The organism is Mesorhizobium escarrei (assembly GCF_935825525.1).
GTDB lineage: Bacteria > Pseudomonadota > Alphaproteobacteria > Rhizobiales > Rhizobiaceae > Mesorhizobium > Mesorhizobium escarrei.
The window spans coordinates 113802-169711 of record NZ_CAKXZT010000001.1; the positions used below are offsets into that span (position 1 = coordinate 113802).

A 55910-nucleotide genomic window follows, 5' to 3' on the forward strand; every position below is an offset into this window, starting at 1 on the left:
CTGGGCACCGGCGGCGTGCTGGTCGAGCTGTTGCGCGACAGCGTCACGCTGATGCTGCCGGCGACACGCGACGACATCGAGGCGGCATTGCGCGGGCTCAAATTGTTCCCGCTGCTCGAAGGCTATCGCGGCCGGCCCAAGGCCGATGTCGCGGCGGCCATCGAGGCGATATCAGGGATTGCCGCCTTCGTGCAGCAAAATGCCGGCGAGATCGAGGAGCTAGACATCAACCCGCTGATCGTCTGCGCGCAGGGCAAAGGCGCCTGGATCGCCGACGCGCTGCTGGTGCTTGGAGAAAACAGGAATGTCTGACGTCATCACCACCCGCCGCGAGGGCACGATCCTCGAAGTCACGCTCGATCGGCCCAAGGCCAACGCCATCGACCTCAACACCTCGCGGCTGATGGGCGAGACGTTCAAGGCGTTCCGCGACGATGCGGATCTGCGGGTCGCCATCGTCAAGACTGCCGGCGACAGGTTCTTCTGCGCCGGCTGGGACCTGAAAGCCGCGGCCGGCGGCGATGCTGTCGACGGCGACTATGGCGTCGGCGGGTTCGGCGGACTGCAGGAACTGCGCGATCTCAACAAGCCGGTCATCGCCTGCGTCAACGGCATGGCGGTCGGCGGCGGCTTCGAGCTGGCGCTGTCCTGCGACCTCATCTACGCGTCGGATCACTCCTCCTTTGCGCTGCCGGAAATTCGCGCCGGCACGCTGGCCGATGCAGCGACGATCAAGCTGCCGAAGCGCATTCCCTATCATGTCGCCATGGACCTTTTGCTCACCGGCCGCTGGATGGATGTCGCCGAGGCGCATCGCTGGGGCCTGGTCAACGAGGTGCTGCCCAAGGAGAAGATCGAGGATCGCGTCTGGGAGATCGCCCGGCTGCTGGCCGGCGGTCCGCCGCTGGTCTTTGCCGCGATCAAGGAGACGGCGCGGGTCGCCGAGTCGCTCACCTTCCAGGACGCGATGAACCGGGTGACGCGCCGCCAATTGCCGACGGTTGACGCACTGTACGGCTCGGAGGACAATCTCGAGGGCTTTCGCGCCTTTGCCGAAAAGCGCGATCCGGTGTGGAAGGGGAAGTGAGGGTATTGTTGGAATGACGGCGCCCACCCCCCTCTGGCCTTCCGGCCATCTCCCCCTCAAGGGGGGAGATCGGATGTCGCTTCGGTTTTCGCCAATCTCCAACGTTGCAAGATGGGCTGCAAGGCCGAAGCTGCCAATCTCCCCCCTTGAGGGGGAGATGCCAAGTTTTGGCAAAGAGGCCAGGCCAGAGAGGGGTGCTCAGGCGCTGTCGTCAGAACACTTTCAGCGCTCATGACCGACTACAAAAAACTCATCGACGCCGAGACCTGGGCCTTCATCGAGCGGACCAATTCCTATTATCCGCCTGATGCGATCGACTACACGATCGATCGGCAGCGCGACATCTACGACCGCATGTGCCGTGAGTTCTCTGCCGGCCACCCAGACAATGTTACGGCGGAAACCACCGCCATTGCCACGCCCTCGCATCCCATCCCGATCCGCATCTACCGCACACCCGCGCCGGAAGCGGCGGCGATGGTGCTTTATTTCCATGGCGGCGGTTTTATCCTAGGCGGGCTCGACAGCCATGACGACCTCTGCGCCGAGCTTTGCAGCCGCACCGGCTATGAGCTGGTTTCGGTCGACTACCGGCTGGCGCCGGAACATCTGCATCCGGCCGGCTTCGACGATGCCATCAGCGCCTTCGAATGGGCGGCGACAACCTACAAGCGCCCGATCCTGCTTTGCGGCGACAGCGCCGGCGGCAACCTTGCCGCCGCGGTCAGCCATGCGACGCGCGGCCATGCACGAAGACCGATCGGCCAGGTGCTGATCTATCCCAGCCTTGGCGGCGACCGATCGCAGGGTTCTTACGTGACCCATGCCGAAGCGCCGATGCTGACGGTGCGCGATCTCGATTTCTACACGAATATCAGGACCGGCGAGGACCGCACCGGCGACCTCACGCTGTCGCCGCTGGCCGACGCCGATTTTGCCAATCTGCCGCCGACCGTGCTGATCACCGCCCAATGCGACCCGCTGTCGTCAGACGGCGAGGCCTATCGCGACCGCGTCGTCGCGGCAGACGGCCACGCCTTCTGGTTGGAAGAGCCAGGGCTGGTGCATAGTTATCTCAGAGCCCGGCACACGGTCGGTCGAGCGCGCTCGAGCTTTACCCGGATCGTCGACGCGGTGTCGGCTCTGGGACGGGGCGAATGGATCTGGTGAGGGTCCTACCCCACTGCCCGCGCGGCCGGCGCTGCGGCCTGAAAAAATGCAGCCGCCAAGAAACGTCCCTTCCAGCGCCGCATAGCCATGCATGCCGCCGCCGCCGAAACCGGCGGCTTCGCCGACCGCGTACAATCCCTCGACCGGCTGGCCATCGACACCCAGGACACGGCTGTCGAGATCGGTCTGCAAGCCGCCCAGCGTCTTGCGGGTCAGTATGTTGAGCCTGACCGCGATCAGCGGCCCATTGGCAGGATCGAGCATCTTGTGCGGCTTAGCCGAGCGGATTAGCCGGTCGCCGAGATAGGCGCGGGCGCCGCGCAAGGCGGTGATCTGCATGTCCTTGCAGAACGGATTGTCGAGCTGCCGGTCACGAGCGTGGATTTCGCGCTCGACCTGCGCCAGCTCAAGCAGCGGCTCGCCGCCGACAAGCGCGTTCATGCGGGCGACCAGCGCCGGCAAATCAGGATGAAATCCTCGCCCTTGTCCATGAACGCTTTCACCGGACCGGGGACGCCTGATGTGGCGCGGCCGAGCACCTGGCGCCAGCTTTTTCCGGTGAGGTCGGGGTTCTGCTCGGAGCCCGACAACGCGAACTCCTTCCGGATGATTTTTTTGGTCAGGATGAACCAGGAATAGTCGAAGCCGGTTTTCATGATGTGGCTGAGCGTGGCCAGCGTGTCGAAGCCGGGATAGAGCGGCACCGGCAGGCGCTTGCCGCGGGCGTCGAGCCACAGCGACGACGGGCCGGGCAGGATGCGGATTGCATGGTCGCTCCAGAGCGGCGCCCAGTTCCTGATGCCTTCGACATAGTGCCACATGCGGTCGCGGTTGATGGTGCTGCCGCCGGCCTGTTCGGTGATCGCCAGCATGCGGCCGTCGACATGATCGGGAACGCCGGTGATCATGCGCCTGGGCGGCATGCCGAGCCGCTGCGGCCAGTTCTTGCGGACAAGCTCGGCATTGCCGCCGATGCCGCCGGAAGCGACGATGACCGCTTGCGCCTTGAACTCGAAATCGCCGGCAACGTCGCGCGAACTCTTGCGGCCGCGCTCGGCATCGCTCGGCGCCAAATGTGTCGCCGCGCACGCCGTCGACGACGCCGTCCGTCCGCGTCAGTTCGTTGACGCGGTGGCGGAATCTGAAGCTGACCAGCCCGCTTTTCTCGGCCTCGCGCACGCGCTGCACGAACGGCTCGAGCACGCCCGGCCCGGTGCCCCAGGTGACGTGGAAGCGCGGCACCGAATTGCCGTGGCCGACGGCGTTGCCGCCGCCGCGCTCGGCCCAGCCGACGATTGGGAAGAACTTCATGCCCCGCTGCATCAGCCAGGAGCGCTTCTCGCCGGCGGCGAAGCCGACATAGGCCTCGGCCCAGCGGCGCGGCCAAAAATCTTCCGCACGGTCGAAGGCGGCGGTGCCAAGCCAGTCCTCGAGCGCCAGATCATGCGAATCGCGGATGCGCATGCGCCGCTGCTCGGGCGAATCGACAAGGAAGATGCCGCCAAGCGACCAGAACGCCTGGCCGCCGAACGACTGTTCAGGCTCCTGGTCGACAACGATGGTCTTCTTGCCGGCCTCGGCCAGTTCGGCCGCGGCGACGAGCCCGGCAAGGCCGGCGCCGACAATGATCACATCCGCATCGTCAGCCATTGTCTCCCCCCGGCTTTCCTCCCCGGCTTTGACGAATTGTCAGACCGTCTCCCAGCCTTCCTTCTCGCCGGCGCGGAATATGGCGTCGATGACCTTCTGGTTGAGCACGGACTCTTCCAGCGTGAAGACGCGGTCGGTGCCGCCCTGTGCCGCCCGCGCGAAGGCCTCGACCTCCAGCCGGTACTGCTGCATGCCGGGGAAGCGGAACACTTGCGCCTCGCTGTGGTTCTGGTTGTGCAGCTCGATGCGATGGTGGTCGTAAATTCCGGCGTTGAACGGCGAAAGCACCTCTATGAAGCCCTTCTCGCCGTGGAACACCATCACCTGCCGCGCCGCCATCTGCGTCGACAGATAGAACGACAATTCGAAGTCGCCGAAATCGGCGCGGATCGAGGAGTAGATGTCGGTGCCGAATGTCTTGTCGCGCTCGATCGTCGCTTGGACGCGCAGCGGCTCCTTGCCCGTCGAAAAGCGCGTCGACACCGTCGGGTAGACGCCGATGTCGGGCAGCGCGCCGCCGCCGAGGTCGAGCTGGTTGCGCATGTTCTTGGGATCGACATTGTAGTAGGAGAACGCGCCCTGGACATGGCGCAGCCGGCCGATGGCGCCGTTGGCGATCAGCTCGCTCACCTTGATCCATTGCGGATGGTAGACGACCATGAAGGCTTCGCAGACCAGCACGTTTTTGGCGTCGCGCAGCTTGATCAGCGGCGGAATGTCCTTGGCATCGAGCGCCAGCGGCTTTTCGACCAGAACATGCTTGCCGGCCTCGATCGCCTTGGCCGTCCATTCGACATGCTGCGCGGTCGGCAGCGGGATGTAGACGCCGTCGACATCCCCAGATGCGAGCAGCTCGTCATAGGAACCGAAGGCATGGGGGGCACCGAAACGGTCGGCCAGGGCGCGGGCTTTCGACGGATCGCGGCTGGCGATCGCCGACAGCACGCCGTTCTCCGCCTCGACCATTGCAGGCAAAAGATGCTCGCGGCCGATCTTGGCCGTCGACAAAACACCCCATCGGAACATCAGGCTTCTCCCTCTCGATTGCAGGAATGGAGGTTTGCCCGAAATCGGCGAAAAAGCCAATTGGAGACTGGTGCTCGATCAGCGCCTTAGTCAATCCTGGGAAGTTATTCCGGCTTGCCGGTCAGCGTAATGTCGAAGTCGCCGCCGCGCGGTGCAAATTGCGAGACGTTGGCCGCCAACGTCTGCGGAGAATACTAGACTCACCATGGCACAACAGTAATCGCCATGTGCCCGCAACCCGTCACGCTCTGAGCACGCCGCCGGTCTGCTTGTGCACATTCTCGACGATGCGCTTTGCCAGCGCCTCGAAGTCCTCGTCGGTCAGCGTCTTTTCGACCGGCTGGATCGACACTTCGATGGCGATCGATTTCTTGGCCACGCCGAGTGACGCCCCTTCGAACACATCGAAGACCGAGACGTTGGTGATCAGTTTCCTGTCGGCGGCAAGTGCTGCGCGGGTCAGCGTGCCGGCTTCGACCGCCTTGTCGACGACGAAGGCGAAATCGCGCTTGACCGCCTGGAAGGCGGATAGCTCCAGTCTCGGTTTTGTCCGCGTCGGCTTGGCCTTCGGCTCGGGCACGGCATCGACGAATACTTCGAAGCCGCAGAGCGGCCCGGAGACGTCCAGTTCCTCCAGCGTCTTCGGGTGGAACTCGCCGAACGTGCCCAAAATGACCTTCGGCCCGAGCTTGATCGTGCCGGAGCGGCCGGGATGATACCAGGCCGGGCCGGCGGCCTCGATCTGCAGCCGCTCGACCGGCGCGCCGCAGGCTTCGAGTGCTGCGATCGCGTCGGCCTTGGCGTCGAACACGCCGACCGGACCGGCATTGCCCGCCCAATGACGACCGGAGCCTTCGAGCCTGGCCGTGCCGCGCCGCACGCCGGCGGCGACGCGCCGCTGCTGGTCGGCCGCATCGCCCTCATAGGTGCCCGACACTTCGAACAGCGCGACATCGCCGATGCCCCTGTCGGCATTGCGCTGGGCGGCGGCGATCAGGCCCGGCAGCAGCGACGGCCGCATGTCGGACATGTCGGCCGCGATCGGATTGGCGAGCTTGAGTGCGGTCTGGCCGCCGCCGAACAGTTCGGCATGTTTTGCCGCAATGAACGACCAGGTGACCGCCTCCATCATGCCGCGCACCGCCAGCGCCCGCTTGGCGGCGCGGGTGCGGACCTGCAGGACAGTCAGGATCTTGGCGTTGACGGCATCATGCGCGCCGAGCGGCTGCGGGGCGATGTTGTCGACGCCATGGATGCGCATGACCTCCTCGACCAGATCGGCCTTGCCGTCGACATCCGGCCGCCAGGACGGCACCGCCACATTGACGACATCGCTCGTGCCTTGCGGCTTGAAACCGAGGCGGACAAGAATGGCGAGACTCTCGTCCCTGGGCACCTCGATGCCGGTCAGCCGCTTCACTTCCGACAGCGGGAAGGAAACGATCTTCGGCGTGTGACCGGCATAGCCGACGACTTCGGTTTCGGTCGGCGTGCCGCCGCAGAAATCCAGCACCAGCTTGGTCGCCAGCTCCACGCCGGGAACCATGAATTCAGGGTCGACGCCGCGCTCGAACCGGTAGCGCGCATCGCTGATGATGCCGAGCATCCTGCCGGTGCGGGCCGTGGTGATCGGATCCCAAAGCGCCGATTCGATCAGCACGTCGGTGGTGTTCTCGTCGCAGCCGGAATGCTCGCCGCCCATGATGCCGGCGATCGACTCGACGCCGTCCTGGTCTGCTATCACGCACATGTCAGGCGTCAGCGTGTACTCACGGCCGTCAAGCGCCTGCACCTTTTCACCGTCACGCGCCCGGCGCACGGTAAGGTTGCCGGCGACCTTGTTAGCGTCGAACACATGCAGCGGCCGGCCGCGGTCGAAAGTGACATAGTTGGTGATATCGACCAGCGCGCTGATCGGCCTCAGCCCAATGGCGATCAGCCGCTGCTGCAGCCATTTCGGCGACGGACCGTTGTTCACGCCTTTCACCAATCTCAGGGCGAAGCCGGGGCAGAGCTCAGGGGCTTCGATCGTCACCTTCACCGGGCACATGCCGCTGCCAGCATGCGGCATGATCGCACCGCCGACGAGGCGGCCGAGCCCGCTCGCCGCAAGATCGCGGGCAATGCCGTAGACGCTGGTCGCATCCGGACGGTTCGGCGTCAAATTGATCTCTATGACCGGATCGTCGAGATGGGCATAGGCGGCGAAGCTGGTGCCGACCGGCGCATCGGCGGGCAGATCGATGATGCCGTCATGCTCTTCCGAAAGCTCGAGCTCGCGCTCGGAGCACATCATGCCATGGCTTTCGACACCCCTGATCTTGCCGACCGTCAGCGTCACGTCGATGCCCGGAATATAGGTACCGGGTGCTGCAAAGGCGCCGATCAGGCCGGCGCGGGCGTTCGGCGCTCCACATACAACCTGCACTGGGGCCTTGCCGTCGCCGGTATCGACGGTCAGCACGCGCAGCCGGTCGGCATCGGGATGCTGCTCCGCCGTCAGCACCCTGGCTATGACGAAGGGCTTCAGGCTCGACCTGTCGTCGACATGCTCGACCTCGAGGCCGATTGAGGTCAGCCGCTCGACGATCTCGTTGAGCGAGGCATCGGTCTCTAGGTGATCCTTGAGCCAGGAGAGGGTGAGTTTCATGACTGTGTTCCGTCTGATGGTCTGGGCACGCTGGTCTTCAAATGGCGTGGCAAGTCGTCCGGCATGTGCAGGAAGGGCAGCTGCTCGCGCACATGCGCGTGGTGCGTCGGCTTGAAATAGGCCGGCATGTCCATGGCGCCGAGCATGAAATAGATGTGGTCGGCCAGCCGCTCGTCGACATAGGCGATCGGCGAGCCGCAGATGCCGCAAAAGGAGCGCGTCACCGGCCCGTTCTCGAACATCTTCAGCGCCCTGCCCGTGAAGGCGACCTGCTCGGTGATGAAGCCGACGAAGGCCGACACCGGGGCGCCGCTGGCCCGCCGGCAATCGCCGCAATGGCAATAGCTGACATGGTGCGGTTCGGCCGAAGCCTCGAACCGCACGGCGCCGCAGCGGCAGCCGCCGGTGTGGGCCGCCGTCATGCGCTCAAGCCTGCGAACAGCGTCGGCATGTCGAGCGGCCGGAAGCCGTAATGCGACAGCCAGCGCACATCGGCGTCGAAGAAGGCGCGCAGGTCCGGCATGCCGTACTTCAGCATGGCGATGCGATCGATACCCATGCCCCAGGCAAAGCCCTGATACTCGTCGGGATCGAGCCCGCCATATCGCAGCACAGTGGGGTGGACCATGCCGCAGCCGAGAATTTCCATCCAGTCGGAGCCTTCGCCGAAGCGCACCTCGCCCGGCCGCGAACGGTCGCACTGGATGTCGACCTCCATGCTGGGTTCGGTAAACGGGAAGAAGCTCGGCCGGAAGCGCATCTTGACTTGGCGGACCTCGAAGAAGGCCTTGCAGAACTCCTCCAGCACCCATTTCATGTTGGCGACGTTGGCTGATCTGTCGATCACCAGCCCTTCGACCTGATGGAACATCGGCGAGTGCGTGGCATCGGAATCCTGGCGGTAGGTTTTTCCGGGAATGACGATGCGGATCGGCGGCTTCTGCACCTCCATGGTGCGGATCTGCACCGGCGAGGTGTGGGTGCGCAAAAGCTTGCGCTCGCCCTTCTCGTCCGGCTGGAAAAAGAAGGTGTCATGCATCTCCCGCGCCGGATGGCCTTCCGGGAAATTCAGCGCGGTGAAATTGTAGTAATCGGTCTCGATATCGGGACCTTCGGCGATGGCAAAGCCGAGGTCGCCGAAGATCGCGGCAATCTCGTCGCTGACCTGGCTGATCGGGTGGATGCGGCCGCGCTCGGCCGGCGATTGCCGCACCGGCAGCGTGACGTCGACCTTTTCCGCCGCGAGACGTGCCGCGATCGCTACGTCCTTCAGCTCGGCGCGGCGCGCGTTAAGCGCCTCGGTGATGCGGTTCTTGAGACCGTTGACCTCGGGGCCAAAAATTTGACGCTGTTCCTGCGATATCCCTCCCAGCGATTTCAACAACTCCGAGACCGAGCCTTTTTTGCCCAGCGCCGAGATGCGAACGGCTTCGATCTCGTGCTCATCCGCCGCACCCGCAATCTCCGCCATCAACGCAGTTTCGAGGGCGTCGATATTCCGGTCGTTTAAAGTGATGTTCATCGCAGCTACCAGTTCAAAGATTAAGTCATCGCTGACCTACATCGCGTCACAAAGAAAAACCCGCGCCAGCCCTGCCAGCGCGGGTTTCCCAAATCAAGTGTCGAAGTGCTTGGGAAGGCGCTGGTTAAGCTACAGCGCTTTCAAAAGCGTTCGGCGTGGTGTTCTTGAGGTACTCGAGCGCGACCTTGGCCTTGGCCACAAGTGCGGCAAATGCCTGCGGCTCGTGGATGGCCATGTCCGACAGGACCTTGCGATCGATCTCGATGCCGGCCTTGTTGAGACCGTCGATGAACCGGCCATAGGTCAGGCCATGCTCGTGGGTCGCGGCATTGATGCGCTGGATCCACAGAGCGCGGAACGAACGCTTGCGGTTCTTGCGGTCGCGGTAGGCATACTGCAGCGACTTTTCCACCGCCTGCTTGGCGATGCGAATGGTGTTCTTGCGGCGGCCGTAGAAACCTTTGGCGGCTTTCAGGACCTTCTTGTGCTTGGCGTGCGAAGTGACGCCTCTTTTTACGCGTGCCATGTCATGATCTCCTTAAAAGCAATTCCAGGAAAAATGCCTAGCGGCTTTCCGTTCGGAATTGCGTAAAACAAATGCGTGTCCAGACCGAATGCCTTAGAGGCCGTTCGGCAGAAAATTCTTGATGACCTTCTTGCCATCCGGTTCAGCCAGAACCATCGTGCCGCGGGCATTTCGAATGAACTTGTTGGAACGCTTGATCATGCCGTGACGCTTGCCGGCCGCGGCCGACAGGACTTTACCCGTACCTGTGATCTTGAACCGCTTCTTGGCGGCTGACTTGGTCTTCATCTTGGGCATTTTGCTACTCCGTTTATGTGCGCATCATCGCGCTTTTTGTTCGCTTCAGGCCGACCAAAGCCCGAAAAGCAAATGAAACCGCCACGGCATGCCCTGCCGGGCGGTTTTTGGGAACGGCGGTGCTATACGTCAAAGCGGGCCGGCGTGCAACACCCGTTCCGACACACCTTGTGCCGACACACCTGGGCCTATGGGAAACGGAACAGCACCGGCAGTATGCCTGATTGCTGGGCGCCGTCGATCGATTCGAAAAACGGAATGGCGACGAGGAACAACAGTCCGTCCAGCAGCGTCGTCCGCAGCAGGCGCGGCTTGAAGCTGCCGGTGTCGCCTTCCTGATACAGCGAAAGCTTCGGGAAAAAGCGCGGCACTCGCGCCATATAGGCCTGGAATGGAGTTCCGAAGGTCTCCTTCAGGAACGTCTCTTCGCGCAGGATGACGACATGAAAGGCGGCGGCGCAAATCACCGCGAGGCCGATCGCCGCAGTGATCGAGCCCATCTGCGCGCCGACGCCGGCGGCAGCTATCGAGGAGAAGACATAGAGCGGATTGCGGGTGATCGAATAGGGTCCGCCGGTAACCACCTCGGAGGATTTGCGTCCGCCGATATAGAGCGTCGACCACAAGCGCCCGGCGATGCCGAGAAAGATCAGCAGGACCCCGACCATTTCGATCGTTTCGTGCGGCACGCTTTCGGGAGGAAAGGCAGACTGGCCAAACAGCAGCGCTGCGAACATGACGACCACGAGGGCGGCAAGCACCATCCTGCGCGCGTGCTGGTACCTGCCCAGCGCACGCCTGGCCTGCGCTTGTTCGGCCCGCGCCGACTTAACTTCATTGAGCATGTCGGGAATCCGATCGTCGAGGAATTTCGCCAGCGATCGCAGCGCGTCTGGCCAAGAAAACGGGCGCCCGCCGGTCGCCGGGACGCCTCTGCAGGATGATTCAGGCGGATTTAATGCATGTCGCCTCTTTTGCCGGCATCCGCAGCTCAATACAGCCAGAAGAGGACGGGAATCACGCCGCTTTCCTGTCCGGACTCGATGAGTTCGAAAAACGGTACGGAAGCCACGAACATCAAGCCGTCGCGCAGCGTGTGATTAAAAATGCGCGGTGTGAAGGTGACCTCGGCCTGATCGCGATAAAGCCGGGGATTGGGAAAAAACCGCGGCACCCGTGCGATGTAGTCCTTGTACGGCGCCCCGAGCACGGTCGTCAAATGCCGTTCCTCGCGCAGCGTGACGACGTAGAACGCGGCCGCGCATAAAACAGCCGACGCCATCGAGACGATCACGCTGCCGGTCTGGGCGCCGATACCGGCGGCCGCTACGGTGGAGAAAAAATACAGCGGGTTGCGCATCACCGAATATGGGCCGGTAGCAACCAGTTCGGCCGATTTGCGGCCGCCGATATAGAGGATCGACCAGAGCCGACCGCCGATCCCGATCAGTATCAGGGCACTGCCGTACTGCCCCTCTATGCGTTCGTGGCCTAATTCATCGTGCGTGGAGCCGCCGAAGATCAGCAAAGCGCAAAAAGCACCGATCAGCAGCGCCAGCAGGACTCGCCGGCGCCGCTGATAGCGGCCCATTTCGTCGAACGATCTTTCAATCGGAGAACGTGCCGCAGCGGCCATGGACAATCCTTTCGCCGCGAGGACCGGCAACCGGACTCCTTGTCGATGCAACTTGCGGAGAAATCATGGCGAAGACAAAAACAAACAAAAGGCCGCCGAAGCGGCCTTTGCTGTGACGGGACCGCTTTAGCGGAATCACTTTAGCGGGGCGCCAGCACCATCATCATCTGGCGGCCTTCGAGCTTCGGTTCGGCTTCGACCTTGGCGATGGGTGCCACTTCCTCGCGAACCTTGTTCAGAAGCTGCATGCCGAGTTCCATATGCGCCATCTCGCGGCCGCGAAAGCGCAATGTCAGCTTGACCTTGTCACCTTCCTCGAAAAACCGCCGGACCGCTTTCATCTTGGTCTCGTAGTCATGGCTGTCGATGTTCGGGCGCATCTTGATCTCTTTGATCTCGATGACCTTCTGGTTCTTGCGCGCCTCGGCCGCCTTCTTCTGGTTGGCGTATTTCAGCTTGCCGAGATCGAGAATTTTTACGACGGGCGGCACTGCGTTGGGCGATATCTCGACCAGATCGAGCCCAGCCTCTTCGGCGAGCAGCAATGCGTCGTTGATGGAGACATCGCCGTGGTTGTGGCCTTCGGCGTCGATAAGCTGCACCCGGGGAACCCGGATGTCACGGTTGGAGCGCGGGCCATCCTTGGTGGGCGCCGTTGCTTTGAAAGGTCTGCGAATGGTCGTGGTCTCCTTGAGCCGTTTCGTTCAGGGTTTTCAATTCAGAATTGCGAACGCGCCAATGTGGTGAGCGCGCGGCCGGAGTCAATAGCACAGCGCTCACAGGAAATCACCTGTTCCCTGACTTCTGCCTGCACCAAACGAAGAAAGTTGCCGAGCACTTTTCGTTGAGCCGTCCGCTGTGTCAAAAGACCTGGGTGAGGAGTGAGCCTTGACCGCACCGGTTTTTCTCGAGGTCGACGGAACCAGCATCGCTGTCAGGCGCGCTGCGGGTGCCGCGCCAGGCATTGTCTGGCTCGGCGGCTACAAGTCGGACATGCTGGGCACCAAAGCCGAGGCGCTGGCGCAATGGGCGAGCGGGCAAGGCCGGGCTTTCCTGCGCCACGACTATTCCGGTCACGGCGAATCGGGCGGCGCCTTTGCCGACGGCACCGTCTCGAACTGGCTTTCGCAAAGCCTCGCCGTCTTCCGCCATTTCACGCAAGGCAGGCAAATCCTGGTCGGCTCCTCGATGGGCGCATGGATCGCGCTGCGCATGGTCCAGGAATTGCGCCAGGAATTGCACCAGCCAGGCGAGAACCGCATCGCCGGCCTGGTGCTTCTGGCGCCGGCACCGGATTTCACCGCCGAGTTGGTCGAGCCGGCGCTGACCAAAGCGCAGAAGCGCGATCTTGCAAAAAAAGGTTTTTTCGAGGAGCCGTCGGATTATTCGACCGAACCTTACATCTACACCCGAGCGCTGATCGAGGACGGCCGCAACAACCGGGTGCTGACCGGGCCGATCGACACCCACTGCCCCGTCCACATATTGCAGGGGCTCGCCGATGCCGACGTGCCGCCGAGCCATGCGCTTAAACTGGTCGGCCTGCTGCCGGCCGACGACGTCACACTGTCGCTGATCCCCGACGGCGACCACCGCCTGTCGCGGCCCCAGGATCTCGACATGCTGGTGCGGGCGGTCGACGCCATGGTGCGGCAGGCAGGCTAGGACATGCGCATTTCCATTCCGGTATCCGCCTTCGTCGCAGCGATCGTCGGCTTCGGCGGCACGTTGGCCATCGTCATCGCCGCTGCCAAGGCGGTCGGCGCGACGCAGGTCGAAACCGCGAGCTGGGTGACGGCGATCTGCCTCGCCATGGCGATCGAGAGCCTGTGGCTGTCGTGGCGCACCAGGATGCCGGTCATCGCCGCATGGTCGACGCCGGGGGTGGCGCTGATCGCGGCATCGAGCGGCTTTTCGATCGGCGAGGCCGTCGGCGCCTTCATCGTCACCGGGATTTTGCTGATTGCCACCGGCCTGTTCAGGCCTTTGACCAAGCTGATCGCCAGGATACCGGCCTCGGTCGCGTCGGGGATGCTCGCCGGCATCGTCGTCACCTTCGCCATCAATGCGGTGAAGGCGATTCCCGTCGACCCGTGGCTGATCCTGCCGCTGATCGCCGCCTTCTTTGTCATCCGCCTGTTCAATCCGGCGCTCTCGGTGCTGGCGGTGCTGATCGGCGGCGGCGCTGCCGCTTTCCTCACCGGCCGGGTCGGTGGTCTGCCGACCCCGGAACTTTCGACTTTGACGCTGATTGCGCCGCAGTTCACCGTCACTGCGATCGTCGGCCTGACGCTGCCGCTTTATCTGGTCACCATGGCCTCGCAGAATCTATCCGGCCTCGCCGTGCTGAGGGCAGCGGGCTATCACCCGGATCCCGGCCCGCTGATCGGCGTCACCGGTCTGCTTTCGCTGCTGTCGGCACCATTCGGGGCCTCGACCACCAACCTGGCGGCGATCTCGGCGGCGATCTGCACCGGCCCTGACGTCCATCCCGATCCGGGCGAGCGCTGGAAGACCGGTCCCTTCTATGCGCTTGCCTATCTCGTCTTCGCCATTTTCGGCGCCTCGCTGGTGGCGATCTTCGCCGTGCTGCCGCAGAGCCTGATCGTGCTGGTTGCAGGACTGGCGCTGATGGCGCCGCTCGCCAACGCGCTGGCGATCGCCTTGACGGAAGACGGCGAGCGCATGGCCGCTACCGTCACCTTTGCCGTCACCGCTTCGGGGCTGACGCTGTTCGGCGTCGGCGCCGCGTTCTGGGGGCTGATTGCGGGCCTGGTCGTTCTTTTCCTTGAAACGCTCAAAAAGCGGTAAGCATTTCAAATGCTTGTCCGGTTTTGGCCGACATTGTCTTGAATCGCCGTTTTTCTCATCCCATTTCGAATCCACGCAGCCGGGATTGGCTGTCTCCAACTGAAGGATTGGGAGAAAATGAACACATCTGCATTGATCCGTCCGGCCTGGACGCCGGCGACCATCGCTCTGATGGTGATCGGCTTCATGGTGTTCTGGCCGCTCGGCCTCGCCATGCTCGCCTACATCATCTGGGGCGACCGGCTTGACGGCTTCAAGCGCGACGTCAACCGCGCGACCGACGGCATCTTCGCCGGCTGCCGCCGCGGTTCCGACAAAGCGGCGCGCTGGGGCCACGGCTCCGCCCGCACCGGCAACGTCGCTTTCGACGACTGGCGCGAAAAAGAACTCGAGCGGCTCAATGAAGAGCGCCGCAAGCTCGACGAGATGCTGAGCGAGTTCGACGAATACGCCAGGGAATTGCGTCGCGCCAAGGACCAGGAAGAGTTCGACCGCTTCATGGCGAACCGCAACAAGTCGACGTCGCCCACAACCGGCGGCCCCACAACCGGAGGTGGCAATTCCACGCCAGGCCTACTTGACGAGTAAGGCACTTGCCCTGACATAAATATCAAAAACGGCGTCGCGTCAGCGGCGCCGTTTCTTTTTTGTTCTATTCGTTTTCCTCGAATCACGTATCGTCCCGGCCATGTCATTCGGCTTCTTCCGCAACCTGACCAAACCCAGGCCCGCCCCCGTCGTGGAGCGAGAGCATTGTGTTGCCGGCCGAACGCTGCCGCTCAAGATCGTCGAGAGCGACCGGGCGCGGCGATTGACGCTGCGCATCGATTCCGGTGGCCGGGGCCTGCGCATCACCGTGCCACCGGGCCTGCGGCGAGGCGAGGTGGAAAAATTCCTCGACCGCCATCAGGACTGGCTGGAGCAGCGGCTGGCCAAGGTGCCCAACCGGCCGCAGGTGCGGCCCGGCATCAAGATACCGGTGCGCGGCGTGCCGCACCGCATCGTTCATGAGCCTTCGAAACGCGGGACGGTCACGCTGTCGCGTGATGAGCGCGGTCCGCTGATGATCGTGCATGGCGACCGCGTGCACCTGCCGCGCCGTATCGCCGATTTCCTCAAGCGCGAAGCCAAGCGCGAGATCGAGGCGCTGGTGGTCAAGCATACCGGGGCGGTCGGCAAGCGCGCCAAGGCAATCCGCTTCAAGGACACGTCGAGCCGCTGGGGGTCATGCACGTCGGACGGCAACCTATCGTTCTCCTGGCGCATCATGATGGCGCCGCGACCGGTCATAAACTACCTCGTCGCGCATGAAGTGGCGCATCTCAAGGAGATGAACCACGGCCCGAAATTTTGGAAACTGTGCGAGCAGCTCTGCCCCGACACCGAGCGCTGCAAGGATTGGCTCAAGCGCAATGGCGGCGCGCTGCAAGCGATCATGTTCGAGTAGGGTGCGGAATAAAACTGTAGCGACGCCGCCCCCTGTGTGAATAGTGAATGGTGAATGGTAGTGAGTAGTGAATGGTAGTGAGTAGTGAGAGCACCCCTCCTTCACTATTCACTATTCACTATTCACTATTCACTATTCACTATTCACTATTCACTATTCACTATTCACTATTCACTATTCACCGGTTCCTGCCGGCATCGCTAGGTTCTGCACTGCCGCTCAATCGTCATTCGCCGCGTTCAACTCCTCCGGCCGCAAGCCTTCGTCGGTTTGGCGCGGCCATGGCAAGAAGTCCTTCTTGAATGCGTCGCTGCTGAAATAGTCGAGCGCGCGGTGTGCCTCGGCGCCGTTGAAGGCGGCCTTGTCCATCAAATGAGCGATGACCTCGCGCGCCTGCGCGACCTTCTGCCTGAGCTCTGTAACCGTCTTGTCCGTCATGGTTTGCTCCCGCCTTCATCCATCCATTGAAACTAGGGCTATTCCCAACGCCGGCAAACAGGATGCTTTTTCTCGACTCTTTTGCCGTTTCGTGCCAATCCCGCGCCATGGCGCTCGACATCAAGATATGCGGATTGAAGACCGACAAGACGTTGGCCGCGGCATTGGCCGGCGGCGCCAGCCATGTCGGCTTTATTTTCTTTGCCAAAAGCCCGCGCTATGTCGAGCCGGCGGAAGCCGGCCGCTTGCGCGAAGCGGCAATCGGCAAGGCCAAGGCGGTTGCCGTGACGGCCGATGCCGGCGACGCGTTCCTGGATGAAATCGTCGAAAAAATGCATCCCGACATGCTGCAGCTGCATGGGTCGGAAACACCCGAGCGGGTGACCGAAATCAAGGCCCGCTATGGCCTGCCGGTGATGAAGGCGCTGCCGGTCAGCGAGGCTGTCGATCTGGAGCGCATAAGACCCTTCGTCGGCATTGCCGACCGTTTCCTGTTCGACGCCAAGCCGCCGAAAGGTTCGGAACTGCCGGGTGGCAACGGCATTGCCTTCGACTGGCGCGTTCTGGCCGGCCTTGACGCAGGCGTCGATTACATGCTTTCCGGTGGGCTCAACGCCGCCAATATCGGCGATGCCCTTCGGCTTGCCGACCCGCCCGGATTAGACATTTCCTCGGGCGTGGAAAGCGCGCCGGGCGTCAAGGATCCGGCGCTGATCGAACAGTTTTTCCGGGCCGTCAGAGCCGCGCGGGATACAAGCGCAGCCTGAAAGATAGAACCCGGAGCATGTCTCGGAAACCAGGAAAACCGGTGTTCCGACAGGACAAGCTCCAACACATGAAGTAGGAGATCGGCGATGAACAAGCCGGCGATACCCAATTCCTTCCGCACTGGACCCGATGAGCAGGGCATGTTCGGTATCTTCGGCGGTCGTTTCGTTGCCGAAACACTGATGCCGCTGATCCTCGACCTCGAGCGGCACTGGAACGAGGTCAAGGACGATCCGGACTTCAAGGCCGAATTGACTGACCTTTCGACCCACTATGCCGGGCGGCCGTCGAAGCTTTATTTCGCCGAAGGCCTGACCAGGCATCTTCGCGAGGTTTCCTCCGCGAAAGGCCTCGGAGGCGGCGCAAAAGTTTATTTCAAGCGGGAGGATCTGAACCACACCGGCTCGCACAAGATCAACAACTGCCTCGGCCAGATCCTGCTGGCCAAGCGCATGGGCAAGAAACGCATCATCGCCGAGACCGGCGCAGGCCAGCACGGCGTGGCGTCGGCCACGGTGGCGGCGCGTTTCGGCTTTCCTTGCGTCGTCTATATGGGCGCCACCGACGTCGCCCGGCAAAGCCCGAACGTCTTCCGCATGAAGCTGCTCGGCGCCGAGGTGCGGCCGGTGAGCGCTGGCCACGGCACGCTCAAGGACGCCATGAACGAAGCTCTCCGGGATTGGGTGACCAATGTCGAGGATACCTACTACCTGATCGGCACCGCCGCCGGCCCGCACCCCTATCCGGAGTTGGTGCGCGACTTCCAGTCGGTAATCGGCATCGAGGCGCGCGCCCAGATCCTCGAGCAGGAAGGCCGGCTGCCGGACACGATCATCGCCGCCGTCGGCGGCGGCTCCAACGCCATCGGCCTTTTTCACCCGTTCCTCGACGACCGCAGCGTAAAGATCATCGGCATCGAGGCCGGCGGCCGCGGCCTCGACGGTATCGAGCATTGCGCCTCGATGAATGCCGGCGCGCCCGGCGTGCTGCACGGCAACCGCACCTATCTGCTGCAGAATGCCGACGGGCAGATCATGGACGGGCATTCGATCTCGGCCGGCCTCGATTATCCGGGCGTCGGGCCGGAGCATTCGTGGCTGCGCGACAGTGGCCGTGTCGACTATGTGCCTATTCTCGACGACGAGGCGCTGGAGGCGTTCCAGCTGACGACGCGCGTCGAAGGCATCATTCCGGCGCTCGAATCCGCACATGCCATCGCGCATGCGGTGAAGATCGTGCCAGCCATGGACAAGGACCAGATCGTCATCGTCAACCTGTCCGGCCGCGGCGACAAGGACGTGCATACGGTGGCCAATATGCTGGGCATGGAGATCTGATCATGACCACCCGCATCGACCGCCGCATGGCCAAGCTGAAGGCCGAAGGCCGCCCGGCGCTTGTCACCTATTTCATGAGCGGCGACCCTGACTACGACACCGCTTTGTCGATCATGAAGGCGCTGCCCAAAGCAGGCGCCGACATCATCGAAATGGGCATGCCGTTTTCCGATCCGATGGCCGACGGCCCGGCGATCCAGGCGGCCGGCCTGCGCGCGCTGAAAGGTGGACAGACGCTGGTCAAGACGCTGAAGATGGCGTCGGAGTTTCGCGCTACCGACAATGAAACCCCGATCGTTTTGATGGGCTACTACAATCCGATCTACATTCACGGCGTCGACCGCTTCCTCAGGGATGCGCTGGCCAGCGGCATAGATGGGCTGATCGTCGTCGACCTGCCGCCTGAAATGGATGAGGAGCTTTGCATTCCGGCACTGAGGGCTGGCATCAATTTCATCCGGCTGGCGACGCCGACCACCGACGACAAGCGCCTTCCCAAGGTGCTGCAGAACACCTCCGGCTTCGTCTATTATGTGTCGATGACCGGCATCACCGGCTCGGCACTTGCCGACACCGGCAAGGTGGCGGCGGCGGTCGGGCGCATCAAGGGCCATACCGACCTGCCGGTCTGCGTCGGCTTCGGCGTCAAGACCGCCGAGCAGGCACGCATCATCGGGGCGTCGGCCGACGGCGTCGTCGTCGGCACCGCGATCGTCAATGCGGTCGCCAATGTTCTGGGGCCGAAGGGCGAAAAGACCGCCGACCCGGCCGAGGCGGTCGCCACGCTGGTCAGCGGGCTTTCGCAAGGCGTGCGTGCGGCCCGCCTTGCTGCCGCCGAATAGTCTTGATCTTCTGGTTGACCATGATCTCCGTCTAAAACCGGTTTCCACTTTTCGGGATCATGGTCTAACTCTTCGTCAGGACAGGAGCCGAAGCGATGAACTGGATCACCAACTACGTTCGCCCGAAGATCAATTCGATGCTCGGCCGGCGCACCGACATGCCTGAAAACCTCTGGATCAAGGATCCGGAGACCGGCGAGATGGTCTTCCACAAGGACCTGGAGCAGAACCAGTTCGTCATCCCGTCCTCCGGCCATCACATGAAGATCTCGGCCAAGGAACGGCTGAGATTCTTCATGGACGACGGCAAGTACGAGACGCTCGAAAATCCCAAGGTGGTGCAGGACCCGCTGAAATTTCGTGACGAGAAGCGCTATACCGACAGGCTGAAGGACGCCAAGGCCAAGACCGGGCTGGACGACGCGATCATCAATGCGCTGGGGACCGTCGAAGGCCTGCCGGTGGTGGTGACCGTGCAGGACTTCGCCTTCATGGGCGGCTCGCTCGGCATGGCCGCCGGTGAAGCCATCGTTCGTGGCTTCGAGGTCGCGTTGCAACGCAAGCGGCCGCTGATCCTGTTCGCGGCCTCCGGTGGCGCCCGCATGCAGGAAGGCATCCTGTCGCTGATGCAATTGCCGAGAACCACGGTCGGCGTCGATCGGCTGAAGGAGGCCGGTCTTCCCTATATCGTCGTCCTGACCAACCCGACCACCGGCGGCGTTACCGCCTCCTATGCCATGCTGGGCGACTTGCACATCGCCGAGCCCGGCGCGCTGATCGGCTTTGCCGGGCCGCGCGTCATCGAGCAGACCATCCGGGAAAAGCTGCCCGATGGCTTCCAGCGATCCGAATATCTGATGGAGCACGGTATGGTCGACATGGTGGTGTCGCGGCTGGAGATGCGCCAGACGATCGCGCGGCTCCTGAAAATGCTGCTCAAGCTGCCGGAAGAAGAAAAGCCGCTGGAACCGGAAATCCTGCCGCCGGTGGCGGTCCCGGCGGAAGCACGCCCGCAAGCCTGACGCGACATCCGTCGTCGCGAACCGCGATTGCGCGCCATCCGTGGCGCTGTAGCATCTTGATTTCACGCATGATCCTTTCCGGAAATCGATTTCGATTTTCGGGGTCATGCGCTAGGATTCTGCCATGACCACGCTTGCCGCCGACCGCGAAATCGAAAGCCTGATGTCGCTTCATCCGAAGGGCTTCGATCTTTCGCTCGACCGCATTTCGCGGCTGCTGGAGCGGCTTGGCAATCCGCAGGACCATCTGCCGCCGGTCATCCACATCGCCGGCACCAACGGCAAGGGCTCCTGCGCCGCGTTTTCGCGGGCGCTGCTCGAAGAGGCCGGCTTCCGCGTCCATGTCCACACATCGCCACATCTGGTGAACTGGCATGAGCGCTACCGGCTGGCCGCCGACGGCGGCGGCAGGCTGGTCGAGGACGAGGTTTTCGCCGATGCCATCGCCCGCGTCGCCAAGGCCAATGAAGGCCAGAAGATCACCGTCTTCGAGATCCTCACCGCCGTCACCTTCCTGCTGTTTTCCGAACATCCGGCAGATGCCGTCATCATCGAGGTCGGCCTTGGCGGCCGCTTTGATGCCACCAACGTCATCAAAGAACCGGCAGTGTCGGTGATCATGCCGGTTTCGCTCGACCACGAATCCTTTCTCGGTGACCGTGTCGAACTGATCGCCGCCGAAAAGGCCGGCATCATCAAGGGCGGTTGCCCGGTGGTCATCGGCGCGCAGGAGAGCGAAACGGCGCTTCAGGTGCTTGTCGAAACCGCCGAGCGGCTCGACTGTCCCGCCTTCGTCTATGGCCAGGATTTCCTCGCCTTCGAGGAAAACGGCCGGATGGTTTATCAGGACGAAGACGGGCTGATGGACCTGTCGCCACCGCGGCTGCCAGGGCGCCACCAGTTCGCCAATGCGGCGGCGGCGATTGCGGCGGTCAAGGCGGCAGGCTTCGAGATCAGCCATCGCGTCGCCGACAAGGCGATGCACAATGTCACCTGGCCGGGGCGGATGCAGAAATTGGCGCAAGGCAGGCTGACGGAACTGGCGCCGAAGGGAGCCGACATCTGGCTCGACGGCGGCCACAATCCGGGCGCCGGCGCGGTCGTCGCTGAAGCACTTGCCGAGCAGGAGGAAAAGAACCCGCGGCCGCTGTTGCTGATCTGCGGCATGATCAACACCAAGGACCAGAGCGGCTATTTCCGCGCCTTCAAGGGCCTGGTGCGGCATGTCTACACGGTGCCGGTGAGCCTCAGCGAGGCCAGCGTGCCGAATGACGAACTGGCGATCCGCGCCGTGGAGGCCGGCCTGTCGGCCGAACCAGTGAGCTCCGTCGCCAATGCGCTGATGCTGCTGCGCGACACGTGGGACGGACCGCCGCCGCGCATCCTGATCAGCGGCTCGCTCTATCTGGCCGGCGCGGTGCTGGCCGAAAACGGCACGCCGCCGGTTTGAGGCGCGTGTTCACCGGGGCACGATGACCCGGACTTCGTCAGATCACCGCGAGGAGCCAGTCATGATCAAGGTAAAGCAGCTCGCTCACGTTTGCATCTTCGCGAATGACCTCGAGGCGACGCGAAGCTTCTATCGGGACGTCCTCGGCATGGACACCCAGTTCAACTTCCTGCGCGACGGCAAGATTTTGGGTTTTTACCTCAATTGCGGCAGCCGCAGCCACATCGAGGTGTTCCGGAAAGATGGGGCCAGCTATAGCGACTTGAACCAGATCAACCACTTCTGCCTCGAAGTGGAAAACATTGATGCCGCGATCGCCCACGTAAGGTCGAAAGGCGTTGACGTCACTTCAAAGAAACACGCGTGCGATGATACCTACCAGGCATGGATTCGCGATCCTAATGATGTGAAGATAGAACTGTTTGAATATACTGAGAAAAGTGCACAATTCGTCGGAGGCCATCGTATCGCGGATTGGTGACCGCGCTTCCGGCCTATGGCGGGCTGAGACGGCCTTGGTGGATTACTTCAGCTCGATCTCGATGAAGGCATACTCGCCTTCATTGGCGTTGATGACGTCATGCTCGACGCCCTCCTTGCGGAAATAGGGCGCCCCCTTCTTCATTTCGGCGAAGGATTCGCCCTCCTTGGTCAGGAGCTTGAGCTTACCGTCCATCAGCGGCACGATGACATAGTCATGGCCATGGCGGTGCCAGCCGGTATTGTCGCCCGGCGCGAAGCGGTATTCGGTGACGATGACACGCTCATTGTCGATGAAAACGGTGGCCTTGGCGGATCCGGTCATGTCGTTCTCCTGCTTCAAGCCAGACAAGAACATGGGCCGGCAAATGGCGAGTGCCAGGGCGGACCAGCCGCATGACCCAGAAAATCCGATTCGATCTTCTGGGTCAGATCAAGTGCTACAGCGTCCTTCGCGCGTCCAGGAGGACACGCGCCTAGATGACGCTACGAAAAAGCCCGGCGCGAGGCCGGGCATGATTGCGAAATTACTGCCGGATCAGGCGAGATTGCCGTTGATCCAGTGCGACAGCGCCGTCTTCGGCGCGGCGCCGACCTTCATGTCGGCCATTTCGCCGCCCTTGAAGATCATCAGCGTCGGGATCGAGCGCACGCCGAACTGCGCGGCCAGCTCGGGATTCTCGTCGATGTTGAGCTTGGCGATCTTGACCTTGCTGCCGAGTTCGATGGCGATGTCTTCCAGCGCCGGCGCGATCATCTTGCACGGGCCGCACCATTCCGCCCAGAAATCGACGACGACCGGCTCCTTGGCGTCAAGCACATCGGTCTGGAAATTGCTCTTGTCGACCTTGACGGTGGCCATGCGAAAATCCTTTCGAGAGTTATTGTCGAACCAAATGTGGTGGTGATCGCGCCCGTCTTCAAGCAGCTGTTGTGTCACGCTCCCGTGAGTCGGGCAAGGGCGTCGTCCATCGCCGCCGGCGGCAGCTCGATCAGTCGCGGCGCTTCAGTGAACAGCAGCGCCGCCGAGACCTGATGCCCGGGATAAAGCGGCTGGAGCAGCGCGCGATAGAGCGCGATCTGCAGGACATAGGCCGATGGAACGTCCGCCAGCGCTGCTGGCGCCGGCCGGTTGGTCTTGTAATCGACGATCGACACCCTGCCTGATGTGACCGCCAGCCGGTCGATCTTGCCGGAGATCGAGCGCAGCTTGCCCTTGACCTCCAGGCTGCCCATGACCGCGACCTCAGCGCGTGAATTCGGCGCAAACAGCTGATCGAAGCGGCTGTCGGCAAGGATGGCCGCCACCGAAGCCAAGGCCTTGTCGCGCTCGGTTTCAGGCCATTGTGCGCCAGCGCGCTTGAGGTAGCGCTCCGCGGCATCCCGGCGTTCGGCCTCGGCAATGCCGGGCAGCATCTGCAGCAATTTGTGCAGCGCCAGCCCCCGCATCACCGCAAAGCCGGGCTCCTTCTCAGCGTCCAGCACCGTCGAGCCGGTGTTGACCACGGCCTGCCTGGTCTCGTCGATCAGCGCCGAGGCGCCGGACGGCGACAGTGGCCGCGGCAGATCCTCGAAGGGCGGCAAGGGCTGGAACAGGGTGTTTGGCAACGGCTCGAACTGTTGCGCCTGCCGCGCCGCTTCGGCGGCCACTTGCGCGACCGGCGGCAAATTTGTCACGTGAAAACGATGCACTGTCTCGCCGGTGGCGGGGTGCTGCCGCTCGATGCTTTCGGGCGCGCCGACCAGCGCGCGGCTGACGATCGAATGCCAGGTGCCGGTATTCGGCGCCCGCTTGCCGTGATAGCCGCAGACGATCAGCCGGTCCTCGGCGCGGGTCATGCCGACATAGAGCAGCCGGCGGTATTCGTCGTCGGCCAGTTCGCGCGCGCGGACCGAAGCGGCCCGCGAAAAGCCATTGGCGACATCGCTGGCCGAACGCCAGAGATAGCCCTTGCCGTCCCAGTATTGGCCCGAGCCATCGAACGGCATCAGTCGCGGCAGATGCTGGTCGCTGAACGGCGCCGAGCCACCATCGACGAGGAACACGACAGGCGCCTCCAGGCCCTTGGCCGCATGCACGGTCATGACGCGAACCTCATCGCGGGCCTGGTCCATTTCGCGCTTGATCTCGGGGCCGGCATTTTCCAGCGTCGACAGGAATGATTCCAGCCCCGGCAGGCCGGTCCGTTCCTCGGCCAGGCAGAAGCTCAGGAATTCGTCGAGGATGTCGCCGGCTTCCGGCCCGAGCCGCGCTATCATTTTCTTGCGCAAGCCATCGCGGGCGAGAGCCCCCGCATAGAACTCGAACACCGGCCTGAATGCGGCTTCATCGGACCATGTGTCGAGCTGGGCAGCGATTGCGGCCAAGGCAGCGCTTTCACCGGCATGCTGCCTGAGCGACGCGATCAGCGAGAGGCCGGACGGCCGCTCGCCGGCAAGCGCGAAAAGCATCTCTTCCGAGACGTCGAAAATCGGGCTGCGCAGCACGGCGGCGAGCGACAGATCGTCTTCGGGCTGGACGAGAAAGTGACCGAGCGCGATCAGGTCCTTCACCGCGATATGGCCGGGCAGGCTGAGGCGGTCGGCGCCGGCGACCGGGATGTCGCGTCGCTTCAGCGCGCGTGTCAGCGCATGGACGAAACGATCGCGCTTGCGCACCAGCACCAGCACGTCGCCGGGCCGAAGCTTCTTGCCGCGGCCTTCGATGATCTCGCCGGAGCCGATCCAGCCGGCAATAGTCGCCGTCACGTTTTCAGCAACACGCACCGCCGGCGCATGGGCGTGGTCGACGGCTTGCGTCCAGTCGTCGGGTTCATCGACGACGTCGGCGCCGATCGACGGCCAGACCTCGACATAGCCCGGCGCATCGCTGCGGATCGCCTTATGGCTCAGCGGGTCGGGATCGTGGCTGATGCCGCGCCGCACGATCGGGTCGGCAAAGACACGGTCCACTGCCGCAAGCACGTCCTCGGTCGAGCGGAACGACCAGGTCAGCTTGAGATCGGCGAAGGCGACGTTGGCGTCGCGCACTTTTCCGGAAAACAGCAGCCTTGAGTCGGCGAAGGAGTCGGGCGCCGCTCCCTGAAAGGAATAGATCGACTGTTTTTCGTCGCCGACGGCAAACACCGTACGGTGAACATTGTCGCGTGCGCCGAGCCCGGCAAAGAACTCCTCGGCCAGCCGCTTCACCACCTCCCACTGGTCGGGACTGGTGTCCTGCGCCTCATCGAGCAGGATGTGGTCGATGCCCTGGTCGAGCTTGTATTGCACCCAAGGGCCGGCGTCGGGCCGCGCCAGAAGATTGACCGTTCGGGTGATAAGGTCGTTGAAATCGAGGAAGCCGCGGGCGCGCTTCAAGTGCTCGTAGCGGGCGATCAGCCAGTCGGCGATGGTCAGCGCCGCACATGTGCCCTCCAGCATCCTGAACAAGGCCAATCGATCGGAGCTTTCGAGGATGGCATCGGCAGCTGACAGATAGCGCTCGGCAAGATCCGGCAGCCGGTCGAGCAACTTCTTGAACGTCTTTTTCGGCTCATAAGGCTCGCCATCGGTTCGCAGGAAGGCTTTTACCAGCAGATGCAGCCGGCGAACCGGATCATCCTCGGCGAAGGCAAGACGCGCATAGGGCAGAACGTTGTTGAGCACGAGGCGAGCGTCGGCGGCTTCAGCAGCAGCGGCAAAGGTGATGAAATAGTCCGGCAGGAAGCCCGGCAGCGGCCAGACGGACGCCGCCAGGCCTTCGGCGGTCTGGCCGACGCGAAACTTGAACTCGTCGAACAGCGCCCGGAAGCCATCGCCACCGGCAGCAGCGATGAAGGCGCGCAGACCGTCGCGCTTGCGCACGATCTCGGCCAGCAACGCGTCAAGCCCATGTTCGCCGCCGCGTTCCAGGATGGTGGCGAAAGCCTCGGCCAGCCCCGCATCGCCGGCGGCCGTGCCCGAGATCATGTCACGGCGGGCGGCGGCGAAGAGCGACGCCTCCATCTGCGGATCGAGCATTTCGAAATGGGCCGGTATATTGGCTTCCAGCGGGAACTGGTGCAGCACCGATTCACAGAAGGCGTGGATGGTCTGGATCTTCAGCCCGCCGGGCGTCTCCAGCGCTTCGGCGAACAGCCGGCGGGCGCGGCGCATGGTTTCGCGATCGGGCTGGCGACCGTCCAATGCTTCTACCCTTGCCGCCAGTTCGACGTCGGCAAGCGCCGTCCATTCCGACAATGTCGAAAACACCCGGTTGGACATGTTGGCGGCGGCGGCGCGTGTGTAGGTCAGGCACAGGATCTTCGACGGATCGGTGCCGCGCAGCAAAAGCCGGATGACGCGCTGGGCCAGCACATGGGTCTTGCCCGATCCGGCATTGGCCGACACCCAGGCGGAATTTTGCGGATCTGAGGCGCTTGCCTGGCTGGCGGCGGTATCGGTCGGGATCGGATAGGCCTTCTTCATGCCTCCCCTCCCTCGTCGTCGGCGTCGCCGCCGGCAGACCATTCGAGCACGCGGGCGAGATGGTCGTAGTCGCCGTCGGTCTCACCCTCGCGGAACGGCAGCGCGCGCGACAGATAGAAAGTCGTCGGGTCGGCATAGTGGATCAGCAGTTGTTCGAGCCGCGCCCACGCCTCCTCGGCAAGGTCTGCGGCGGTTCGCAGCTTGTGGTTGTATTCGAGGATGGATTCCTCGAACACCTCGCCGTTCGGCTTCAGCCTGATGAAGGCCAGTTGCGACGGCTCGCGCGCGCCAAGCCCCTTGAAGGCGCCGCGCCTGAGCAGCGCGGCTTCGAGCGCCAGTTGCGGCGAAAGCAACGTATGGGCCTGCGCCTTGGACGGCGAGGAGCCGGTCTTGTAATCCAGGATGTCGGCCATGCCGCCGGCCAGGAGATCGACGCGATCGGCATAGCCGGACAGCGTCACGTCGGACTGGCCGACTTCGGTTTTTTCGGCGCGCTCCTCGGCGTGCCGCATGGTCACGGCGAAGGCGCGGCCACGCTCCCATTCGATGATGCCGGCGGTGAGCTTTTCGAAGCGCGGCCACCACACCGCCTCGACATCGGGAGGAAGGGCCGCCTCGGCAAAGCATGCGCGGCCGGCGGCGATCAGACGGTCCAGCGCCTCCGGCACAAGCGGATCGGCCACGGTCCGCGAAAAAAGATGCAGGATGGCGTGAAACAGCGTGCCGCGTTCGGCAGCGCCGGGGTCGCGGATGACCGGGTCGAGCGGCATCAGGCGGAGGATCCTCCTGGCATAGATCGCGTATGGATCGCGGCGCAGCGTTTCGATCTCGGTGACCGAGAAATGTTGCGGCCGCACAGCCAGCGGCGGCTTCGGCTGCGGCCGCGGCGCGAAGTCTCTTCGTTCGCCGGCATCGAGCGCACGGGCCCAGGACAGGAATTCATCACCACGCCGGCGAAGCACCGCCGCATGGTCCTCGCCGATGAAGGTCAGGAGGCGCTGCAGCCAGCGCGACGGCACCGCCGGCGCGTCGCCGGAGCGGGCGGAGCGAGCCAGCACCACTTTCTTCGCCCCCATCGCCATCTGGAAATCATGGGCGGCCAGGCCAATGCGCCGTTCGGGCGGCTCGAGGTCGATGCCGGTCTTCATCAGCCGCGACATGAAGCGGTCGCTTTCCGGTTTGCGCGGCCACACGCCTTCATTGAGCCCGCCAATGACCAGCGTGTCGACGTTCTGCAACCGGGCTTCCAGCGCACCCCAGATGGCGATGTTCCTGTCGGTGCCTTGTGCCGGCTTGACGGTCTCGGGTGCGATCAGCGCCTCCATCACGTCGGGCCATTCGTCCGGCGCGAAGGAGAACGACGCCGAGGCAGCGATCAGGCCGCGCAAGAGCTCGGCGAGCTTTTCACCGGCGTCGCCAGCATAGAGTTCGGTCAAGCTGCCATCCGCAGTGCGGCCCAGACTTTCGAGCGCGACGACGCTGGCCCGGGTCAGCTCGGCAAGATCGGCTTCGGCTTGACTGCGGAAGGCGATCAGCGGCGCCAGCGCAGCAGCAAGGCGGACGAGCAGTTCGCGGGCGCGCTCGATGCTTCGCACAGTCAGGCGGGCGAACCAGAACGGCGGGCGGGTATCGCCCAGACCGGTGAGACGGGCCTCGAAGAGTTCCGGCAGCGAGGCGATGTCGGGGCGGCCGGTACCGCCGCGCAGCGCCACCAGTTCTGCGATCTCCGCCGCGTGACGGACGCTTGTGCGTTCCAGACCGAGGCCAAGCAGCGGGTGCTTGAGCAGCGACAGCAGGGCCACGGGATCGCCGGGGCGGAACGCCGCCTGAAGCGCCAGTCTGAGCAGGCCGGCAGCAGGCGTATTGATGAGCGCGGTGCCGCCCGAATCGTCGGCGACGACACCAAAGCGCAACAGCTCGACCGAAACGCGCCGCGCCAGGGCGCGGTCGCCGGTGACGAGCGCGGCGCGCTGGCCGGGCTGCTCGACGGCGCGTTTGAGCGCGACGGCGATCGCCACGGCTTCGTCGCGCTCGCCGGCGGCTTCGAGTAGCGTCACGTCGGCGAAGGCCTCGATGATATCGCCTGTAGTAAAGCGGGCGCGCGTCTGCGCCCACAGCTCGGTGGTCTCCGCCGGCCGCAGCGCCTCGCCGACAAGTGCGGCGCGCAGCGCGAGCGGCCTTTCGGCAACGGCGATCTCCTCGACATCGCCGCGCAGCACGCCGATCTTGCCGATCAGTTTTGCCAGGCCGTATTGCGGGTGGCCAAGCAAGGCCGGTCGCGCGCCGCGCACCGCAATTGCCTGGAATGACGGCTCATCCAGCATCAGGTCGAGGCCGGGCAGCACGACCGCGCCGCTGGGCAGGCCGGCGACCACCGCAAGCAGTTCGGCGGTGGCAGGAATCGACCCGGTGGAGCCGGCGGCGATCACCGGCCCCGTCGGCGGATTGCGCTTCAGCCGCGCCGCCTCCAGCCTTATCAGCGCATTGCGATGGGCGGCCGGGTTGGAGCGATTGCGTTCCTCGAGAAGATTCGGCCAGTTTTCGGTGACGATGCTCAGGAAGTCGAGCGTCACTTGCCACCAGCCGGCGAGGTTGCCGGTCACCAGTTCGGCGAGCCTGGTCCAGTCGGTGCCTTCCGTCTCGATCTCGTCCATCAGCCGGGCCAGGTCGCGCGCCAGCCAGATGGCGTCGGCGGCCGACGCCGGCACGACGATCTCCTCGTCGAAAAGTGCCGCGACATGCGCCGGCAGGCGGCGTTTCCAGGCGCGCACCAGCGGCGCCAGCAGCAGCAGGCGCTCGATCGCGGCGATCGGCGGCGCGAGGTCGATGGCGGCCGATGCGTCGGCCTCGAACGCGACCTCGTCCTCGTCGAACTCGCCGAGCGGGCGGATGACCGGCAGGATCGCCGAGCGGCTGCCCAGACGGTCGATGAAGACGCCGCGCAGCGCCCGCGCGGCGCGGCGCGTCGGCACGTAGATGGTGGCGTCGGCCAGCGCCAGCGGGTCGCCGTCGAAGCGGAAACCGGGAACGAGCCGCCCTGACAGCAAGGCCTCGGCCAGCGTCGGCAGAAACGGCGCTCCGGGCGGGATCGAGAAAACGCGGCGGGAGCCGCTCATTTGAACTCGGTGAAGGGGCTGGTCAACTCGGCAAGAGTGCCGGGCGACCCAGCAAGAGCGGCAGCGACGGCCGCTTCCGCAAGCGGAATGGCGTCGGGCGTGCCGACGGTGATCCATTGGCCGTGCATCGGCATGCCGAACAGGCGGCCGGCTGCGATGGCCGCATCGAAATACGCGTTGAGCGAGTGTGGGCCGGCCGGCGCATCCCTAAAAAGCCTGGGATGGACGATCGCCGCGCCGGCATAGATCAGGCCTGTCGGATCGCCTTTCGAACGCCGCAAGGCGCCGTCCGGCGACATCAGGAAATCCGTGCCGCCGCTGTGTCCGGTTGCTGACTGGAGATCTGCAAGCATCAGCAGAATATCCATTTTCGCCGTGTCCCACGCAAGGGCGAGGCGGGCAAGGTTGGGCACGCCGCTGTCGATCCAGAAAGTGTCGGCGTTGATGATGTAGAAGGGAGCCCCTCCCAGTTCTGGCAAAGCTTGGACGATACCGCCGGCGGAATCGAGCAGTCTTTCGCTTTCGTCGGAAATAACCACCCGCGGCGCGCGGCGCGCGGCGACGTGGGAGACGATCTGCTCGGGAAAATAATGGACGTTGACGATGGCCTTGTCGACGCCGGCACGAGCCAGGCTGTCCAGGCTCCAGTCGAGCAACGTCTTGCCTGATATTCTGACCAGCGGTTTCGGCATTGTGTCGGTGATTGGCCGCATGCGCTTTCCCAGCCCGGCGGCAAGCACCATTGCGGTTTTGGGGCGTGTCGTCACAGCGGCCGCTCCTCCAGCAGCCCGTGGGCGGTATAGAAATCCCGCAGGCCGGCCAGTGCCGGATGCGCCAGCGCCCGCCGAAGATAATCGCGAATGCGCGGCAGGTGTTTTAGATAATAGGGCTTGCCGTCGCGCTTTTCGAGCCGGACGAAAATGCCGAGGATCTTCGAATTGCGCTGCGCCGCCATGATCGCATAGGTCTCGACGAATTCATCCTCGTCAAAAGCGCCGGCCTTATGACGCGCAGCGATGTAGGCGTCGAGCGTCCGCCGTTCGATCTCAGGCGAGATCGTAACCCGGGCATCCATGGCGAGAGAGGCGAGATCATAGGCCGACGGGCCGATCAGCGCGTCCTGGACATCGACGATGCCGAGGCGATCGTGACCGGAACGATTGCCGCGCCAGATGATGTTCGGCGAATGAAAGTCGCGCAGCATGAGCGTGTATTCGCGCCCCTCCAACCGGTCGAGGGCCGCGTTCCATTCCTTGGCATAGCCGGCGCGCAAGGCATCGCTTGCCGGGCCGCCTGTGATCGCCGGCACATACCAGTCGAGCAGCAATTCGGCTTCGATCATCATGGCGTCGCGGTCGAAAGGCGGCACTTCGTGAATGACGCCGGGCGCGGCCTCGATGCGATCGGGCCACGTCTTGCCGTGCATCATGGCAAGCAGTTCGGCCGCCGCCGCGTAGCGCTCCGCCAGCGGCTGACCGTGCTGGCCGAGAAATCCCTCCGAGCCGAGATGCTCCAGGAGAAGAAGGCCCTGGTTCAGGTCCTGCGCGTGGATTTCCGGGGCGCTGACGCCGCCGGCCCGCAATGCCCGATCGATGGCGACGAAGGCCGCGACGGATTGTGCGGTGTGGGCGATCACCGCATAGGGCTTGCCGTCGCGGACCGGCGGCCCGAGCACCAGCCGCGGCGAGTTCATCAACACGCGCGGCGGCAGGCCGGCCAGCGAGACGATCTCATAGGAGCGGGCCGAGGCGTCGCCGATAAAATAGCGTCTCTGCGCTTCGCCCCAGGCGGCTGTTTCCAGAAAATCGCGCATGGCCAGCGAGCGCGCCGCGCGCTCGAAGGCAGCGCCTTGTCCGGACATTCTCGCCAGGCGTCCGTCGTCCTGATGGACGAGTTCGATCAGCACTGAAGTCTTTGGCAAATAGGCCTCTGCCCGCTCCGGCCATTCGACCAGGGCAGCGCCTTGCGCCAGCGCCTCGTCGAAACCCAGTTCGTCCAGTTCGGACGCCGAGGACAGGCGATAGAGGTCGAAATGATGGACGGGAACGCGCGCCTCATAGCTCTGGACGAGCGTGAAGGTCGGGCTCGGCACGTCGAGACCGGCATCGTCGGCCATTGCCCTGATCAGCGCCCGCGCCAAACTCGACTTGCCGGCGCCGAGATCGCCTTTGAGGGCCAGCACATCGCCGGGGCGCAGCGACATGGCCAGATCCTCGCCCAACCTTGCGGTCGCAGCCTCGTCGGCGAGAAAACGCTCCAGCACCATGCCTGCCATCAAGCGCGCTACTCGGCCGCCGCGCGGATGCCGGACGGCGTGTCAGGAAAGGCACAAATGACGGTAGTGCCCATGTCCTTGCCGGTCTCGATCCGGACACTGCCGCCATGCAGCTCGACAAAGCTCTTGACGATCGACAGGCCGAGGCCGGGGCCGCGCCGGCGGCCGCCATTGCTGCGCGGTTCGAAACGGCGGAACACCGAATCGAGCAGGTCTGGCGGCATGCCGGGACCATCGTCGTGAACGGAGAATTCCACGCCCTCACCAAGCGAGCGGCAGGCGAGCGTGATGGTGCTCGCCTCGGGCGCGTAGTTCGCGGCATTGCTCAGCAGATTGTAGAGGATCTGGCGGATGCGGATTTCGTCGCCGTGGAACGTCTTTGGCGCAGTGGCCGCATCGATCTTGAGCCTGATCGCATGCTCCTCCAGCCGGTCGGCAACAAGCTCGGCAGCGGCAGCGATGGTCCGGTCGACGTGAACTTCGGAGATATCGAGTTCCATGATGCCGGCATCCACGGTCGCCAGGTCAAGGATGTCGTTGACGATGGTGAGCAGGACCGAAGAAGACGAGCTGACATGCTCGACATATTCGCGCTGCTTCTGGTTCAATGGCCCGGTCGAGGGCAGCGAAAGCAGCTCGGTGAAGCCGATGATGTTGGTCAGCGGCGAGCGCAGCTCGTAGGAGACGTGCTGCACGAACTCGTTCTTGAGCTGGTCGGATTTTTCCAGTGCCTCGTTCTTGTCCTTCAGCGCCCGCTCGACATTGACGCTGTCGGTGACGTCGACGAAGGTCATCATCACCTGGCCGTTGGGCAGCGGGATCATCGCGTAGCGCAGCACGGTGCCGTTGTTCAGCTCGGTCTGGCCGTGGCGGTCACGGCGCTCGTCGTCGAAACCGGTGATGGCGGCAACGAACCCGCCCCAGGGACTGTCGGCGGCGCCGCGGTCGCAAAGATCGCGGATCGTGGAGACGTGAACGTTGGGCCTGGCGGCGTCGGCGTCCAGCCCCCAAAGTGCTGCGAATGCCGGGTTCGACAATCTGAGCCTGCCGTCGGGGCCGAACACGGCCACGCCTTCGGCAAGATTGTCGAGCGTCTCGCCCTGGACCCGCACCGCGGTCTGGTAGCGGCTTTCAAGGTCCATCTTCTCGGTCAGGTTCTCGAACACCCAGGTGACGCCGCCTTTGGGCTGCGGGTTGGCGACGACGCGGATGGTCTTGCCGTCCGGCAAATGCCACCAATGCTCCTGCGACTCGACCGCGCGATAGGCGCCAAGCAGGCTTTCCTTCCAGCGCCGCCATTCGGGCTGCTCGGCGATCTTGCCTTCGCTGCGCAGCCGGTCGAGCAACAAGGCGTTGTCCGGAGCGCTGTGCAGGAAGCCGCTGTCGAGACCCCATAGTTTCTGGAACGCCTGGTTGAAAAACCGCAGTTTCTCGTCGGTATCGAAAATCGCAACGGCGGTGTTGAGCTGGTCGAGCGTGTCGGCATGGCTGCGCACCGTCCGCTCATATTCGCTACGGATCGTTTCGATGGCGCTGGTGTCGCAGGCGAGACCCGCCGAGCCGTCCGCGCCGGCGAAGTCGGTCACGGCGAACATGCGGCGGTCGCCTTCGATCACAGTGGAAAGCGCCTGCTCAAAGACGGGATGCGACTTGTGCTGCGCGGCGATCGCGTCGCGCGCCTGGCCGCCCAGGAATTCCTTCGTGTCGCGAACCGCAGCTTCGGGGTTTTCCGCCTCGACCGCCCTGGCATAGGCGCGGTTGACCCATTTCAGCCGCCCATCCGCCGAGCGCAGCCAGGCTGGCATGCTGAGTGCGTTGAAAAGGCCGAGCATGGTGTCATAGTCGGCGGCAAGGCGCTGGTTTTCGATTTTCAGCCTGGCCTCGCTTCGCTGCGTTTCAGAAAGCGAGACGAAGCGGACGACCACGTGTGCTGCGCTCTTGCGCCCGTGCACTTCGAGCGGCGCACCGGCCTGCGATTCGATGACGAGGTCGAACGGCCTCGCCTTTTCCCGCAGTCCCGCCACGGCATTCTCGAGCGCCGCCGCCGAGCGTGGCATCAGCCAACGGCCGAAGGCGAGGAAGGCGGCACGGTCTTCCGGAGCGCCGCTTTCAACCGGCAATGTCCCGACGAGCTCGGGCTTCTTGTTTTCCGAGGCCCATACGACGACACGCTGGTCGCGCAGGTTGAGCAGCGCCTCAGAGCGCTGCAGCGCAGCGTTGACGTCGGCCAAGCGGGCCCTGAGTTCGCCATTCTGCGCCGAGGTGCGCGCCCGTTCGCGGATCAGGAAAATGGCCGAGACAAGTGCCGCGCCCATGACGCCGACAAACATGGCGAGTTGCATGACCTCGACCGTGCTGACCGACAGCCCGGCTTTGGACGCAGCCGCGGGGGACGCAGCAGCGGGTCCAGCATGTGCGGAAAGGCCAAGCAGCGGGCCGGCGAGCGCGGAAGAGGCAAGCAATTTTCCGACGCGGGCGCCGGCGCGCCATAAGAGGCTTCCGCCACTGGCAGCGGAACCCGTGGTCACCGAATCGTTGTGGCCGCCGGAAACGGCCTGTCCCGCGCAAGGCGGGTAATCCCCCGGCATGTCCTGGTCCTCTTCGCCGCCTGAATGCAAGACCGCCCTGATGCGGGTGTCGGCCCTCGACCCCGAACCCCGCGAATCAGCACCATAGCGCTTGCGCGAATCGGCGTGAAGAATCAATCGGCGCAAAAATAAAGCCGGGCGAAAGTCAATCGCCCGGCCTCAATATCTGGTGGTAATTTCAGCTATGGTTAATAGCGGTAGTGTTCCGGCTTGAACGGTCCCTGCGGGGTCACGCCGATATAGGCGGCCTGCTCGCTGGACAATTCGGTAAGCCGGGCGCCAAGCTTGTCGAGATGCAGGCGCGCGACTTTTTCATCGAGGTGCTTCGGCAGGACATAGACCTGGTTCTGATACTGGCCAGGCTTGCTGTACAGCTCGATCTGGGCCAGCACCTGGTTGGTGAAGGACGCCGACATGACGAAGCTCGGGTGGCCGGTGGCGTTGCCGAGATTGAGCAGGCGGCCTTCCGACAAAAGGATCATGCGCTTGCCGTCCGGGAAGGTGATCATGTCGACCTGTGGCTTGATGTTGGTCCACTTCAGGTTGCGCAGCGACGCCACCTGTATCTCGTTGTCGAAGTGGCCGATATTGCCGACGATCACCATGTCCTTCATCGCCCGCATATGGTCGATGGTGACGACATCCTTGTTGCCGGTGGTGGTGATGATGATGTCGGCGGTCGGGGCGGCATCTTCGAGGGTGACGACTTCGAAGCCGTCCATCGCCGCCTGCAATGCGCAGATCGGATCGACCTCGGTGACCTTGACGCGGGCGCCGGCGCCCTTGAGCGACGCCGAAGAGCCCTTGCCCACGTCGCCATAGCCGCAGACGACCGCAACCTTGCCGGCCATCATCGTGTCGGTGCCGCGGCGAATGCCGTCGACCAGCGATTCCTTGCAGCCATATTTGTTGTCGAATTTCGACTTGGTCACGCTATCGTTGACGTTGATCGCCGGGAACGGCAGCAGCCCCTTCTTCTGCAACTGATAAAGCCGGTTGACGCCGGTCGTCGTCTCTTCGGTGACGCCGCGGATCGCTTCCTTCTGCCTGGTGAAGAAACCGGGCGATGCCGCCATCCGCTTCTTGATCTGGGCAAAAAGGATTTCTTCCTCCTCGCTGCCCGGATCGGACAGCACATCCTCGCCGGCTTCGGCGCGCGCGCCGATCAGGATATACATGGTGGCGTCGCCGCCATCATCGAGGATCATGTTGGAGGTGCCGCCATCGGCCCACTGGAATATCTTGTCGGTGTAGACCCAGTAGTCATCGAGCGTCTCGCCCTTGACGGCGAAGACCGGAATGCCGGCCTCGGCGATGGCCGCGGCAGCATGGTCCTGGGTCGAGAAGATGTTGCAGGAGGCCCAGCGGATTTCGGCGCCGAGCGCCTTCAGCGTTTCGATCAGCACCGCCGTCTGGATGGTCATATGCAGCGAGCCGGTGATGCGCGCGCCCTTGAGTGGCTGCGCCTTGCCGAATTCTTCGCGGCAGGCCATCAGGCCCGGCATTTCGGTTTCGGCGATCTCGATCTCCTTGCGGCCCCAGCCGGCAAGCGAGATGTCGGCGACCACATAGTCATTGCTACCCGTCATGGCAGTGCTCCGATCAAGAATTGTCTTCGGGATGCGCCCGCGCCGGAAAGGCGTGTCGAAGGGCGCGAATTGCCGGCCTGACTAGCAGATCGTCGGTCGGACGACAATGGGATATAAAGAAATCTTTATCCGTGCATGTCTTCGGAGGCGCGCCGGCGCGAAATCGGAACTGATTTTCGGAAGCATGATGCGCAAATTCAAAGTGCTTGATGTGAGCGTCTTTTGCGCGTCCAACGGACGCGCGGCGCTCCAGGCGTCAGGACTCTTCCCCGAAGCGGGAGGCGACCAGTTGCTCCAGCGCGTCGATCACCTGCTCGGCCTCCGGGCCGCTGGCGGTGACACGGATCGAATAGCCGGGGCTTGCCGCCAGCATCATGAGGCCCATGATCGAGGTGCCACCAACCGTCACGCCGTCCTTCTCGACCTGGACGGAGGCGTCGAAGCCGCTGGCGACCTGAACGAACTTTGCCGAGGCGCGGGCATGCAGGCCACGCTGGTTGACGATTGGAAATTCCCGGACGATGTCACCCTTGTTGGCCGACAGGGCGTTCATTTGCTGCTCAGAAGCTGGCTGGCGACATTGATGTATTTGCGGCCGGCCGCCTGCGCCTCGTCCAGCGCTGCGCTCATATTGTCGCCCTTGCGAATGCTGGACAGCTTGATCAGCATCGGCAGGTTCATGCCGGCAATGACCTCGGTACGACCGGATTCCATCACCGAAATTGCGAGATTGGAAGGCGTGCCGCCGAACATGTCTGTCAAGACGATGACGCCCGCTCCCGTGTCGACACGGGCAACGGCGTCGATGATGTCGCTGCGGCGCTGCTCCATATCGTCATCGGCGCCGATCGCCACGGTTTCGAAACTGTCTTGTGGCCCGACGACATGTTCCACGGCATGGCGGAATTCGGCGGCCAGTTGACCGTGCGTTACTAGCACGAGTCCGATCATTCTTTGGTGGCTCCCGTCATCGCCGCGTCATAGGCGTTTCATGCTCGCCGGCCTTTTCAGGCGGCGGGAGCGCTATCTTGTCGACGCGAGGCGCGTTGACAAGCCCAAAATTGCACAGGCACAGGCCATTTTGACGCATTGCAGCAACAATTCGAAATCGGATCATACGAAAGGCGCAATTGACAGCCGCGCCATCACGGCCGGCAAGGCCGCCGGAACATTGCGTTCGGCAAGATCGATACGCGGCACCGGACAGCCCGCGATGGGCTCGCTGGTATCTTCCTGGAAGCGGTCCATTTCGCTTGCCGGGACCAGCCGGACGCAAAGGTCGATCACGCCGCCGGGCTCGAACGACAATGGCCGCGGGCCGAATCCGGGCACCTCGGCGAGGCCGGCGATGGGAGCGGGCACCCGGCAGACCAGCCGCCCCGCGTGATCAGCAGCGAGGAGCCTGTCGTCACCAATCAGCCGCGAAAACAATCCACGTTGGCGGCAATGATCGATGAGGGCGAGCGCCAGCGTCGACTTGCCCGAGCCGGACGGTCCCGTGATGAGAACACCACGCTCGCCGATCAGGATCCCCGTGCCGTGAATGTTCTCAGCCTGCACAGTCGGATCAGGCATTATCGTGCCCGAAAAAACCGGTCCCCATTTTTCGCTGCGCGGACCTGCGGTTCGGGATCATGGCTGTTTGGTTTACGCATGATCTCGTCCGAAAACCGGTTCCCACTTTTCGCCGCGCGGACCTTCGGTTCGGGATCATGCCTATTGGTTTACGTATGATCTCCTCCGAAAACCGGTTCCCACTTTTCGGGATCATGCGCTAGCCTTCCGCCGGCAGTGTCACGACGAAACGCGCGCCCTTGATCTCGCCGGGTTTGGTGCCCGGGATGTTCTCGGCGGTCAGCGTGCCGCCATGGGCTTCGACGATCTGCCTGCTGATCGACAGGCCAAGACCCGAGTTCTGGCCGAACGCCTCGCCGGCCGGCCGGTCAGTGTAGAAGCGTTCGAAGATGCGGTCGATGTTGTCGGCCCTTATACCGGGACCATTGTCGTCGACGGTGACGATGTTGACCTTGCCGGCGCGCGCCAGCGATATGGCGATGTAGCCGCGCTCCTCAGGAACGAAGGAGCGGGCATTCTCGATCAGATTGGTGATGACCTGGCCGATCCGCAAATCATGGCCGGCGACGAAGTAGCCTTTGACGCCCTGCGGCAGTTTGGCGGCGTTGAACTCGATGTCGACCGTCTTCTTGTTGCGCGTGGCCGTGCGCGAAACGTCGACCAGATCCGTGATGAATTTCTTGAGATCCACGGTTCCTGCGTCTTCCCGTGCCAGCTCGGCGTCAAGGCGGGAGGCATCGGAAATGTCGGTAATGAGACGGTCCAGCCGCCTGACGTCGTGCTGGATGATCTCCATCAGCCGGGCGCGCGAGGCGGCGTTCTTAGCCAGAGGCAGGGTCTCTACGGCGCTGCGCAGCGAGGTCAGCGGGTTCTTCAATTCGTGCGAGACGTCAGCCGCGAAACTTTCGATCGCCTCGATGCGGGCGTAGAGCGCATTGGTCATGTCGCGCACAGCGATCGACAGATTGCCGATCTCGTCCTGCCGATCGGAGAAGTCCGGGATTTCCTCGCGATTCTTGACGCCGCGCCGCACCCTGACCGCCGCCGCCGACAGCCGGCGCAGCGGGTTGGCGATGGTCGAAGCAAGCAGCATTGACAGGATGGCGGTGACAAGGGCGGCGATGCCGAAGACGCGCAGGATCGCCTTGCGCTCGGCCGCGACGATCTTGTCGATGTCGCCGCCTTCCGTCGACAGCATCAGCACGCCGAGGACGGCGCGGAAGCGCTGGATCGGCACGGCGACCGAAACAATCTGCTCGCCCTGTTCGGAGATCCGCACGATGGTCGACGGGCTGCCGGTAAGCGCCTTGACCACCTCGGGAAATGCAGCGCCGTTGCCGCCCGGCTGCTCATGGTAGACCGGCAGCGCGGTGTTGCGGAAGAAGTCGAAGACGAATTTCTGGATTCGCTCGAGAAGATCGGGCTCTTCCTTGTCGGTCGGCGGCAGATCGTAGCGAAGGATCTGGCCGCGCGAATAGAGGTGGCGCGAATCGAGCAGCAGATTGGCGTCGCGGTCATAGATCCGGGCGCGCGTCCGCGTCGGCGAAATCAACCGCCTGAGCACCGGCGCGACGCGCTCCGGATTGATCGGAAAGTCCAGATTGTCGAGCTGATCGGAGCCGGGGCCCAGGCTTTCGCCGGCCTGCAGTTCAAGCAGCTTTTCCGGATCGATGCTGATCGAATCGGTCTCGACCGTCGCCGATGCCGCGATCGCGCCGGCGATGATCTCGCCCTGGGTCATCAGGCTCTCGACGCGGGCATCGATCAGCCCGTCGCGAAACGTGTTGAGGTAGAGGATGCCGGTGACCAGGACGGCCAGGCCGGCGAGGTTGAGGAAGAGAATGCGCCGCGTCAGGCTGGAAAAGATATGGTGGCCGAGGAAGCGGCGCATTGGCACCGTGATCCTCGACAGGAATGCCGGCAGAATCCGCGACGGGCGCCGGGCGCCCGTCCGTCTCACTCGCTCTACGTCCACTGCCATCGAATAGCAGCCCCCGGCTCATCTTTAGTTTGATGCATGTCGTTGCCCCAAAACCGGGACCACTTTTGGGCGACATGCATTAGGTTTTGAGCATGTCGTTGTCCCAAAACCGGGACCACTTTTGGGCGACATGCATCAATTCAAGCTTCGCGGAACCGATATCCGACTCCGTAAAGGGTTTCGATCATCTCGAAGTCATCATCGACGGCCTTGAACTTCTTGCGAAGCCGCTTGATGTGACTGTCGATGGTGCGGTCATCGACATAGACCTGCTCATCATAGGCCGAATCCATCAGCGCATCACGGCTTTTTACCACACCGGGGCGTTGGGCCAGAGAATGCAGGATCAGGAATTCGGTGACGGTAAGCGTCACCGGCTCGCCTTTCCAGGTGCAGGTGTGGCGCTCCTGGTCCATAACAAGCTGGCCGCGCTCAAGCGAACGGGCCTGCTGGTTGGGCGTCTTGGCCGACGCCTCGCGGGCGCTGGCACGGCGCAGCACGGCGCGAACCCGCTCGACCAGAAGACGCTGCGAGAAGGGTTTGCGGATAAAGTCGTCGGCGCCCATCTTGAGGCCGAAAAGCTCATCGATCTCGTCGTCCTTGGACGTCAGGAAGATCACCGGCAGGTCGGATTTCTGGCGCATCCGGCGCAGAAGCTCCATGCCGTCCATGCGCGGCATCTTGATGTCGAGAATGGCGAGATTCGGCGGGCGCGCCGCCAGACCTTCCAGCGCCGACGCCCCATCCGTATAGGTTTCGACGCGATACCCCTCCGATTCGAGGGCGATCGACACCGAAGTCAGAATGTTGCGGTCGTCATCGACAAGCGCGATTGTTGCCATTTCAAGTGGCTCCCTCATGAGCTGTCCCTTCTTTGGTCGAGAAGGGGCTTTTGCAGGACAAATTAGGTACAAAATGTGGCACAGGCTTCGTCCGCTGTCACGAGCGGCATGCCGGCGGCCACAATCTCACCTCAACATGGATTGGACCGATATAGACCGCCAATCCTTTGGGCAACCGCCTGATTTTTCGCATATATAAACGATTTAAACAACTTTCAAAATGTTTAAATCGATTAAATATTTGATATCATTTGGCTTTTCTGGTTCTGACCGTTACAGTCTCCGTCGTGGGGGCTCCGGAAGTTCGCCGGCCAGGATGCTGCAATCGAAGAAGGAACCCTCATGTCGGAAGCCGGCAAACGCAATCCCGCATGGGCGATCGACCGGATCGGCCTGAATACCACCGGCGCGGTGCGCTATAATTTCGGCGAGGCCGTCCTTTACGAGGAAGCGATCCGCCGCGGCGAAGCCCGGCTTACCGCGCATGGCGCGCTCGTCGCCGAGACCGGGCAGCATACCGGCCGCTCGCCCAAGGACAAATTCGTCGTACACGACGAGACCACCGGGCCGCATGTATGGTGGGACAACAACAAGGCGATTTCGCCGGCCCAGTTCGACACGCTGCTCGCGGATTTTTGCGCCCATGCGGCAGAAAAAGACCTTTATGTGCAGGACCTGGTCGGCGGCGCCGATGAGGATTTGAAGCTGACCACCAGGGTCGTCACGGAGCTTGCCTGGCACTCCTTGTTCATCCGCAATCTGCTCATTCGCCCGAAAGCCGCCGAACTCGAGCATTTCGTGCCCGAGTTGACGATCATCGACCTGCCGTCGTTCCGTGCCGATCCCGTCCGCCACGGCACCCGAGCCGGAACGGTGATCGCCGTCGATCTCTCGCGCCTGATCGTGCTGATCGGCGGCACCTCCTATGCCGGCGAAATGAAAAAATCGGTGTTCACCGTGCTCAACTATCTGTTGCCGGCGAAGGGAGTGATGCCGATGCATTGTTCGGCCAATGAAGGCGCCGGCGGAGACGCGGCCATCTTCTTCGGCCTCTCGGGAACCGGCAAGACGACGCTGTCGGCCGATCCATCGCGCACGCTGGTCGGCGACGACGAGCACGGCTGGGGTCCGCATGGTATCTTCAACTTCGAAGGCGGCTGCTATGCCAAGACGATAAAGCTCTCGGCCGAAGCCGAGCCGGAGATCTTCGCCACCACCCAACGCTTCGGCACGGTGCTGGAGAATGTGGTGCTCGACGCGGGCCGCGTGCCGGATTTTGACGACGGCAATCTCACTGAAAACACGCGCTGCGCCTATCCGCTCCACTTCATCCCCAACGCCAGCAAGACAGGCCGCGCCGGTCACCCGAAAAACATCATCATGCTGACCGCCGACGCATTCGGCGTGATGCCGCCGATCGCCCGGCTGACCCCGGCGCAAGCGATGTATCATTTCCTCTCCGGCTACACCGCCAAGGTGGCAGGGACCGAAAAGGGCGTCACCGAACCCGAAGCGACGTTTTCGACCTGTTTCGGCGCACCGTTCATGCCGCGCCATCCGTCGGAATACGGCAATCTGCTGCGCGAGCTGATCGCCCAGCACGGTGTCGATTGCTGGCTGGTCAACACCGGCTGGACCGGCGGCGCCTACGGCACCGGCAAGCGAATGCCGATCAAGGCGACGCGGGCGCTGCTTGCCGCGGCGCTCGACGGCTCGCTGAAAGGGGCCGATTACCGGACCGACGCCAATTTTGGTTTCGAGGTGCCGGTGGCGGTCGCGGGCGTCGACCGTGCCATTCTCGATCCAAGATCGACATGGGCCGATACCTCAGCCTATGACCTGCAGGCGGCGAAGCTGGTCGGCATGTTCGCCATCAATTTCGAAAAATTCGAACCTCATGTCGACGCCATCGTGCTCGGCGCCGCGCCGCGCATGCGCGAAGCCGCGGAGTAAGTAGCCGCTGCGCCTGGAAGGCCCGACCCAGGATCGGGATCGGGAGGGCCCGACCCGGGAGAAGGCCCGACCCGGCGTTCGGGCCTTTTCTTTTTTCGTTCGCCGCGCCATGACTGCGGCATGAACGCCGACGACAAGATCATCATTGCCGACGATGCGGTGATCCATCCGGATGACCTGCACGAGGACTTCATCCGCTCGTCCGGCCCCGGCGGCCAGAACGTCAACAAGGTGGCGACGGCGGTGCAATTGCGCTTCGATGCGGCGAATGCGCCGGGCCTGTCGGAGCGCGTCCGCGCGCGAACCATAAAGCTGGCCGGCCAGCGCGCCACCAAGGACGGCGTCATCGTCATCGAGGCCGGACGCTTCCGCACGCAAGAGCAGAACCGGGCGGACGCCCGGGCGCGGCTTGCCGAACTGATCGCCAGGGCCGCCGAACCGCCGCCGCCGCCGCGCAAGAAGACGAGGCCTTCGAAAGGCGCGGTCGAAAGGCGGCTGAAGAGCAAGGCTGGGCGCGGCACAATCAAGAAGCTGCGCGGTCGGGTGGACGACGATTGACGCGCGTCCACCTGGACGCACAAGGTGCGCTCTGACATTCTTTTCAGCCACGCATCGTGCTTTTCGAAAAACCGATTCCGAGTTTTGGGCCGATGCGGCAGGCGCGACATCGATCACGGTCGAGACCGCTTCCAATTCGAGGTTGCAGGTGGCAAGTTCGCTATTCGTACAGCAAGGAGACCGCAGATGGGCATGTTTGATTTCGTCAAGGGCGTCGGCAAGAAGCTCGGCTTCGGCGACGATGAGCCGGAGCCGACCGCCGATACGCTGAAGAAGGAACTCGATTCGCACGCGCTCGGCACCGACAATGTGGAAGTCGACGTCAAGGGCGATACGGCTGTGCTGAAAGGCGTAGTCAAGGATCAGTCGATCTTCGAAAAGGCCGTCATCGCCGTGGGCAACACGCTCGGCGTGTCCAAAGTGCAGGCGGATGAATTGCAGGTCGCCGCACCCGAGGCCGGCACGCCCGCAGCCCCGGCCAAGGAACCGACCTTCTACACGGTCAAGAAAGGCGACAATCTCTGGAAGATCGCCGAAAAGAGCTATGGCAAGGGCAAGGGTGCGAAGAACATGATCATTTTCGAGGCCAACAAGCCGATGCTGACCGACCCCGACAAGATCTATCCGGGGCAGGTTCTGCGCATCCCGGACCTCGATCAGGCCTGACCAGATCGGGCCTAACCAGATCGGGTACGGCCAATCGAAAACGGCGGCTTTCGGGTCGCCGTTTTCATTCGATGGTGGCATTCTGGTTGTTTGCAGACCAACGGATCAAGCGACCATGCTCGTCCTGCCCAAAGGCGTCCGCCACATGCCCGGCTATCTGTCCCGCGCCGTGCAGGAAGCGCTGGTCGAGGATGTGAGGCAGGTCGTGCAGGAGGCTCCGCTGTTCGTGCCGGCGATGCCGCGCACCGGCAAGGAGATGAGCGTGCGCATGACCAATTGCGGTTCGCTTGGCTGGGTCACCGACAAGGAGCACGGCTATCGCTACCAGCCGACGCACCCGGTAACCGGAACGCCCTGGCCGCCGATCCCGGACGTGCTGCTGGAGCTGTGGCGCGAGGTGTCTGCCTATCCCCATCCGCCGGAGGCTTGCCTGGTCAATTTCTATTCGCCCGACGCGAAGATGGGCCTTCATCAGGACCGCGACGAGATCGATTTCTCCGCGCCGGTCGTCTCCGTTTCACTGGGCGACGATTGCCTGTTCAGGGTCGGCCAGAGCACGCGCCAAGGCGGCACCAAATCGTTCAGGCTGAAGAGCGGCGACGTCGTCGTGCTTGGCGGTGAAGGCCGTCTCTGTTTCCACGGCGTCGACCGTATCTATCCGTCGACCTCGGCACTGCTCAGGAATGGCGGGCGGATCAACCTGACGCTGCGGCGGGTGACCAATCCTGGCTAGAGCGGCGGACTTTCAAGTCGAGCCGTATCGCCGCTCTGTCACTTTTTTCAGGCATCGGACTTTCCCAAAACCGGCACCCGCTTCGTGTCACGGCCCAGGCCCGCCGCTGCACGGTGGGAAAAAATCCAGCGTTCAAGAACGACAAAGTTGACCACCGGGATGAGAATACAGGTGAGCAGGATCGGAATCGCGACCGGCAGGCCGAACTGCCCGACGAGGAGCATCGGAAGGAGATATGCGGCGGCAAGACCGAAACCGGTGAGCACGGCGAAACGCGGCGCTTCGAATTGATGCGAGCCCGCCGACATGAAGGTGAAGAATTTGTGGCCGAGATAGGAGAATATTGCCGCGACCGCATAGGCGGAGACGGAGGCTGTGGCCGGTGACAGGTATCTTGACCCGGCACTGGTGAAGAGGCAGGCACAAAGCGCATAGAGGACTGTGGCCGCAAGTCCTACCGAGGCGAATTTGAGAAGCCGGCGCGGAGCGCGCGTTCCGCGCCAGGCGGAAATGTCAAGCCGGCGCAATGCAGGCATATTGATCACCGGCTGCTCCCTATAAATGCTCTGGAATTTGCAATCGAACGATAGCGCGCACTGCCTAAAGCGCGTCGCGTTTGACCGGCCTCATGCGACGCGCTTCAGGTTGTTGCTTTTATGCATGTCGTTATCGCAAACCGCTGCACACTTTTGCGCGACATGCATTAAAGCGCCGTTAACCGCTTGGTTACAGCTTCCGGAGCGCCACTTCCTCGACCAGATGATTGGCACCCTTGCGCAGGATGAGATCGGCGCGGGCTCTCGTCGGCAGGATGTTCTCGCGCAGATTCTTCAGATTGATGTTGGCCCACAGGCCTTCGGCGATGGCGCGGGCCGCTGCTTGCGAAAGTTGCGAATAGCGGTGGAAGAAGGAGTCCGGATCGCGGAAGGCGGTCTCGCGCAGCCGCATGAAGCGGGCGATGTACCATTGATGGATCAGTTCCTCTTCGGCATCGATATAGATGGCGAAGTCAAAGAAATCCGACAGGAAAGGCACGATCTTGCCGTCTTTCGGCAGCTTGCCCGGCTGCAGCACGTTGATGCCTTCGAAGATCAATATGTCGGGCCGGTCGATAGTCTGGAACTCGCCGGGAACGACGTCGTAGGTCAGGTGCGAATAGACCGGTGCGCGGACATTGCGCTGCGCCGATTTGATGCCCGACAGGAAACGCAGCAGGGCGCCGACGTCATAGCTGTCGGGAAAGCCCTTGCGTTCCATCAGATTGTTGCGGCGCAGGATTTCGTTGGGAAGCAGGAAGCCGTCTGTGGTGATCAGATCGACCTTGGGGCTCGACGGCCAGCGCGCCAGCAATTCCTTGAGCACGCGAGCCGTTGTCGATTTGCCGACCGCGACGGAGCCGGCAATGCCGATGATGAAGGGCGTTTTGACGACATCCATCGCGTTGAAGAAGGCCTGGCGCTGCCTGAAGAGAAGCTGGCTCGCCTCCACATGGGCCGACAACAGCCGGGACAGCGAAAGATAGATGCGCTTGACCTCTTCGAGGTCGACCGGGTCGTTGAGCGAACGCAGGCGACGGACCTCGTCCTCGCCGAGCGTCATCGGCGTATCGGCGCGGAACTGCGACCATTGCTCCGCCGAGAAAAAACGGAAGGGCGAATATTTCTCGGTGGGGGCGAGTTGGTCCATCGAGTTTCCTGCCCTCCGCAGCGATCAGCCCCGGTCCTGCCGAGACGCCTTTTCGGCGATACCAGAACGACCGGTGCGGCGCTCGAGTTCGGTCAGGACATCGGCAAGCGGAACGCCGGCGACGCCCAGAACGACGAGCCAATGATAGATGAGATCGGCGCTTTCCGAAACGAGGGCTTGTCTGTCACCGCCAACGGCCGCGATTACCGTTTCGACCGCCTCTTCGCCGAGCTTCTGTGCCGCCTTGTCGATGCCGCGCGCGAACAGCTTTGCCGTCCACGACTCCGGATCGCCGGAATGCGCGCGTTCCCTTATGATTGTCTCTAGCTCGGAGAGCGAAAACTCAGCCATGGCGCCATCTATCTGCTTGTTTAAGCATGATCTTTCCCGAAACCGGTTCCCCCTTTTGGCTGGCGCGGACCTTCGGTTCGGGATCATGCTTTAGAGCCGATCTCCTGGGGTGTCCAGTCGCATCGGCAGGCCGGCGCGGGCCATGTGCGCCTTGGCCTCGGCAATGCTGTAGGTGCCGAAATGGAAGATCGATGCCGCCAGCACCGCGCCGGCATGGCCGTCGCGAATGCCCTCGACCATGTGATCGAGCGTGCCGACGCCGCCGGAGGCGATGACCGGCGCACGCACCGCGTCGGCGACCGCGCGGGTGAGCGCGATGTCGTAGCCGGCCTTGGTGCCGTCGCGGTCCATCGACGTCAGCAGGATCTCGCCGGCGCCGCGATCGACCATCTGCCGAGCGAATTCGACCGCGTCGATGCCGGTCTTCTCGCGGCCGCCATGGGTGAAAATCTTCCAGCGGTCGACCTCGCCTTCGCCCGACACTTTCTTGGCATCGATGGCGACGACGATGCACTGGTTGCCGAACTTGTCGGCCGCCTCGGCGACGAAATCGGGATTCTTCACCGCCGCCGTATTGATCGATACCTTGTCGGCGCCGGCCAAAAGCAGCTTTCTTATGTCGGCGATCTGGCGTACGCCGCCGCCGACGGTCAGCGGCATGAAGCATTGTTCGGCGGTGCGGGCGACGATGTCGAAGATGGTTTCGCGATTTTCGGACGAAGCGGTAATGTCGAGGAAGCAGAGTTCGTCGGCGCCGGCGGCATCATAGGCCTTGGCCGCCTCGACCGGATCGCCGGCATCGATCAGGTCGACGAAATTGACGCCTTTGACGACGCGGCCGTTCTTGACGTCGAGACAGGGGATGACGCGGGCCTTCAGCATCAGATCCTCGCATGTGCGGCAAGAAAATCGCCAAGCAATTGCCCAACGACAGGCGGAACCTCCCCCTTGGCGTCAAATGCAGGATCGTAGGCGGACAGGGTGATGCCGACGATCGGGATCGACTTGGCCAGCCCGCAAACCAGTTGCCGCAGTTGCTCCGGATTTGGACCTCCCGGCAGCGCATAGCGGTTCACTTGCAGCACATCCGGATCGTGAACATCCAGATCAAGATGCAAATGCGCTTGGGCCGCGCCGGCCGCCTTGAGCTTTCTGATATTGTCGAGTGCATCGGTCCATTGGGCGCGAATGATCGGCAACGTCTCCAGAAGCCGCCTTTCATCTGGATCGAGGTCGCGCGCGTCGACCAGCATGCACCGCGACGGGTCGATCGCCTTGAAGCCGGGAATCGCTGACGTCATCGGCCGCCAGCAGAGCCCCAGCGTCGTCGCCAGCGCCATGCCGTCGAGAAAGCCGTAGGCAGACGTCTCGGGCGTATTGAGGTCACCATGCTGATCGATCCAGATGAGCGAATCAGCGGCATCGCCAGCCACTGCACCGGCGGCGGTCAGGCAATTTCCGGTGAGCACGATGGGAAAACGCTCATCGTCGCGCGCCATGTCGACCTTGGTGGCAACTGCCCGACAAACCGCGAAACCTGTCGCGATTTCGCGCTTCTGGGCATCGCCGACCTCGCCGATGTCCTCGACGACGACATCATGGCCGCGCAAGGCAAGTTCATCGACAAGGCCGCCGGCAATGATGGCGTCGGGGCCCTGGCCAAAGCCGGCATGGTAGAGGCCGCTGTCATAGGGTGCGAGGATGATCGAAAGTTTCATCGCGCCCTCGCCTTCTCCGGTCCGGCCGCCAGGATCGCCAATGCCTCGGCCGGGTCGATACGTCCGTCATAAAGTGCACGCCCTGAGATTGCGCCTTCGAGCTTTTGCGCGTCGGGCATCGTCATGCGCACGATGTCGGCGATCGAGGCGAGCCCGCCGGAGGCGATGACCGGGATAGACACGGCGTCGGCAAGATCGATGGTGGCGTCCCAGTTGATGCCGGTCAGCACACCGTCGCGGTCGATGTCGGTGTAGATGATGGCGGCAACGCCGGCGCCCTCGAACTTCTTCGCCAGTTCGATGACGCCGAGACTGGAGGCCTCGGCCCAGCCCTCGACCGCCACCTTGCCGCCCTTGGCGTCGATGCCGACGGCGATCTTGCCCGGGAATGCCTTGCAGGCCCGCCTGACCAGATCCGGATCGCGCACGGCCACCGTGCCGAGAATGATCCGGGCCAGCCCGCGATCGAGCCAGTCCTCGACCTGCGCCAGGGTGCGGATGCCGCCGCCGAGCTGCACCGGGTTTTTCGTTGCCTTGAGAATGGCGCCGACCGCCGCGCCGTTGACGCTCTGGCCCTTGAAGGCGCCGTTGAGGTCGACGACATGCAGCCATTCAAAGCCCTGTTGCTCGAACGCCCTGGCCTGGGCCGCCGGGTCGTCATTGTAAATCGTCGCGGTCGCCATGTCGCCGTGCTTCAGGCGCACGCACTTGCCGTCCTTCAGGTCGATGGCCGGGAACAGGATCACCGTTCAGGCGCCTTCAACAATGACGAAGTGACCGGTCGAGGCGGCAAGCCTGTACTTCAATGCCTCCCGGTATTCAGGCGATTCGTAGCATTCTATCGCCTTGTCGTAGGACTCGAACTCCACCAGGACGTGGCGGTTGCCTGTCGGCCCTTCCGGGTTCGCGTAACGCCCCGCACGCACCGGAAACTTCGCACCATATTTCGCAAACGCCGCCGCGTTCGCCTCGATATACTGCTTATAGCCCTCGGGATCGCGGACATCGACCATCGCCATCCAGTAGCCTTTCTTGCTCATTTTCTTATGGCCTCCAGCGCAGGAAATTGGTGATCAGCGCCAGGCCAAGCGCCTGGCTCTTTTCGGGATGAAACTGCGTGCCGGCGAGATTGTCGCTGATAACAGCAGCTGTAACCGGACCACCATAGTCGGCAATCGCCAGCACCTCGTCCGGCTTCTGCGCATCGAGATGGTAGGAATGAACGAAATAGGCGTGCAGCCCCTTGCTGCCGGTCGGAATGCCGGAAAACAGCGGATGCTTGCGCGTGAGCTCGACCGTGTTCCAGCCGATCTGCGGGATTTTTAGCGCAGGATCGGCCGGCGTGATCTCCTTGACGTCACCGGCGATCCAGCCAAAGCCTGTCGTGACGGTCTTTTCCAGGCCCCGCTCCGACATCAGCTGCATGCCGACGCAGATGCCGAGGAACGGCCGCGCCTTGACGATCGCGACCTCCTCGACAGCCTCCCACATGCCGGCCACAGCGCGCAGCCCGGCCGCGCAATCGGCATAGGCGCCGACGCCGGGCAGGACGATGCGGTCGGCGGTTCTGACACGCTCGGCATCGGCGGTCAGGTCGATGGCGGCCGCGATGCCGGCTTCGTGCGCGGCGCGCTCGAAGGCCTTGGTGGCCGAGCGCAGGTTGCCCGAGCCATAATCGATGATCGCGACCCGCATGTCAGGGTCTTCCCGGCGTGTGCGTCAGTCCGAGCACCATTCCCGTCTGCGCCGGCCGGGCATGGGCCGCGTCCGGAACGATACGCGGCACTGGCGCTTGCTCATCTGCATGCGCTTCGGCTTCCAGCACATAGCGCGTATCGGCATCGTCGAGCCTGTCGGCCTCGACGACGCCCCATTCGTGCCAGCCACGACGGCGCAGTGCGGCGATCCGCAAGGCCTGCCCTTCCAGCCCGACAAAGAGCGATACCAGCAGCGACAGCAGCGGGCCGGCCAGCCCAAGGCTCAGCCCTTCGGCAAGCAGCGAAAGCAGAGCCATGGCGACAAACGCCAGTGCTGCCTCGACCCACAACCGGTGCCAGAGCAGCCATAGCGGCGGCACGAGGAAGCCAAGCCAGGAAAACCCATCACGGACAAAGGCCGTTGTGTCAGGCTTTTCGCCGCGGCCCGGCGGTTCCATCACGACATAGACGGCCATGGCCTATCCCTTCAGAGAACCCTTGGTGGAAGGAACCGCGTCAGGCTGGCGCGGGTCGCTTTCAAGCGCGAAACGCAGCGCACGCGCCACCGCCTTGAAGCAGGTCTCGGCGATATGGTGATTGTTGGCGCCGTAGTGGTTGGTGACATGCAGCGTGATGCCGGCATTCTGCGCCAGAGCCTGGAAGAATTCGCGCACCAGTTCGGTGTCGAACGTGCCGATCTTCGGCGACGAGAACGCGACGTTCCAGACAAGGTAAGGACGGCCGGAAACGTCGATCGCCGCGCGCGTCAGCGTCTCGTCCATGGCGAGATCGATCGAGGCATAGCGCATGATGCCGCGCCGCTCGCCCAGTGCCTTGGCAAGAGCGTGACCGAGCGCGATGCCGGTGTCCTCGACCGTGTGGTGGTCGTCTATGTGCAAATCACCCTTGGCCTTCACCGTGATGTCGATCAGCGAATGGCGCGACAGCTGGTCCAGCATGTGGTCGAAGAAGCCGACGCCCGTCGAAATATCGGATTTTCCGGAGCCGTCGACCTGGACCGATACGGAGATGTCGGTTTCCTTGGTCTTGCGGCTTGCGTTGGCGGAACGGGGCGGCATGCTCATCCTTGTCCGGAGTTCAGGCGTTCCAAGCGTCCACATGCTTGGAAACGAGAGCCTTCTAGCAGCATGATCCGGCGATTGCCAGTTGCCGTGCCAGGGGATATCGAGCCTTGCTGATGGCCGGTTGGCAATCATCCGACCTATGCATACATATGACAGATCAAGTCACTCGTAACGCGCCAATCGCCCTTGTCGGGACCGGTGCTGATCGGAGCAGAAGATGTCTGAGCAACTGACCATGCACGCCACGACCATCGTGACGGTGCGCAAGGGCGGCAAGGTGGTGATTGCCGGCGACGGCCAGGTCAGTCTCGGCCAGACCATCATGAAAGGCAACGCCAAGAAGGTGCGCCGAATCGGCAAAAGCGGCAATGTCATTGCCGGTTTTGCCGGCGCCACCGCTGACGCCTTCACGCTTCTGGAGCGGCTGGAGGCCAAGCTCGAACAATATCCGGAGCAGTTGACGCGGGCCTGCGTCGAACTCGCCAAGGACTGGCGCACCGACCGCTATCTGCGCCGGCTGGAAGCGATGATGCTGGTTGCCGACAAGTCGGTCTCGCTGGCGCTGACCGGCACCGGCGACGTGCTCGAACCAGAACATGGCGTCATGGCGATCGGTTCGGGAGGCAATTATGCGCTGGCCGCAGCGCGCGCGCTGATGGACAGCGACAAGGATGCCGAAGAAATCGCCCGCAAGGCGATGCAGATCGCATCCGACATTTGCGTCTACACCAACAACAATTTTGTCATCGAAACCCTCGATGCCGGCTGAGCCGGCCGCTGGCCATGGTCCCGAAAAGTGAAACCGGTTTTTGCTTCGCCGGCCTTCGGTTCGGAGGAGATCATGGCCAGACAAGAAAATAGATATGATTTTCGACCGGTGACCGAGGCGGACCTGCCGATGATCGCCGCATGGCTGGCCGAGCCGCATGTCGCGGAGTGGTGGGACGATCCCGAGACGGAGATCGCGCAGATTCGTGAACACATCGACAGCATTTCCGTCGAGCCGCTGATCATCGAGCTCGACGGCGAGCCGATCGGCTACATGCAGAGCTACGACCCGCATCTTGAGGACGGTCATCCCTACAGCGACCAGCCGTTCGGCACGCTCGGCATCGATTTGTCGATCGGCAGGCCCGAGCTTGTCGGACGCGGGCACGGGTCAGCAATTGTCCGTCAGTTCGTGGAACAGCTGTTCGAAGAAGGGGCACCGCGTGTCATCATCGATCCGGATCCGTCCAACGGACGAGCGATCCGTGCCTATGAAAAGGCCGGATTCACAGCTATCGATCGCAGGCAATCGGATTATGGCGACGCCGTGCTGATGGCAATTGACGCCGAAGAGGGCGACGCCCAAGAGGGCAATATCGAATAGGGCGACGCCGAATAAGGCGCCGAAGAGGGGCAGTACCAGCATGAGCACAAGCGGCGCCGACAAGACCGTCTCGGCCTATGAAGACAGCTGGCGGATGGGACTTCTGCTCGTCCTCGGCCTGATTATATTCCAGGCTGGAGCCCTTTACGGCATGGGCCGAACGCCGATCTGCGAATGCGGCTATGTCAAGTTGTGGCACGGCATCGTCCAGAGCTCGGAAAATTCCCAGCATATTTCCGACTGGTACACATTCTCGCACATCATCCACGGCTTCCTGTTCTACGCGCTGGCGTGGGCTCTGTTCCCGCGTTCGCCGATCGGGCTCAGGCTGGCATTTGCCGTCGTCATAGAGGGCGGCTGGGAGCTTCTCGAGAACAGCCCGTTGATTATCGAGCGCTACCGCGCCGGAACAATTTCCCTGGATTACTATGGCGACAGCATCATCAATTCGGTGGCCGACACGCTGGCGATGGTGCTGGGATTTGTGATGGCGCGCAGGCTTCCTATATGGGTGATCGTGACCCTCGCTCTCATCTTCGAATTCGGTGTCGGCTACATCATCAGGGACAATCTGACACTCAACGTGATCATGCTGCTGCATCCGTTCGAGTCCATCCGGCAGTGGCAAAGTGGAATTTAGCGATATGACGACATTCTCGCCCCGCGAAATCGTTTCGGAACTCGATCGCTTCATCATCGGCCAGAAGGACGCCAAGCGCGCCGTGGCCATCGCCTTGCGCAACCGCTGGCGCCGCCAGCAGCTCGAAGGCCAGATGCGTGAAGAGGTGATGCCGAAGAACATCCTGATGATCGGCCCAACCGGCGTCGGCAAGACCGAGATCTCGCGCCGCCTGGCGCGCCTTGCCGGCGCGCCGTTCGTCAAGGTCGAGGCGACCAAGTTCACCGAGGTCGGCTATGTCGGCCGCGACGTCGAACAGATCATCCGCGACCTGGTCGAGATCGCCATCGGGCTGGTGCGCGAGAAGATGCGCGAGGACGTCAAGGCGCGCGCCCATATCAATGCCGAGGAACGCGTGCTGGAAGCGCTCGTCGGCAAGACGGCGAGCCCGGCGACGCGCGACAGCTTCCGCAAGAAGCTGCGCGACGGCGAACTCGACGACAAGGAGATCGAGATCGAAGTGAGCGACACCGGCACTGGCGGCATGCCCGGCTTCGAGATCCCCGGCATGCCGGGCGCCAATATCGGCGTGTTGAACATCAACGACATGCTGTCGAAAGCGATGGGCGGCCAGAAGACCAAGACCCGCAAGACGACGGTGAAGGAATCCTACGCGGTGCTGGTCGGCGACGAGTCCGACAAGCTGCTCGACCAGGACGAGGTGGTGCGCCGGGCGCTCGAATCGACCGAAAACGACGGCATCGTCTTCCTCGACGAGATCGACAAGATCGCCTCGCGCGAAGGCGGCATGGGCGCCGGTGTTTCCCGCGAAGGCGTGCAGCGCGACCTGCTGCCGCTTGTCGAGGGCACCACGGTCGCGACCAAATACGGACCGGTGAAGACGGATCACATCCTGTTCATCGCATCGGGCGCGTTTCACGTTGCCAAGCCATCCGATCTGCTGCCCGAATTGCAGGGCCGTCTGCCGATCCGCGTCGAGCTGCGGGCGCTGGAGAAGGACGATTTCGTCCGCATCCTGACCGAGACCGAGGCCAGCCTGATCAAGCAGTACATCGCGCTGATGAAGACCGAGGGCGTCGATCTCGTCTTCACCGACGACGCCATCGATTCACTGGCCGGCATCGCCGTCGATCTCAACGCCAGCGTCGAGAACATCGGCGCCAGGCGGCTGCAGACGGTGATGGAGCGGGTGCTGGATGAGATCTCCTATGACGCCCCGGACCGCCACGGCACGTCGGTGACAGTCGATGCCGGCTATGTGGACAAGCATGTCGGCGACCTGTCGAGAAACACGGATTTGTCGCGATTCATCCTTTAGCAAGGCGATCCACTCTTCAAGGCCGGGCGAGCCGGCAGGTTCTGAGACGTGTGGCCAAATGGAAGCATCCGGCCAGATTTTGTCTTGCCGGGCCGGGGAGCTCTCGACTCGCCTTGCAGCTTTACCTAGTTTGCCGGCAACACCAGCGTCGCGCATCCGTTGGACTTGCGAAGGGCGCTTTAACAGTTGGTTCTGCGCATGACCCCCGAAAATCGATTCCGGGGTCATGCGCAGTTGCAGGCGGCGGCGCATGAAAAAACTGATCCTCGTCATTCTTGGGCTGACGCTGGCGACAGCCATGTTCGCCGCCGAAGCGGCGACGATGCTGCCGCCGGGCAACAGTCATGCCGAGCAGCCCAACATACCGGGTGCCTCAAGCCGGCGCACCCAGGCCACCAACACCACCTTCCAGGCGAAATACCGCAAGGTCTATGCGCTGCTGCAGCACGACGCCGGTCTTCGCGGCAAGATCGAGCAGGCCGCAGCGACCTATGGCATCGATCCTATGCATATCGTCGGCGCCATCGTCGGCGAGCACACCTACAATGTCGACGCCTACGACCGGCTGCAGACCTACTACGTCAAGGCGATCTCCTATCTGTCGAGCAAGCTGTCCTTCGCCTATGAAGGCGAGGACATCGCCGATTTCGTGCAACGGCCGCAATTCCAGGAATGCGTCGGCAAATCGGACAGTTACGCGCTCTGGGAATGCCGCGAGCAGGTGTGGAACCTTTCATTTCGCGGCAAGACTGTCGGCGGTGAGAGCTTCCCCGACGACCGCTTCGGCGCCACCTTCTTCCAGCCCTATTATGCCGGCCAGACTTTTGGGCTGGGCCAGCTCAATCCGCTGACCGCCTTGCAGATGAGCGATCTCGTGCACCAGGTTTCCGGCCTGCCGAAGCTCGACGTCGGCGATCCGAACGCGGTCTACAAGACGATTATGGATCCGGATCTGACCTTGGACTATGTCGCGGCGACGATCCGAAAATCAATCGATGCCTATCAGAGCATTGCCGGCTTCGACATATCGGGCAATCCCGGCATCACATCGACGCTCTACAATGTCGGCAATCCGGAACAGCGCGCCCATGTGCTGAAGGCCGAGAACGACAGGCGCCGCGCCGCAGGCGAGCCGGAGAAGCTGCCCGAGGAAAATTACTATGGTTGGCTGGTCAACGACAAATTGCCGGAGCTGAAGGCGCTGTTTTAGGTGGGTGTTGAGATCTGGACTTTGAGCTGAAACCCGAAGTCGCCCCCTTTGGGCGTTTGCGCTGCCCCTCATTGCCCTGCCGGGCATTTCTCCCCGTATAGTGACGGGGAGAAAAATGCCTCCGCGAACGATTTCGCCAATCTCCAGCGTAGCGGAAAGGATGCCGAGGGTGCGGTCAGCGCCTTCTCCCCGTCACCATACGGGGAGAAGATGCCGGCAGGCAGATGAGGGACGGCGCGGCTTTTGAGAATAGGCACGCCACGGCTCATGCCGCCAGCAGCGACTTCAGCTTGATTGTTTGCGAACCGAGCGCCTCAGGCGCCGGCTTTGCCCTTCTTGCGATCAGCATCTC

General features: G+C 63.2%; 56 protein-coding genes and 1 pseudogene (2 of these 57 cut by a window edge). 22 read left to right on the forward strand and 35 right to left on the reverse strand.

Annotated features, from left to right (window positions below; translation table 11 throughout):
• The 3 genes from NMG80_RS00525 to NMG80_RS00535 all read left to right on the forward strand — a co-directional run.
• Positions 1-312, forward strand: the 3' portion of a protein-coding gene (locus tag NMG80_RS00525; RefSeq protein WP_254016318.1) for an acetate--CoA ligase family protein. 1767 nt of this gene lie to the left of the window's left edge; only the last 312 of its 2079 coding nucleotides appear in the window; its start codon lies beyond the left edge, outside the window; it ends in the stop codon at positions 310-312.
• Positions 305-1087: a carnitinyl-CoA dehydratase gene (locus NMG80_RS00530; protein WP_254016319.1), complete on the forward strand. Its 783-nt coding sequence runs from the start codon at positions 305-307 to the stop codon at positions 1085-1087. The genes NMG80_RS00525 and NMG80_RS00530 overlap by 8 nt, the downstream gene beginning before the upstream one ends.
• 231 nt (positions 1088-1318) lie before the next feature.
• The gene (locus NMG80_RS00535) at positions 1319-2257 is read left to right on the forward strand and encodes an alpha/beta hydrolase (protein ID WP_254016320.1); all 939 of its coding nucleotides are present in this window, start codon (positions 1319-1321) and stop codon (positions 2255-2257) included.
• A gap of 12 nt (positions 2258-2269) precedes the next feature.
• On the opposite strand, the pseudogene NMG80_RS00540 reads toward NMG80_RS00535, so the two are convergent.
• From NMG80_RS00540 to infC, 10 genes and pseudogenes are all read right to left on the reverse strand, one after another.
• A pseudogene (locus NMG80_RS00540) lies at positions 2270-3907 on the reverse strand (FAD-binding dehydrogenase); the annotation flags it as partial.
• A 39-nt stretch (positions 3908-3946) separates the two neighbouring features.
• A complete protein-coding gene (locus NMG80_RS00545; protein ID WP_254016321.1) occupies positions 3947-4933 on the reverse strand; it encodes a Gfo/Idh/MocA family protein in 987 nt (328 codons plus the stop codon).
• A 241-nt stretch (positions 4934-5174) separates the two neighbouring features.
• Positions 5175-7583: a phenylalanine--tRNA ligase subunit beta gene (pheT, locus tag NMG80_RS00550; RefSeq protein ID WP_254016322.1), complete on the reverse strand. Its 2409-nt coding sequence runs from the start codon at positions 7581-7583 to the stop codon at positions 5175-5177.
• Positions 7580-8005, reverse strand: a complete 426-nt coding sequence (locus NMG80_RS00555) for a GFA family protein (protein WP_254016323.1) — start codon at positions 8003-8005, stop codon at positions 7580-7582. The genes pheT and NMG80_RS00555 overlap by 4 nt, the downstream gene beginning before the upstream one ends.
• Positions 8002-9105 carry a phenylalanine--tRNA ligase subunit alpha gene (gene pheS, locus NMG80_RS00560; protein ID WP_254016324.1) on the reverse strand — a complete coding sequence of 368 codons (1104 nt, stop codon included), beginning with the start codon at positions 9103-9105 and terminating at the stop codon, positions 8002-8004. The genes NMG80_RS00555 and pheS overlap by 4 nt, the downstream gene beginning before the upstream one ends.
• A gap of 124 nt (positions 9106-9229) precedes the next feature.
• Entirely contained in the window at positions 9230-9631 is a 402-nt protein-coding gene (gene rplT, locus NMG80_RS00565) for a 50S ribosomal protein L20 (RefSeq protein ID WP_023796882.1), read from the reverse strand.
• A gap of 93 nt (positions 9632-9724) precedes the next feature.
• A complete protein-coding gene (gene rpmI / locus NMG80_RS00570; protein WP_006201248.1) occupies positions 9725-9928 on the reverse strand; it encodes a 50S ribosomal protein L35 in 204 nt (67 codons plus the stop codon).
• Between the two features lie 188 nt (positions 9929-10116).
• Positions 10117-10773: a methyltransferase family protein gene (locus NMG80_RS00575; protein ID WP_254016325.1), complete on the reverse strand. Its 657-nt coding sequence runs from the start codon at positions 10771-10773 to the stop codon at positions 10117-10119.
• Between the two features lie 146 nt (positions 10774-10919).
• Positions 10920-11564, reverse strand: coding sequence for a methyltransferase family protein (locus NMG80_RS00580; RefSeq protein WP_254016326.1), 645 nt, complete (start codon positions 11562-11564; stop codon positions 10920-10922).
• 140 nt (positions 11565-11704) lie between these two features.
• Positions 11705-12241, reverse strand: a complete 537-nt coding sequence (gene infC / locus NMG80_RS00585) for a translation initiation factor IF-3 (protein WP_254016371.1) — start codon at positions 12239-12241, stop codon at positions 11705-11707.
• A 211-nt stretch (positions 12242-12452) separates the two neighbouring features.
• Here infC and NMG80_RS00590 point away from each other — a divergent pair, with 211 nt between their 5' ends.
• The 4 genes from NMG80_RS00590 to NMG80_RS00605 all read left to right on the forward strand — a co-directional run bounded on the left by NMG80_RS00590 (position 12453) and on the right by NMG80_RS00605 (position 15822).
• Positions 12453-13229: an alpha/beta hydrolase gene (locus NMG80_RS00590; RefSeq protein ID WP_254016327.1), complete on the forward strand. Its 777-nt coding sequence runs from the start codon at positions 12453-12455 to the stop codon at positions 13227-13229.
• A 3-nt stretch (positions 13230-13232) separates the two neighbouring features.
• Positions 13233-14375, forward strand: coding sequence for a benzoate/H(+) symporter BenE family transporter (locus tag NMG80_RS00595; protein WP_254016328.1), 1143 nt, complete (start codon positions 13233-13235; stop codon positions 14373-14375).
• A gap of 117 nt (positions 14376-14492) precedes the next feature.
• The gene (locus NMG80_RS00600; RefSeq protein ID WP_254016329.1) at positions 14493-14963 is read left to right on the forward strand and encodes a DUF2852 domain-containing protein; all 471 of its coding nucleotides are present in this window, start codon (positions 14493-14495) and stop codon (positions 14961-14963) included.
• Between the two features lie 100 nt (positions 14964-15063).
• A complete protein-coding gene (locus tag NMG80_RS00605) occupies positions 15064-15822 on the forward strand; it encodes a M48 family metallopeptidase (RefSeq protein ID WP_029347461.1) in 759 nt (252 codons plus the stop codon).
• Positions 15823-16041: 219 nt separating this feature from the next.
• Here NMG80_RS00605 and NMG80_RS00610 read toward each other — a convergent pair whose 3' ends face one another.
• Positions 16042-16260, reverse strand: coding sequence for a hypothetical protein (locus tag NMG80_RS00610; protein ID WP_254016330.1), 219 nt, complete (start codon positions 16258-16260; stop codon positions 16042-16044).
• 107 nt (positions 16261-16367) lie between these two features.
• On the opposite strand from NMG80_RS00610, the gene NMG80_RS00615 reads away from it, so the two are divergent.
• The 6 genes from NMG80_RS00615 (at position 16368) to NMG80_RS00640 (ending at position 22160) form a co-directional block, all read left to right on the forward strand.
• Positions 16368-17027, forward strand: coding sequence for a phosphoribosylanthranilate isomerase (locus NMG80_RS00615; protein WP_254016372.1), 660 nt, complete (start codon positions 16368-16370; stop codon positions 17025-17027).
• A gap of 87 nt (positions 17028-17114) precedes the next feature.
• The gene (gene trpB / locus NMG80_RS00620) at positions 17115-18365 is read left to right on the forward strand and encodes a tryptophan synthase subunit beta (protein WP_254016331.1); all 1251 of its coding nucleotides are present in this window, start codon (positions 17115-17117) and stop codon (positions 18363-18365) included.
• 2 nt (positions 18366-18367) lie between these two features.
• Complete coding sequence (trpA, locus tag NMG80_RS00625) at positions 18368-19207, forward strand: tryptophan synthase subunit alpha (RefSeq protein ID WP_254016332.1); 840 nt, start codon at positions 18368-18370, stop codon at positions 19205-19207.
• A gap of 95 nt (positions 19208-19302) precedes the next feature.
• Complete coding sequence (accD, locus tag NMG80_RS00630; protein ID WP_254016333.1) at positions 19303-20229, forward strand: acetyl-CoA carboxylase, carboxyltransferase subunit beta; 927 nt, start codon at positions 19303-19305, stop codon at positions 20227-20229.
• A gap of 124 nt (positions 20230-20353) precedes the next feature.
• Positions 20354-21679: a bifunctional folylpolyglutamate synthase/dihydrofolate synthase gene (locus tag NMG80_RS00635; RefSeq protein ID WP_254016334.1), complete on the forward strand. Its 1326-nt coding sequence runs from the start codon at positions 20354-20356 to the stop codon at positions 21677-21679.
• A 61-nt stretch (positions 21680-21740) separates the two neighbouring features.
• Positions 21741-22160: a VOC family protein gene (locus NMG80_RS00640; RefSeq protein ID WP_254016335.1), complete on the forward strand. Its 420-nt coding sequence runs from the start codon at positions 21741-21743 to the stop codon at positions 22158-22160.
• Positions 22161-22202: 42 nt separating this feature from the next.
• Here the strand turns inward: NMG80_RS00640 and NMG80_RS00645 are convergent, their stop codons facing one another.
• The 13 genes from NMG80_RS00645 to NMG80_RS00705 form a co-directional block, all read right to left on the reverse strand.
• A complete protein-coding gene (locus NMG80_RS00645) occupies positions 22203-22484 on the reverse strand; it encodes a cupin domain-containing protein (protein ID WP_254016336.1) in 282 nt (93 codons plus the stop codon).
• A gap of 213 nt (positions 22485-22697) precedes the next feature.
• Positions 22698-23021: a thioredoxin gene (gene trxA / locus NMG80_RS00650; protein ID WP_027152031.1), complete on the reverse strand. Its 324-nt coding sequence runs from the start codon at positions 23019-23021 to the stop codon at positions 22698-22700.
• A 74-nt stretch (positions 23022-23095) separates the two neighbouring features.
• Positions 23096-26605 carry a double-strand break repair helicase AddA gene (gene addA, locus NMG80_RS00655; RefSeq protein ID WP_254016337.1) on the reverse strand — a complete coding sequence of 1170 codons (3510 nt, stop codon included), beginning with the start codon at positions 26603-26605 and terminating at the stop codon, positions 23096-23098.
• Positions 26602-29721 carry a double-strand break repair protein AddB gene (gene addB, locus NMG80_RS00660; protein ID WP_254016338.1) on the reverse strand — a complete coding sequence of 1040 codons (3120 nt, stop codon included), beginning with the start codon at positions 29719-29721 and terminating at the stop codon, positions 26602-26604. The genes addA and addB overlap by 4 nt, the downstream gene beginning before the upstream one ends.
• A complete protein-coding gene (locus NMG80_RS00665; RefSeq protein ID WP_254016339.1) occupies positions 29718-30488 on the reverse strand; it encodes a nucleotidyltransferase family protein in 771 nt (256 codons plus the stop codon). The genes addB and NMG80_RS00665 overlap by 4 nt, the downstream gene beginning before the upstream one ends.
• On the reverse strand, positions 30485-31996 hold the full coding sequence (tsaE, locus tag NMG80_RS00670) for a tRNA (adenosine(37)-N6)-threonylcarbamoyltransferase complex ATPase subunit type 1 TsaE (protein ID WP_254016373.1): 1512 nt from the start codon (positions 31994-31996) through the stop codon (positions 30485-30487). Before tsaE ends, NMG80_RS00665 begins: the two co-directional genes overlap by 4 nt.
• Positions 31997-32004: 8 nt before the next feature.
• Positions 32005-34584 (reverse strand): sensor histidine kinase, encoded by a 2580-nt coding sequence (locus NMG80_RS00675; protein ID WP_254016340.1) that lies wholly within the window; start codon positions 34582-34584, stop codon positions 32005-32007.
• 188 nt (positions 34585-34772) lie between these two features.
• A complete protein-coding gene (gene ahcY / locus NMG80_RS00680; protein WP_254016341.1) occupies positions 34773-36173 on the reverse strand; it encodes an adenosylhomocysteinase in 1401 nt (466 codons plus the stop codon).
• A 256-nt stretch (positions 36174-36429) separates the two neighbouring features.
• On the reverse strand, positions 36430-36726 hold the full coding sequence (locus NMG80_RS00685) for an HPr family phosphocarrier protein (RefSeq protein ID WP_254016342.1): 297 nt from the start codon (positions 36724-36726) through the stop codon (positions 36430-36432).
• Entirely contained in the window at positions 36723-37124 is a 402-nt protein-coding gene (locus NMG80_RS00690) for a PTS sugar transporter subunit IIA (protein ID WP_027152037.1), read from the reverse strand. The genes NMG80_RS00685 and NMG80_RS00690 overlap by 4 nt, the downstream gene beginning before the upstream one ends.
• Positions 37125-37286: 162 nt before the next feature.
• The gene (locus NMG80_RS00695; protein ID WP_254016343.1) at positions 37287-37748 is read right to left on the reverse strand and encodes an HPr kinase/phosphorylase; all 462 of its coding nucleotides are present in this window, start codon (positions 37746-37748) and stop codon (positions 37287-37289) included.
• A 199-nt stretch (positions 37749-37947) separates the two neighbouring features.
• The gene (locus NMG80_RS00700) at positions 37948-39729 is read right to left on the reverse strand and encodes a sensor histidine kinase (RefSeq protein ID WP_301942103.1); all 1782 of its coding nucleotides are present in this window, start codon (positions 39727-39729) and stop codon (positions 37948-37950) included.
• A gap of 140 nt (positions 39730-39869) precedes the next feature.
• Positions 39870-40571 (reverse strand): response regulator transcription factor, encoded by a 702-nt coding sequence (locus tag NMG80_RS00705; protein ID WP_023796909.1) that lies wholly within the window; start codon positions 40569-40571, stop codon positions 39870-39872.
• A gap of 342 nt (positions 40572-40913) precedes the next feature.
• Between NMG80_RS00705 and NMG80_RS00710 the strand changes: the two genes are divergently transcribed.
• From NMG80_RS00710 to NMG80_RS00725, 4 genes are all read left to right on the forward strand, one after another.
• Positions 40914-42524, forward strand: a complete 1611-nt coding sequence (locus NMG80_RS00710; RefSeq protein WP_254016345.1) for a phosphoenolpyruvate carboxykinase — start codon at positions 40914-40916, stop codon at positions 42522-42524.
• 120 nt (positions 42525-42644) lie between these two features.
• Positions 42645-43082 (forward strand): alternative ribosome rescue aminoacyl-tRNA hydrolase ArfB, encoded by a 438-nt coding sequence (gene arfB / locus NMG80_RS00715; RefSeq protein WP_254016346.1) that lies wholly within the window; start codon positions 42645-42647, stop codon positions 43080-43082.
• Positions 43083-43268: 186 nt separating this feature from the next.
• Positions 43269-43748 (forward strand): peptidoglycan-binding protein LysM, encoded by a 480-nt coding sequence (gene lysM / locus NMG80_RS00720; protein WP_254016347.1) that lies wholly within the window; start codon positions 43269-43271, stop codon positions 43746-43748.
• Between the two features lie 115 nt (positions 43749-43863).
• Complete coding sequence (locus NMG80_RS00725; RefSeq protein ID WP_254016348.1) at positions 43864-44481, forward strand: alpha-ketoglutarate-dependent dioxygenase AlkB; 618 nt, start codon at positions 43864-43866, stop codon at positions 44479-44481.
• 47 nt (positions 44482-44528) lie between these two features.
• On the opposite strand, the gene NMG80_RS00730 is transcribed toward NMG80_RS00725, so the two are convergent.
• The 10 genes from NMG80_RS00730 to hisB form a co-directional block, all read right to left on the reverse strand.
• Positions 44529-45017, reverse strand: a complete 489-nt coding sequence (locus NMG80_RS00730; protein WP_254016374.1) for a GtrA family protein — start codon at positions 45015-45017, stop codon at positions 44529-44531.
• Between the two features lie 190 nt (positions 45018-45207).
• Positions 45208-46167, reverse strand: a complete 960-nt coding sequence (gene coaA, locus NMG80_RS00735; protein ID WP_128182569.1) for a type I pantothenate kinase — start codon at positions 46165-46167, stop codon at positions 45208-45210.
• Positions 46168-46191: 24 nt separating this feature from the next.
• The gene (locus NMG80_RS00740) at positions 46192-46518 is read right to left on the reverse strand and encodes a phosphoribosyl-ATP diphosphatase (RefSeq protein ID WP_254016349.1); all 327 of its coding nucleotides are present in this window, start codon (positions 46516-46518) and stop codon (positions 46192-46194) included.
• Positions 46519-46608: 90 nt separating this feature from the next.
• Positions 46609-47403 (reverse strand): imidazole glycerol phosphate synthase subunit HisF, encoded by a 795-nt coding sequence (gene hisF, locus NMG80_RS00745; protein WP_254016375.1) that lies wholly within the window; start codon positions 47401-47403, stop codon positions 46609-46611.
• On the reverse strand, positions 47400-48236 hold the full coding sequence (locus tag NMG80_RS00750; protein ID WP_254016350.1) for an arginase family protein: 837 nt from the start codon (positions 48234-48236) through the stop codon (positions 47400-47402). Before NMG80_RS00750 ends, hisF begins: the two co-directional genes overlap by 4 nt.
• On the reverse strand, positions 48233-48982 hold the full coding sequence (gene hisA / locus NMG80_RS00755; protein WP_254016351.1) for a 1-(5-phosphoribosyl)-5-[(5-phosphoribosylamino)methylideneamino]imidazole-4-carboxamide isomerase: 750 nt from the start codon (positions 48980-48982) through the stop codon (positions 48233-48235). Before hisA ends, NMG80_RS00750 begins: the two co-directional genes overlap by 4 nt.
• A 3-nt stretch (positions 48983-48985) precedes the next feature.
• Positions 48986-49276: a DUF1330 domain-containing protein gene (locus NMG80_RS00760; RefSeq protein ID WP_023796919.1), complete on the reverse strand. Its 291-nt coding sequence runs from the start codon at positions 49274-49276 to the stop codon at positions 48986-48988.
• 4 nt (positions 49277-49280) lie between these two features.
• Positions 49281-49931, reverse strand: coding sequence for an imidazole glycerol phosphate synthase subunit HisH (hisH, locus tag NMG80_RS00765; protein ID WP_254016352.1), 651 nt, complete (start codon positions 49929-49931; stop codon positions 49281-49283).
• 1 nt (position 49932) lies between these two features.
• Positions 49933-50409, reverse strand: a complete 477-nt coding sequence (locus NMG80_RS00770) for a DUF2628 domain-containing protein (RefSeq protein ID WP_254016353.1) — start codon at positions 50407-50409, stop codon at positions 49933-49935.
• Positions 50410-50412: 3 nt separating this feature from the next.
• Positions 50413-51012: an imidazoleglycerol-phosphate dehydratase HisB gene (gene hisB / locus NMG80_RS00775; RefSeq protein WP_254016354.1), complete on the reverse strand. Its 600-nt coding sequence runs from the start codon at positions 51010-51012 to the stop codon at positions 50413-50415.
• A gap of 223 nt (positions 51013-51235) precedes the next feature.
• Between hisB and hslV the strand changes: the two genes are divergently transcribed.
• The 5 genes from hslV to NMG80_RS00800 all read left to right on the forward strand — a co-directional run bounded on the left by hslV (position 51236) and on the right by NMG80_RS00800 (position 55558).
• On the forward strand, positions 51236-51787 hold the full coding sequence (hslV, locus tag NMG80_RS00780; RefSeq protein WP_254016355.1) for an ATP-dependent protease subunit HslV: 552 nt from the start codon (positions 51236-51238) through the stop codon (positions 51785-51787).
• 72 nt (positions 51788-51859) lie between these two features.
• Entirely contained in the window at positions 51860-52390 is a 531-nt protein-coding gene (locus NMG80_RS00785; protein ID WP_254016356.1) for a GNAT family N-acetyltransferase, read from the forward strand.
• A gap of 40 nt (positions 52391-52430) precedes the next feature.
• Entirely contained in the window at positions 52431-53030 is a 600-nt protein-coding gene (locus tag NMG80_RS00790) for a DUF2585 domain-containing protein (protein ID WP_202364995.1), read from the forward strand.
• A gap of 4 nt (positions 53031-53034) precedes the next feature.
• On the forward strand, positions 53035-54348 hold the full coding sequence (gene hslU / locus NMG80_RS00795; protein ID WP_254016357.1) for an ATP-dependent protease ATPase subunit HslU: 1314 nt from the start codon (positions 53035-53037) through the stop codon (positions 54346-54348).
• 250 nt (positions 54349-54598) lie between these two features.
• Positions 54599-55558: a DUF1402 family protein gene (locus NMG80_RS00800; protein WP_254016358.1), complete on the forward strand. Its 960-nt coding sequence runs from the start codon at positions 54599-54601 to the stop codon at positions 55556-55558.
• 265 nt (positions 55559-55823) lie between these two features.
• Here NMG80_RS00800 and NMG80_RS00805 read toward each other — a convergent pair whose 3' ends face one another.
• Positions 55824-55910: the end of an NAD(P)/FAD-dependent oxidoreductase gene (locus NMG80_RS00805; protein WP_254016359.1), read on the reverse strand. It continues 1131 nt past the right edge of the window; 87 of the gene's 1218 nt are visible here — the last part of the coding sequence; the start codon falls outside the window, past its right edge; its stop codon occupies positions 55824-55826.

Bases quoted from the DNA above. Each gene is read 5' to 3' on its own strand.
- trxA (WP_027152031.1), bottom strand. From the start codon at position 23,021: ATGGCCACCGTCAAGGTCGACAAGAGCAATTTCCAGACCGATGTGCTT.
- NMG80_RS00645 (WP_254016336.1), bottom strand. From the start codon at position 22,484: ATGACCGGATCCGCCAAGGCCACCGTTTTCATCGACAATGAGCGTGTC.
- NMG80_RS00575 (WP_254016325.1), bottom strand. From the start codon at position 10,773: ATGCTCAATGAAGTTAAGTCGGCGCGGGCCGAACAAGCGCAGGCCAGG.
- NMG80_RS00535 (WP_254016320.1), top strand. From the start codon at position 1,319: ATGACCGACTACAAAAAACTCATCGACGCCGAGACCTGGGCCTTCATC.
- hslV (WP_254016355.1), top strand. From the start codon at position 51,236: ATGTCTGAGCAACTGACCATGCACGCCACGACCATCGTGACGGTGCGC.
- NMG80_RS00600 (WP_254016329.1), top strand. From the start codon at position 14,493: ATGAACACATCTGCATTGATCCGTCCGGCCTGGACGCCGGCGACCATC.
- trpB (WP_254016331.1), top strand. From the start codon at position 17,115: ATGAACAAGCCGGCGATACCCAATTCCTTCCGCACTGGACCCGATGAG.
- hisB (WP_254016354.1), bottom strand. From the start codon at position 51,012: ATGCCGCCCCGTTCCGCCAACGCAAGCCGCAAGACCAAGGAAACCGAC.
- trpA (WP_254016332.1), top strand. From the start codon at position 18,368: ATGACCACCCGCATCGACCGCCGCATGGCCAAGCTGAAGGCCGAAGGC.
- NMG80_RS00710 (WP_254016345.1), top strand. From the start codon at position 40,914: ATGTCGGAAGCCGGCAAACGCAATCCCGCATGGGCGATCGACCGGATC.
- hisH (WP_254016352.1), bottom strand. From the start codon at position 49,931: ATGCGGGTCGCGATCATCGATTATGGCTCGGGCAACCTGCGCTCGGCC.
- rpmI (WP_006201248.1), bottom strand. From the start codon at position 9,928: ATGCCCAAGATGAAGACCAAGTCAGCCGCCAAGAAGCGGTTCAAGATC.
- NMG80_RS00615 (WP_254016372.1), top strand. From the start codon at position 16,368: ATGGCGCTCGACATCAAGATATGCGGATTGAAGACCGACAAGACGTTG.
- NMG80_RS00705 (WP_023796909.1), bottom strand. From the start codon at position 40,571: ATGGCAACAATCGCGCTTGTCGATGACGACCGCAACATTCTGACTTCG.
- hslU (WP_254016357.1), top strand. From the start codon at position 53,035: ATGACGACATTCTCGCCCCGCGAAATCGTTTCGGAACTCGATCGCTTC.
- addB (WP_254016338.1), bottom strand. From the start codon at position 29,721: ATGAGCGGCTCCCGCCGCGTTTTCTCGATCCCGCCCGGAGCGCCGTTT.
- NMG80_RS00690 (WP_027152037.1), bottom strand. From the start codon at position 37,124: ATGATCGGACTCGTGCTAGTAACGCACGGTCAACTGGCCGCCGAATTC.
- NMG80_RS00730 (WP_254016374.1), bottom strand. From the start codon at position 45,017: ATGCCTGCATTGCGCCGGCTTGACATTTCCGCCTGGCGCGGAACGCGC.
- NMG80_RS00530 (WP_254016319.1), top strand. From the start codon at position 305: ATGTCTGACGTCATCACCACCCGCCGCGAGGGCACGATCCTCGAAGTC.
- accD (WP_254016333.1), top strand. From the start codon at position 19,303: ATGAACTGGATCACCAACTACGTTCGCCCGAAGATCAATTCGATGCTC.
- NMG80_RS00580 (WP_254016326.1), bottom strand. From the start codon at position 11,564: ATGGCCGCTGCGGCACGTTCTCCGATTGAAAGATCGTTCGACGAAATG.
- NMG80_RS00725 (WP_254016348.1), top strand. From the start codon at position 43,864: ATGCTCGTCCTGCCCAAAGGCGTCCGCCACATGCCCGGCTATCTGTCC.
- tsaE (WP_254016373.1), bottom strand. From the start codon at position 31,996: ATGGCAGGCATGGTGCTGGAGCGTTTTCTCGCCGACGAGGCTGCGACC.
- rplT (WP_023796882.1), bottom strand. From the start codon at position 9,631: ATGGCACGCGTAAAAAGAGGCGTCACTTCGCACGCCAAGCACAAGAAG.
- pheT (WP_254016322.1), bottom strand. From the start codon at position 7,583: ATGAAACTCACCCTCTCCTGGCTCAAGGATCACCTAGAGACCGATGCC.
- NMG80_RS00790 (WP_202364995.1), top strand. From the start codon at position 52,431: ATGAGCACAAGCGGCGCCGACAAGACCGTCTCGGCCTATGAAGACAGC.
- ahcY (WP_254016341.1), bottom strand. From the start codon at position 36,173: ATGACGGGTAGCAATGACTATGTGGTCGCCGACATCTCGCTTGCCGGC.
- addA (WP_254016337.1), bottom strand. From the start codon at position 26,605: ATGAAGAAGGCCTATCCGATCCCGACCGATACCGCCGCCAGCCAGGCA.
- NMG80_RS00740 (WP_254016349.1), bottom strand. From the start codon at position 46,518: ATGGCTGAGTTTTCGCTCTCCGAGCTAGAGACAATCATAAGGGAACGC.
- NMG80_RS00770 (WP_254016353.1), bottom strand. From the start codon at position 50,409: ATGGCCGTCTATGTCGTGATGGAACCGCCGGGCCGCGGCGAAAAGCCT.
- NMG80_RS00750 (WP_254016350.1), bottom strand. From the start codon at position 48,236: ATGAAACTTTCGATCATCCTCGCACCCTATGACAGCGGCCTCTACCAT.
- arfB (WP_254016346.1), top strand. From the start codon at position 42,645: ATGAACGCCGACGACAAGATCATCATTGCCGACGATGCGGTGATCCAT.
- pheS (WP_254016324.1), bottom strand. From the start codon at position 9,105: ATGAACATCACTTTAAACGACCGGAATATCGACGCCCTCGAAACTGCG.
- coaA (WP_128182569.1), bottom strand. From the start codon at position 46,167: ATGGACCAACTCGCCCCCACCGAGAAATATTCGCCCTTCCGTTTTTTC.
- NMG80_RS00675 (WP_254016340.1), bottom strand. From the start codon at position 34,584: ATGCCGGGGGATTACCCGCCTTGCGCGGGACAGGCCGTTTCCGGCGGC.
- NMG80_RS00685 (WP_254016342.1), bottom strand. From the start codon at position 36,726: ATGAACGCCCTGTCGGCCAACAAGGGTGACATCGTCCGGGAATTTCCA.
- NMG80_RS00640 (WP_254016335.1), top strand. From the start codon at position 21,741: ATGATCAAGGTAAAGCAGCTCGCTCACGTTTGCATCTTCGCGAATGAC.
- NMG80_RS00800 (WP_254016358.1), top strand. From the start codon at position 54,599: ATGAAAAAACTGATCCTCGTCATTCTTGGGCTGACGCTGGCGACAGCC.
- lysM (WP_254016347.1), top strand. From the start codon at position 43,269: ATGGGCATGTTTGATTTCGTCAAGGGCGTCGGCAAGAAGCTCGGCTTC.
- NMG80_RS00635 (WP_254016334.1), top strand. From the start codon at position 20,354: ATGACCACGCTTGCCGCCGACCGCGAAATCGAAAGCCTGATGTCGCTT.
- NMG80_RS00605 (WP_029347461.1), top strand. From the start codon at position 15,064: ATGTCATTCGGCTTCTTCCGCAACCTGACCAAACCCAGGCCCGCCCCC.
- NMG80_RS00610 (WP_254016330.1), bottom strand. From the start codon at position 16,260: ATGACGGACAAGACGGTTACAGAGCTCAGGCAGAAGGTCGCGCAGGCG.
- NMG80_RS00695 (WP_254016343.1), bottom strand. From the start codon at position 37,748: ATGCCTGATCCGACTGTGCAGGCTGAGAACATTCACGGCACGGGGATC.
- NMG80_RS00555 (WP_254016323.1), bottom strand. From the start codon at position 8,005: ATGACGGCGGCCCACACCGGCGGCTGCCGCTGCGGCGCCGTGCGGTTC.
- NMG80_RS00785 (WP_254016356.1), top strand. From the start codon at position 51,860: ATGGCCAGACAAGAAAATAGATATGATTTTCGACCGGTGACCGAGGCG.
- NMG80_RS00700 (WP_301942103.1), bottom strand. From the start codon at position 39,729: ATGGCAGTGGACGTAGAGCGAGTGAGACGGACGGGCGCCCGGCGCCCG.
- NMG80_RS00545 (WP_254016321.1), bottom strand. From the start codon at position 4,933: ATGTTCCGATGGGGTGTTTTGTCGACGGCCAAGATCGGCCGCGAGCAT.
- NMG80_RS00760 (WP_023796919.1), bottom strand. From the start codon at position 49,276: ATGAGCAAGAAAGGCTACTGGATGGCGATGGTCGATGTCCGCGATCCC.
- NMG80_RS00595 (WP_254016328.1), top strand. From the start codon at position 13,233: ATGCGCATTTCCATTCCGGTATCCGCCTTCGTCGCAGCGATCGTCGGC.